The following is a 57,671-nucleotide window of genomic DNA, read 5'->3' as shown; positions in this document are numbered from 1 at the left end:
GGCACTACCATTAGATTCCATAGGCATCAACCACTGGGAAATAGTTTCTAGTTTTTGACGGATTTGATCGAGTTGATCCTGCACGGGTTGCAGGAAAGTTTCGTACTGTTGTACCTGAGTTTTTAAACGCACTAATACCAGATTAGCATCGCGCCATTGTCGCTCCTGTTCTTCAAATTCACGAGTTTTTTGCTCTAAATCCGACCATTGACCGTCAATACTATCGCTGCTTTTTTGTAAATCCTCTTGTAGTCCCTTGATTTCTGCTGCTAAACGTTGACTTTCTTGGAGATTATTTTGATAACTATCCTCCAAGAAAATTAACAATGGTTCAAAGCTACATTTTTGGGCATCTTCTGGGGATAAAATCCCCTGTCTCCGTTGCAGAATTTTCAGATGTTGAGAGCGAATAGCTTGCCTTTCCTGGAGATTACGTCTTTGTCCGACCAAAGTTGCCGCCAGCATTCCTTTTTTTTCCTGTTCCTCGGCTAATTCGGATTCTAAATTAGCTCGCTCGGATTCATCTATTGTGGCCATTCTTGCTTCTAATTCTTCCACGGTTTGGCATTGGAGAGTTAATTCTTCCTCTTCGTCGTTGACAAAAATTTCCCAGCGCTTGAGGTCTGTTTGTAAGTTCTTAACTAAGCTCTCCAATTCTTCTAAAGGCATTTTTTCAAGAGCTTCTAGATCGATTTTACCATCAAAATCTAGTTCTTCTCCTTGCAGGAGACGAAGGAGCATTTGTCGAGTAGAATCAGTGGTTTGTAGGGTGAGGTTAAGGCGCTCGAATAATTCCTGTTTTTGACTCAGAACAGTTTCTTGTATTTGTAACTGTATTTTAGCCGTTTCCAAAGCATTGCGACTCGTCTCTAATTCCCTAGCTCTTTGTTCGAGATAATCGAGCATTTCATCGTTGGTGACCTGACGATTTTCCACAGCTTTTTTCTGCTCCTCTAAACTCTGCCAACAACTATTTAAAATTGTCTGTTGTTCCTGCACAGATTCAAGAGTGGAATGGATAATTTGTGAGGGAGAATTGCCCCGATCATGATTATTAGCTAAACGCTCCGCTAGAGAGCGAATAAATTGTTGTTTTTCTGGGGAAAGATTGGGGTAGGAGTTACAATTTATTTGTCCTTCTTCCAGGTGTCGCTGTTGATCGTTTAATTGTTGTTTTAGGGTTTCCAGTTCTTGTCTTTTGCGCTCTAAATACTCGAATTCTGCCTCTATTTGTTCAATTTGCTCGATTCTTGTCTCCATTTCCATTTTCTGGCGGTTGAGAATCTCGCTTTGATAGGTGAGGGATTGTTTCCACTGCTCGATTTTCTCTTGATCTTTCTTGCTGCGCTCCATCAAACGGGAAATCTTTTGCAGTTGCCGCACCATCTCCGCTCCCGCTAATTCCGGGTTTCCTTGCAGTTGACGATTATTGCTCAAATTTACCAAGAGAAGCGCACCTTCACCCAGGGAGTTAGTTTCGTCGTAGGTTAAGATATCTTCCCCCGGTATGGCACTCCACGTCTGATCATTATGCTGACAGGCCAATAGTTTCAATTCGGTTTTGTAACCACCGATAAAACCTCTAGTCTGTTTTTTTACTTCTGCAAGGTATAGCACGAGTAGTTGTCCTCCATAATAAAAGTTTTTTTGACTTCTCCGACCCATAAATGACGGAGGATTCTCAGCGGACTTCGCGTCTTTTTAGCTGACCAGCACTTGAATTTCTGAGGACGAGTCAAAACGCCCCTAGACACTCGACTTAAATCAAAATTAAGTGTTGTGCTTACTTTCCGAATTATGTTAGCTGCCCCATTAGCATCAGCATTAATATACTGATTTTGAGCAGTCCGATACAATCCTCTTTTTGTTCTCTTTCCTGATGGTTGCCACCCTTCGGGTTTTTCAACAAATTTAGGTAGCGAGTCATTGTCTAAGAATGAAGCTTTTGAGGTATAACTTTCTTCTGTTTCAATAAACTTAATCCCACACTGTTCACACAATTGTCTAATGCGTTCTTTGAGTTTTGCTGTCGGAATTGAAACAAAAGATTGATGGTTCTTTTTGCCTAAATTACCTTCCCTCTTTTGGTCTTTGTTCCTTTGATGCTCAAGACAGTGATTAATAACAAGTCTAGCTGCTTTATTAACAGCATCTCTTATTTGTCGATTACGCTTTTCTGTGATTTTAGCGAGTTGAGTTGACCAAAATCCTTGAGGTTTTCCTTCTTTGAGAGTAGCTACCTGTTTGTTGTACCAACGATTAACAGACTTAAGATGCCTTCCATCAATTACAAAGCTAGTACCAAGACTAGAAACTCCTGTTAGCCAATTGTTTAAACCTGGCTCTAAACCTAGCACATTATCGGGATTGACCTCAATCTCGACTGGTTTACTCCCATAAACAAACTCAACATAAAAACAATGATTTCTGGGCAGTATTCTTAATTCCTTAATTTCTTGAAACCTCAAATTGGAGGTCATTGGCAAATAGAAGCTATCAAGTCCAAACCATTGCTTAACAGTTTTTCCTAAAGGGATTCTAATTTGATTATCAACCCATTTTAGGGCTTGCTGGGGATAAGTGACAAGGAACAGACCTTCTTTTTTTATGTATTTAGGTAGATGAGGCTCATCTGTTAACTCTCCCTTTCTATATTTCTGGTTTAGCTCTTTAAATGATTTAAATGACTCAGCAACACTTCTAAGTATTTGCTGTGCTGCCTGAGAGGATAAAACTTGATAGTGTTTGTTGTTTTTATACTCTTTCTCTAAATCAAATTTGCCAATAATTTTCTGGGTTTTGAAATAAAGTTGACGGGCATAATAAATTCCACAGTTAGTCAGCTTATGAGACTCAGCACAAATGAACTCAAGGATAGCCTTTAAATGTTTATCCATGCTCATTAGATTTTGCTGGCATCTATACATCGTATTTTTACCTCCTGATGTTATACTAACATAAATGCACTAAGCTGTTCATAATTTAAATTGCTTGTTGAGACGAGGCAAGAGGCAACACCCCCCCCGATGTCGGGGGAGTTGGGGGGTTGGGGGGGAGATTCGGCTAATCTAAGAATAAGCGGTTTAAATACGTCTTAGCTTCATTATATATGTATGAAGACTAAATCATTAACAATTCGTTTTGACCGCAGAAGAAATAAGCTATATTGATATGCTGCCCAGAAAGACAAAACCATAACAGCACTCATCGAAGACTGGATTGATAGTCTAAAATTAGAGGAAAAGGATACGACGGGTTAAAACCCGTCGATTCGCATTTCATCCATTGCTTAAAAAGAGAATGGCTTTCATGCTCCCGTGTTATTTCGGTAATCGGTTTTAGGGAGAGTTGGCGATCGAGGCTAGGAGCGGCCCGTCTATGGTTTCAGTGTAACCATCCGATCCCAAAAATTTTTTAATTTCTATCATTCGAGTTTTTCTTTTTGATTCATACATTTGTTCTCAATTTTCCCTCTTCCCCACTGGAAAATTTTTGGAGATTTTTCAGCGCAAATGTACTGTCCTAGTCTGAAAAAATTCGGCAGTCAATCTCATAAATCGGCTCGTGTTTTCTGACCCTTTTTACCTCTGGCTGCTGTGAATAAGCTGACTACACATCTAAATTATCGGTTAAGACGGCATGAGAGCTACAAGCAAAGATAGGGAGCTAGAACTTTTGTACTAAAAATCCCTAGGGCTGGTTTAAATTCAGTAAAGCTTACTGAAAAATATGTTACATAATTAGCTTATCAGATTTATTATTAGTGACAAGAGGAGGTAATACTAAATCCTGTTTAAAAGGTATAGGAGAGTGGGGTGTGGGGAGAAGCGAGCGCTAGAGCTGCGGAGTGGGGAGTAGGGAGAAACAATTGATAACTTGAGAGTTAATCACACTATTAAAAACGGATTTGGTGTAAGAGAGCGTTTCTCATCAAGAGGAAGTATGACAGCATTTGGCATCATCCCCAGACGACCAGCTACTGCTCCAGCCTTTCCCAGTTCCGGCCTTGCCCAAAACCCGAGACTTTGTACCTCACAAGTAAGATAAATGCTTCTCCTAGACTAAAAGAAATAGGGTCTATTGGGGGAGATTCCGAGAAATTATGGAAGGAAGCTGCAATGAGATCGAGATTCGCAGTATTTTACTGAGGAATTTCAACTAAAAGCCTAAAATCCTAAACCCCAACACCCTAAAACCTCACACCCAACCCCCAAACCCGAAAAAAAATCTCTTGGCCGGTGGTTTTTAACGGTGGAATTGGGAACGATAGAGATGAAACCCGAAAGGGTTAACTACAGAAACCTAAAACTTTTTAAAGTTACTCATTTCTGTAGCTAGATAACTAAAATAAGTAGCTTTTGCTACCGATAGATTTTAAGAACGTTATCAGGTATAATCAAGACATGAAGCTAGTTGAACGCCATATCATCACCAAATCCCCTCCTTGCTGGTCAGAAATTGACCATTATGCCTTCTTGTCAAAAAATCTGTTCAATCTAGCTAATTATCATTATCGCCAATATTTCTTTGAAAACTCCCAAAAACTGAGTTTTAATCAACTCTATCATCTGGTATCTAAAACCTCAGATTATTTAGCTTTACCCACGAAACCGAAGCACGCAGATAATCAGAAAATTGGAGCAGCTTGGGTTAGTTATTTTGCTGCTTTTAAAGCTTGGAAAAAACAGCCTGAAAAGTTTTTAGGAAAACCCAAAATTATTAAGTATAAGGACAAAACCAAAGGAAGAAACCTGCTAATATATTCTCAGGAATCAATTTATAAAAAACCTTTAAAAGAAGACCCCCCCAACCCCCCCGACGTCGGGGGGGCAAGGGGGGGGTGTCACTTGTCTATGAGCGACTTAAAAATTCCCACATCCAAGAGAGAAATAATTGCAGTGAGAATTGTCCCCAAAAGTAGCTGTTATGTCATTGAAATAGTATGTGAAAGACGGTCGGAAACCACAGATAAACAACAGATAGCTGGGGTAGATTTAGGAGTTAATAACTTAATGGCTGTAACTACAAATAAAACAGGTGTAGCACCTCTTTTGATCAATGGCAGACCGTTAAAAGCAATTAACACCTTCTACAACAAACAACGGTCAAAACAACAAGCTCAATTAAAAACTCGAAATAATCAATCCTTATCTAAAGGCTTGATACTCCTGACTCATAAGCGAAACTGTCGAGGAGAAAATTACCTACATACAGCCAGCAAAAGAGTAATAGATTGGTGTATTTTTCATCAAATAGGGACGTTAATAATTGGGCATAATGAGCGGATGAAACAATCTCTTAATCTAGGAAAAAGGAATAATCAACAATTTGTCAATATTCCCCATTATAGATTAATAGAAATGTTAACCTATAAAGCTCAATTAAAAGGGATAAAAGTCATAATAACTGAAGAATCCTCTACCTCACAATCCAGTGCTTTAGATAGGGATGAGTTAACTAAATATGGTGAAGAAAAACCATTATTTAAGGGAAAAAGGTTAGCTAGGGGACTTGATAAAATGGAAACAAATCAGTTGTTAAATGCCGATGTCAATGGGGCATTTAACATCATTAGAAAAGTAATTCCTGATGTCATTGACCAGGGAATAAAGGGTTTGCCGTTTAATCCTGTAGTGCTTGACCCACTACGAATGACTAAGCTTTCAGGCTTTTAAGTAAGTTTGAGTAAGTTTAGTTGAGCGGTGAATCAAGTCCTTGTTTAGAGGGAAACCCCTGATAAATTTCAGATTGCGTTGGAGGCAAAAATGAGAGAAATTTCGGAGCATCCGGTCAACGGGGACTATTATCGGGCATCTTTTGCCATTGTTGTTCTTGGCAGCCTAGCTAGGTAGGGAGTTATGAGCGAAATATTGCTGGTAGAAGACAGCCAAACGCAAAGGGAACTGATCTGTGATCTACTCCGCAATAGCGGCATTAAGGTCACGATCGCCACGGATGGGGTGGAAGCCCTCGAACATATTCAGAGAGCCAATCCGGATCTCGTCGTCCTCGATATCGTCATGCCCCGCATGAATGGTTATGAGGTGTGTCGTCGTCTCAAGTCGGATCCAAAAACCAAAAATGTCCCGGTGGTCATTTGTTCCTTGAAAGGGGAAGTCTTTGATCGCTATTGGGGCATGAAAATCGGAGCCGATGCCTACATTGTCAAGCCCTTTGAACCGATTGAGTTCATTTATACCATTAAACAACTGTTGCGCCGATAAAATCGCCCTCACCGGGGACAGTCTAGCTATGGCATAGGTCAAGACAGCTAAAAACGCCGCCCGAATTATTAGTTGCAAGAGAACTAAACTCATGCTTAACAACGCCGATTTTTTTGCTGGTAACGCTCAAAATATCGCCCCCGACAATCAGGAATTACAAACTCCCGTCGGTGAACTGTACTTGCGATTTTATCTACCCTCTCAGGACGAGTTTGCCCTTAGTGCCGTGGGAATTTGCGAGGTAATACAGCAACCACTAGATCGCATTACCCCCATTCCCAATGCTTCACCCTTGCTCCTCGGCACGATCAATCTCCGGGGTCAAGTGATCTGGGTGGCGGATCTCGGGCAATTTTTGGGGGATAGCAGCCGCTTAAACACCGATCGAGCCGAAATTCCCATAATTGCGATCAAAGAAGAGGAAACGATCCTCGGTTTAGCGGTGGAACGTTTGGGAGATATGGAATGGCTCGACCCAGATAAACTAGGTAGTGCCGCCAGTATTCCCGATCAGATCGCCCTCTATGTGCAGGGAGAGTGGATTCTGGGCCAAGAATCAAAAAAAACCTTAAGACTACTCGATCATCTGGCCATACTCCGTTTTGCCCGTTGGGCAGCTTAAAACCTGAAAAAAATAGCAGAATAGGATTTATAGGAATTCTTTCTTGAAACTACTAACTACTTCATTTAACTTTACTAGGGGAGGGGCAAATGCCGTCAGGGACAGAATACGCAAAACTCTATAGAAAGGCTAACACCGCCTATTGCCAGGGCAACCTTGAGGATGCCGCCGTCATTGTCAAAGAGATGATCAGCAAGTATCCCGAGGATGCCAATGTCATGCTTTTACAGGGTCACATTCATCTAGGACTACAACAATACAGATTGGCGGAGGAGCGTTACGAAAAAGTGCTGCAATTGGCTAAAAATTCTCCCAATAGTTCCGATCTAGTCGATTATGCCCAGCGTGGTCTCGATCAGATTCGGCGGCAATTGCGTTTTGAAGCCGAGGAGGGAGATTTTACGATCGCTGCTACGGAAAGCATTGCCTACAGCGAGGCAGCTTTCGATCTAGGTCAAGGTTTTAACCATTCTCGCTCCTGGAAGTCGCAAGGGGCTGACACCGATGGACAAAATAAAGGGCTGGATTGGAATAGTAGTCTTTTCAATGAGGAGGATCCCAGCGAGCCTACGGTAAGTAAAGTCCATTCCTATGACGATGATTTTGAGGAATCGGAGGAAACCGCCTTTAGTGTCCTTACCCTGCCGGGCCCCGGCTCTCACGGTTCCCAGTGGTCTAGCGATTCGGCGGAGGGGGAAGCCCCTTTCCCCTTTTTAGAAGCGGCGGAGATTGACTCGCTGGAGGAAGGGTGGGACGGTGAGTTAGGGTCAACGGGAGAAGCCACTTTTATGGTTTCCTCTGATCTGGGGGGAAATCCCCTGACCGGTAGAGATCAGGAGTTATCCTATAGGGATACCCTAGAAGAAAGCACTTTTGCCATTGACCTGGAATCGACCCACCCACAAGGGGCAAAAACTGGCCCTAATCAGGGCAGAGTCACTCAAAAAAGAGACGAGGAAGACGAAACCGGAGATTTTGGGCAACCAGAACTCAATGATGAGGATTTAGACGGTTTTTCCCCACTGGCTCTGACGGATACGGTTCAAGGACTGGGGGACTGGGAGCTATTTACCCCTTCGGGGGGGGAAGCTTTAAGTGGTGGTTTTCTCCCCGAACCCAGTGCGCGCCTTAATGCCAGTTCTGGTGTGGGAGAGCCTAGTTTTAATCCTTCTCGTCTAAAAACCCCCAATGACAAAAGAGATAGTCATCTTACCCATGCCTCCGAGCGCTTGCTCAAGCCAGTGGTGGAAGTCAATCCGGGCAAATTAGGCTTTTTTGTCAACGCTTCTTTAGGCAAAAAACAACTAATCCTAGCGGCTTTAGCGGGTATTACCCCTGTGATCATAATTTTTGCCGTTAGTACCACCTCTTGGCTTTCTACGCTCTTGGCTGCCAAACCAGCCCCGAATAGCCAGGCAAAAACCGAAAAGGTTGCCCCCAAACCGGCCCCGAAACCGCCAGCCTCAGCCAGTCTTTCCCCCTTCAGTCAACCGGTACTAACCATGATGTTATTAACCGGACTGGGAACCCTGGCCCTGACTTGGCTAGGTTTACAGTTGCTAATTAGTCAGATTAAGGGCAGTCTCAACGATCTGCAAAGCCAATTCGATCATCTCTCGGAAGGTAATTTTAACGCTAAAGCGACGATCTACTCGGAAGATGAATTCGGTCAACTGGCCAATCGTTTCAATCAGATGGCTCGGGTGGTGGTAACTACCACCACGGAAGCCCAACGCCGCGCCGCCGAAACGGAACGGGAACGGGAAGACTTACAACGGCAAGTGATTCGACTTCTCGATGATGTGGAAGGAGCGGCTCGGGGAGATCTGACCGTGGAAGCGGAGGTAAGCGCCGATGTTTTAGGGGCGGTGGCCGATGCTTTTAATTTGACTATCCAAAACCTGCGCGAAATTGTCCGACAGGTGAAAAAAGCGGCCAAACAGGTGAATCAAGGCAGTACCAATAGTGAATCTTTCGCCCGCAATCAGTCTAGCGATGCCCTGCGGATGGCGGAGGAATTGGCCGTCACCCTTAATTCGGTACAGATGATGACCGACTCAATTCAACGGGTGGCGGAAAACGCCAGAGAAGCCGAAGAAGTCGCTCGCACTTCCTCGATTACCGCCCTGAAGGGGGGCGATTCCGTGGAAAGAACCGTGGCGGGAATTCTACAAATCCGCGAGACCGTATCAGAAACGGCGCGAAAAGTCAAGCGTTTGGCGGAAGCTTCCCAGGAAATCTCGAAAATTGTCGCGGTAGTCTCTCAGATTGCCTCACGGACCAATTTATTGGCTCTTAATGCCTCGATTCAAGCGGCGCGAGCAGGAGAGGCGGGCCGCGGTTTTGCGGTTGTGGCCGATGAGGTGCGTCAGTTGGCCGATAGAGCTGCTAAATCGCTTAAGGAAATTGAACAGATCGTTTTACATATCCAATCGGAAACGGGTTCGGTAATGACGGCGATGGAGGAAGGGATTCAACAGGTTATCGATGTCACCGAGCGCTCGGAACAGGCGAAGAAGTCCCTAGAAGATATTATCCAAGTTTCTAACCGCATCGATACGCTGGTGCGATCGATTACCGCCGATACGGTTAAACAACGGGAAAATTCCCTCAATGTCGCCCAAGTTATGCAGTCGGTGGAGTTAACCGCTCAGGAAACTTCCCAAGAATCCCAACGGGTGGCGGGTTCTCTGCAAAAATTGGTGAGTATCTCCCGGGAGCTGCTTTCTTCGGTAGAACGGTTTAAGGTAGACTCAGAGGATGATCGATAATCGGTGAGCGCTAATCAGTGGGTTATTGATTAGCCGCTATCCCTCAAGATTGACCGCTAGAGTGAGTAAAGTTATGCCTAAACTTAGTCTCTGCATGATTGTCAAAAATGAAGCCGAAAATCTCCGGCGCTGTTTGGATAGCGTTAAAGGGGTGGTGGATGAGATGATCGTTATGGATACGGGTTCGACCGATGATACGATTGCTATTGCTCAAAGTTACGGTGCCATAGTTCCTAGCTACGATTGGCGGGGTAATTTTTCCGATGCCAGAAATGAGGCTTTAAAATATGTTACTGGCGATTGGATTTTAGTCCTTGATGCTGATGAGGAATTAAATGCCGCTATCGTACCGAAAATGCGTCGGGCAATGGAAAAAGAGGAAAATTTAGTGATTAATTTAATCCGCCATGAAATCGGAGCCATACAATCACCTTATTCTCTAATTTCGCGGCTATTTCGCCGACATCCTCAGGTCACTTTTACCCGTCCCTATCACTCAATTATTGATGATAATGTGGCTATTTTATTAAAAAAAGAGCCTAATTGGAAAATAGTTGAACTGCCAGAAATTGCTATCTTTCACTACGGTTACACCGTGGATAAAATAGCCAGCTTAGATAAGTTTGAACGGGCAAGAAAAGCGATGGAGGGTTTTTATCAGCAACATCCCCACGATCCCTATGTGTGTAGTAAATTGGGAGGGTTATATCTGAAGATTGGCAGGGATAAAGAGGGTTTTAAGCTGCTCAAACACGGTTTAAAATGCCATGGCTCTAATCCGCATATTTTATACGAGTTGTATTATCATCTCGCTAATTATTATTATTCAGTAGAGGAATTTAAGCAATCAGCCGATAATTTTATTAAAGCGATTAAGCAGCCAATTTTAGATAAATTAAAACTGGGTGCTTATAATAATTTAGGTGGGTTATTATACGAAGCAGAAAAATACGAAACGGCCTTATCTATCTTTGAGAAAACCGTAGAAATTGATCCTAGCTATGCCGATGGTTACTATAATTTAGGACTGGTTCTCAAACAACTGCACCGGCTACCAGAATCGATTAAAGCTTATAAAAAAGCTCTCAAGTTAAACCCGGATAATCCCACTATTTACCAAAATCTAGGGGTTGCTTATATAGCTTTCGGTAGTTATAATGAGGCGATAGAGATTTGGCAAAAAGGCCTACAATTATTGAAAAATCAGGGTAATGTATCTCGCGCTGAAATGCTGCAAGAAACCCTAGAAGCTCTGGGAGCAAGTGTATTGAGGGATGAACAGTAACTGTTCACCGTTGTCGCGAAGATTGGGAGCAGCCACTGTACTAAAATTCTCAATAGGCAGTTGAAATGCAGTACATCTGATTGCTAAAACCCTGTCTAGTCAACTCCTGTGAGGATTTTTCCGAACTAATTGTTAATAGGATTATCGAGGAGTTAGACGCTGAAGACTCAGGGGTTTTGATAGAAATCATCAAGAGATAATTGCTCGCCGTGTAATTGACCTTGACAAGAAATGCTATAATTTCCTAGCAAGAGGGGAATTTAATCCCTCTCAGGGTTGCCATCGCACAATTTTGTCGGTTACTGGTTCTCGTCAGCTTGTTTGTCAAATATACCAATTCTATTTTGAATCGGTGCTGTTATGTCAAGATTCAGGGTTTCTGGCTGCAACGGAACTGAAAAATCAAATAATCTATTCCATCAAATCTTCTTACCTTAGACAAAAATAATGAAATTCGAGGAAATCCAAGAGATTCTTAATCGGCAACTGCTCAAGCTTGAGAATCGCTGTCTCAATGACACAGAACAATTATTATTGCGAGGACTTTGGCAGAAAAAGAACTATCAAGAAATTGCCCAAGAAAACGGTTATAGTAGCAGCTATCTTGCCAATGTAGTTGCCCCAGGACTCTATGATAGAGTCTCGCAACTGATCGGAGAACCGATCAATAAGAAAAATTTTTTATCTAGACTACAATCTCATTTTACCAACTCCACATCGCTTCAGTATTGCGGTCAGGAATATCTCCAAAATGAGCGTCCAGAATACCCAGATGCTCCTGTTCCCTATAATTCTTATTATTATCTAAAACGAACAAAACTTGAAGCAAAAATTATCGAGGAAATCGGACAATCTGGGGCGTTAGTACGCATTAAAGCTCCCAAAAAATGGGGGAAAACGTCTTTATTATTAACAATTTTAGAGGCTTGTCAACAGCAATTCGGTTATCAAATTGTTAGTTTAGATTTACAAAAAGCAGACCAAGACATCATAGCAAATTTTAACAAGTTCTTACGCTGGATCTGCCGTAATTGCGCTCGGCAGTTGAATTTAGAAGCCAAATTAGATGATTATTGGGATGAAGATATAGGAATTAAAATGAGTTGGACAATTTATTTTGAAGAGTATATTTTACGAGAGATAAAACAGCCACTGGTATTGGCTTTAGACGAAGTGCATCGAGTCTTTGAACATCCGAAAGTAGCAGAAGATTTTTTACCTTTAATCAGAGCTTGTTATGAAGAATCTAAGCGATCTCCCCTGTGGCAGAAATTACGTTTAATTATTGTTCAATCCACAGAATCTTATGTTTCTCTGCGATTAGAACAGTCTCCTTTTAATGTGGGATTACCCATAGAGTTACAGGGTTTTGGTCAAGAACAAGTGGCAGAATTGGCAAAAAAATATCAATTAAATGAATTAGCAACCAACGAAATTCAACAGTTGATCGACTTAGTGGGAGGACATCCTGCCTTGATTCATTTAGCGATTTATCATCTTAGCCAAGAGCAAATCACGATGCCAGATTTAATCAAATCAGCAACTACATCAACGGGAATTTATTCCTCTCATTTACAGCTGCACTGGGTCACTTTACAAAAACAACCCGAACTTGCCGCTGTTTTTCAACAGATTTGTCAAGGGAATCAACCAATGATAGTCGATCCAATTATTGCTTATAAACTTAATAGTATGGGTTTAATTAAACTCAGAGAAAATAAAGCAATTGTCAGTTGTCAGTTGTATCAAAAGTACTTTATAAGTCAATATACTGGTTCAGTATAAATAAATTTTTGAACCATGGTATTAAGACAGCGATCGCTCAAGCCAATCATTATTAAATATCGTCTGATAAATCCGATTATGAACGTCCATTTTCCCGTGACGCTTTACCACTAATCCAGATAAAAATAACTCAGGTAAATAGGGATTGTTATCAATCTGTATTGCTTCTTGATGGAGGATTTGTCGATACAAGGTTAATAACTGGGGTCGGTTTGGACTTTGAAGAAGGCGATCTTGAATGGTTTTTAAATGTTCGGGTTGATCCTGCATCTCCCAATCTTGAATAATTTTTTCTGCTACTAAGTTGGCCAACCATTGTTCTTCTTGATTAGAGGGGATTGGTTGCTCACTATCCCGCATCAGTTGACAGAGTTTTTGAGTTAAGAAAGGTTGCCCTCCCGTCCAGCTTAAGACTTGTTTGAGCATGGTCTGAAGATTACTGACTTTTTCTGTTAACCCATATAATAAAGGTTGAGCTTCGTGTTCTTTAAAACTTGCTAATTCAATAGCGTTACCAATATTAAAAGGTGTTTTCTGGGGGTCAGTAATTAAAGCTGAAGGTGTGGTAGCACCAAAAAAGGCAAAAGTTAGCTCTTGAAATTGAGGTTGAATCGCTCTCTGGTTATAAAAAGAACGAATTAAAGCAAAAAAGTCAGAGACATCAAATTTTAACCCTAAAATGCTATCAATTTCATCAATAAATATAACAGTCGATTGTCTAGATTGCCGCTGATTAAAATCGTCATTAACTAGAAGAAACTCTTCCATAAATTGTCCTAATCGTTGTACAGGAGGCAGGTCTAATTGTTCACTCCACCAAGCTTTAAAAGTTTTCAATTCTTTGATTAATCCAAAACTGCGGAGCAGATCAACGGCTAATCCTTTATACCATTGTTCGGGGGTAATATTGTCTGTTCCTAGCCGAGTTAAGTCAATTACTGCACATCTAATTCCCTCCTTTTGTAATTGGCTCATCATCCGTACCATTAAGCTAGATTTTCCCATTTGACGTGCATTTAAAACATAGCAAAATAGACCTTGTTTGAGAGCTTTATAAAGATTGCGATCAGCTTGTCGAACCACATAATTCGGTGCATCCATCGGTAAACTGCCCCCCACTTGATAGACAAATTTGGGAGGTTGTTCAGCACTTTTAAGCAGGTCATTTTCAAAGATAAGTTCTGCTTGAGTTGCTTTCAGTACCTCTAAAGTATTTGTGAGTTCTTTTGTCCGTTCTTCTACTCTTTGTTCTAAGGTTTGATAGAGTCTTGAGTTATCAATAGAGATAGCAGCTTGAGCTGCTAGAATATTTAATAGTTCAACTCTTTCTGAGGTAAATGCGCTGGTTGTTAAATTATTTTCTAAATAAACAATTCCTTTTAATTGACCTTGATTGAGTAAAGGAGTACAAAGAATGGATTTAGTTTTTTTAGCCACAATATAATAATCATTGGTAAATTGACCTGATGAAGTGGCATCATTTAAAACGATAGTTTCTTTTGTCCGAGCGACATAATTAATAATGCTAGTGGGTAGAATGGGAATTGAAGTATCATGGTCGATAGATTCTATGGGAATTGGCTGTAAGATATTAACCGTTTCTTGAGCAATTGTTCCTTGAGCTTCAATGACCCAATTTCCTTCCTGTTCTAAAATCAGACAACCTTTCTGAGCTCCTGCATTTTCAATGACAATTTTCATTAAATTTGTTAGGAGATTTTCCAGTTTAATTTCTCCAGAAATTGCTTGCGAAGCTTTGAGAATAGTCGTTAAATCAAGAACTGCTCCATCATTACCAGTAGTTGAAATGGTGGTACTCAGTCCTTTAGATTTGTTTTGATTGCTGATGTCTAATAAATATTGAGGGTATTCTTCTTCTAATTGTTTAACTTTGACCTTTGCACCCCAACGAATGTAACAATGATAGGCATTTCTTAAATATAATTTACCAATTTCTTCTCTACCTAAAGTAAAATAAAATTCAGAGGCACGTTCATAAGCTAAAGCCTCTTCATGAATAAATTCATATTTCTTTGCTCCTGCTATAGCACTATCATAATATTTCATTGCTGTCAAAGTTTTTCTCAAAACACGAGCTATTTCTGCCTGTATTAAATTGTATTTATGCTGAAAATTCATCGGGGCATGATCCTGCCAACATTTCATCAGTTTCTGATTTTCTTGGACTTGTTTAAGATATTGTTTTTTATTTTTTTGGTCGAGGGATGGATATTGAGCTAGTAATGCCAAAGAATAATAAAAATTATGTTCTGTAAAAATAATTTCTGATTTCACAAAACCTGAATATTCAAGGGCGATCCTAGTGTTTTCTATTGCTTGAGGATAATCTTTAAACAAGTAACAAAGCCAAGCTTTATAAAAATAAATATTAAAGACAGAAATTCGATTGTTAACTTGGAGTAACTGCCTTAAAGACTTTTCCTCGTCGAGCATAGTACCCGTCAAGTTTTTGACGACTGATTCATTTACTAAAATTTCAACAAATTGGGCGCATATTTTGATTAAATTTAAGGGATGTTCTTGCTGATATTGAGCAATAAAATCAATATATTGTTTTTGCTGATTGTGAACGAATTCTAAGTTATTCCCTACAAATAATAAGTGATCGCAGTAGAAATTAGCCCCATGGCAAGCAAATTCAAGATCGCCAACTTCCAGAGCATTTTGTATAGATTTCTTAAGGGGTTCAAGCGTTTGTTTAATATGATGTTTTTTATAGGTTATATTAATGGAAATTGAGACATAAGCTTTCGACCAAAAATCCTTGGCATTTAATTTCTCTAAAACCCGTAAAGATAATTGTCCAAGTTGATAAGCTAAATCAATATCTAACATGAGCCAAGAGACAATAATTCCATAAACAGCATAAGCATAAACGACTGGGGGTGAATTGCCATACTGCTGGGATAGGGTAATCTCAGTATAGAGAATTGGTAATGCTATAGAACTTTCGGCAAAACAAGCAGGAGCATAAATAAGACTAAAAATCTTCATTGCCATCAACTTATTAGGTTCTTTCATCACTCCTAATCTGGCTAATTTTTCAATGTTTAACGCTTGTGGTGGTGATTCCACTAAAGATATGCCTAAAATTTCTAAAGCTTTTTGTCCGTTATTTAGAGCTAAATCTATTGCGCCTCTAGCCAAGTTTATTTTAATCTTTATTTCGTAAAATTTAACTTGTTCTAAAGGACTTCGGACGTGCAGTAAAGCAAAATCACAGAGATTATCAGCCGTTTCTAGATTAGTATTCAGATAGTGAGCTTCTACTAATTCAAGATAAATATTAAAGGTAAGCTCATATTGCTTTTGCCAACTATCTAATAATAAAAGCTGACAAGCAAAATGTAAATAATTGACTGAAGCTTGGTAAGCATTAGCCGATTTAGCTTTCTTTCCCGCCCTTAAATTTAATTGACACAACTGTTCTTTATCTGAGGTATCCTTTAATAAATCAATCCCAAAATTGAGTTGATTAACTATGTCAAATAATTTGTTTTCTTGAGCTTGAGGAGTTGTCTTTTTGAGAAGAAATTGACCAATTTGCAAGTGATTTGCTTTTCGTTCTGATTCGGGAATAAGTGAATAGGCTGCTTGCTGTACTCTATCGTGTAAAAATTTGTATTTAATCTCTACATTTTCTAAATTTAACTGTTGGTATTCTATCTGATCAAACAATAAAGGAAGTTTATAGTCTTCTGACTGAGGTAAAATAAATCCTTGTTGAAGAGCTATCGCTAATTCTTTCGCTGTAGCGGAGATAGATTTTTGTTGAACAAATGCCAATAAATCTAAACTAAAAGAGTTGCCAATACAAGCAGCTAATTTGATTAGTTGTTGCGTTTTTTCAGGAAGTTTACCAATATTTCTAGCAATTAATTCCACAACATTATAATCAGTAATACCGACAGATTGTATAGCCTCACTAGACCAAATCCAACGATCTATATTGACTTGATAGGTTATTAAATTTTCACTGTATAAAGTTTTAAGAAACTGAGAGATAAAGAAAGGATTGCCTTGGGTTTTATAAAAAATTAATTCGGCTAAATCTTTAAGCTCATCCCTATTAACCTTACCGTTAAAAGTTTCCTCAATTAATTGTCGAACATTGTCATAAGATAAGGGTTGAATTTCAAGATGATTGATCACTAAATGGGTAGTTTTTAGTTTCTCTAGCATCAAGGTTAAGGGATGAGTTGAACTAACCTCGTTATCTCGATAAGCACCAATAAAAAACAAATATTTGCCTCTTTTATCGGTCACTATAAGTTGCAATAATTTTAGGGATGCCGAATCTATCCATTGTAAATCATCAAGAAAAATTACCAAAGGATGATTAGGAGTACAAAAAACCTTGATGAACTCTTTAAAAACTTGATTAAAACGATTTTCAGCTTCTAGAGAGTTTAATTGAGGAACTTCTGGCTGTTTACCAATGATTAATTCAACTTCAGGAATGACATCGATAATAATTTGAGCATTTGGCGTAATAGCCCTGATAATATGGTCTTTCCAACCTTCAATTTCCCTCTGATTTTCAGTTAATAACTGGCGAATCAATTCTTGAAATGCTTGAATCAGAGCTAGATAAGGAATATTGCGTTTTAACTGCTCAAATTTTCCCCTAATAAAATATCCTCTTGCTTCAACAATTGCTTTTTGAACTTCATTAACAATGGATGTCTTACCAATTCCTGAATAACCAGAGACTAACATTATTTCGATGGCAGATTCAACTTTTTCTACTCCTACTACTTTTGGGTGTGCTACTCGTTTGAATGCTTCTAGTAATCTCACTATTTCTTGACTTCTTCCATAGAGTTTTTGAGGAATCAGCAATTGATTGGGATAATCCCGTTCTCCCAAAGCAAAAATCTTAAGCCGGCTCTGTTTTTCTAGTTGACATAAACAAGTTTCCAAATCAAATTTGAGTCCAGCAGCACTTTGATAACGCTCTTCTGCATTTTTTGCCATTAGTTTTCTAACAATGTTAGAAATCATCGGCGGAACTGAGAATTGTTCTAAAGGAGGAGGTTGTTTCGCAATATGACAATGAACTAACTCCATCAAATCCTGAGATCTAAAGGGCAACATTCCTGTGAGCATTTCATAAAAGGTCACTCCCAAAGAATAAAAATCACTGCGATAGTCAATCCGGCGATTCATTCGTCCCGTTTGTTCTGGGGACATATAAGCCAGTGTTCCTTGTAAAAAGCGAGGATTGGTAATAGTTTGCCGCTCAAATGTTAGGTTAGAAGCAATGCTAAAATCAGTCAGTTTAACCTGTTTTGTTTCTTGGTTGATGAGGATATTACTGGGTTTAATGTCTTTATGAATAATGGGAACTTGGTGAATCTTAATTAAGATGTCTGCTAAGGAGATAGCAATGGTTAAAAACTGAGAAATAGAAAGGTGTTGGGTTGTTAAAAATTCAGCTAAAGATTGACCACCAAAATCTTCGAGAATTAGGGCAAAAACATGACGATAGTTAACCAAACTATAGGATTTAACTACCCCATCATAGTTTAAATTTTGAATAATTTCATGCTCCTGTCTCCAACAAACGATCTCTTCTATGGAGGGATATTCAGCTTTGAGAACTTTGATGATTACGGGTTGTTCTTTCTGACAAGATTTACCCCGATAAACGACGCTTTTAACCCCTTCGTGAATCTTGTGATTAATCTCATAGTTAGGAAGAGCGAACATCGAATCCTTATCTCCTACACTAAATGTCCATTATCTGATGGAAAGAAGGGATATATTTCATCTTCAAAAAGTTTTTGAATATCGGGGGAACTGTCGTTTACCAACTGCTGAAAATCCGATTTGACAGGGATATTGTAACTCACTTGACGGCGACCAATTTTAGGAAGCCAAGCCGTGTGCAAACTATAACCAAAATTTAGATCCTGATGTCTTAGCTTAGTCAAAGGACCTTTGGCCATATCCACCCCATCAAAAATCCAAAATTCGCTACTAGGAGGGGTAAAAACACTACAAATGATGTAACCCTCTGTAGAATTTTCTTCGCTTGCACGGCGAGGAATGAACTGAGGAGAACCACCAATATATCCCCTAGGAAACTGATAAGAATCGGCAATCTTCAGGAAATCATCTGGGGTATGTAATCGAAACAGGGAAGATGGAACGCCTTGTTTCGCTAAATTCAGTAAATCCTCCAAAGGCACTGCTCGGTAGGGGGCATCTTTATATAAATCATAGAGAAACTTTGTCATCGTTTCCTGCCAAAGTCCAAAGGAAATCCAATAAATATCATCAAGTCGTTTGGGTTGCCTTCCTGATGATAATCGATCTCGGTAAGCGTATAAACCCGTTCCCCAAGTATAGGGAGATGAGTAGATAACATTTGATTGAATGACTTCTCCTCGGTTTCCATCAATTACATAGCGTCCCAAACGGCTAATATCCATCTCATTGGGTTCCATAGAATAAACCCGCTTGGCGATTGGATGATAGGGTGGGTAAGCCGATAAGTCATATTTACGAATCCACTCAGCCACATCCCAAGAAGCAATGTGAGCAACATGAAGCGTAATCTTTCCATCAGGATTTTCGTAATCAACCAAAAAGTGAGCGGCTGGTAAAGGAATGACGAGTTTTTTAGCGATGACAGTCACTTCCTTGTCAGAATCAATCGGGTACTGTCCTGAGATGAGATCCCTACGACGTACAATATAAATATATGAATCCGGTCGATTCGGGCTTTCGAGTAAGTTTCTGATTAATTCTTCGAGTTGTTTATTCTCTGGTATTGGATTGTTTATTAACTGCTCTAAACCGACAATAAAGGCTGTGTCCATTAAAATCACATAATCTTTGCTGATTCCAATTTGATGGATGGTTTGTTCAATTTTTACTGGTGAACCATCGGGAAGTCTTAACTTCCAACGCTCTAAGTTACCTGTCCCATCCCAGCGAAGCAGATAGACAAAATTCTCAATATCTTCCCCAAGCAAATATTTAATTACATTTAGTGCCTGTTGCAAAATACCTTGAGACAACATAATATTCAACTGGAAAATATGTCGCAAGATATTAGCATTAGAAAAACCAATGATTGCCCTCATTAATTGGTAAATGTCTTTGGGGAGTTCATCTAATTCAATGGCAAAAGGGAGCCTCTTTAGCAGATTTATAATAGCTCTGCCATAATTTACAGTAAACATTTCACCCGTATTACTATCAAAAGCAGGATGGGCGGTACTCAAAATCGTCTTGAAAGGAAATTGTGGTTTGTTCATTTCGGCCCGCCACTCTTGATTCCAGCCAACAGGTGTAACAACTTCAAGGGTTTCTGTATCTAATTCGTAGGGACGGCCTCCATCATAGGTCACTAATAAACGATCTAGGACATCTTCCTTTCCTGATGGCATAACTAGAAAAGCTGTATTTAGCTCATTACGAAAGCCAAGTGCGCAAGAAAAGCGGACAATTCCATGATTGCGAAATCTATACTTTTGGTATTGGCTTTTCAAGAAGGTTGCCTTGTCTGCATAATAATCAGGGGGCTTAGCTAATCGTGTTGTTATCTTTGCTTCACCGGGGCAATCAAAATCGAGTCGGTAAATCATACCGTCGCCATTCAACAATGAGTCGCCATCGGGAAAAGGGGTACCCCCAGAATCAACCGTTCCTACTGGTGCGACCATAAAAAAATGACCCTGCAAGTCTTCTGGTAATTGCCCTTCAATCTCTAAGTTAAGCTCCGTGTGTTCACATCTATTCGCAGTCATGATTGATTCTGGGATCAAGGGACAACCAGAAGGCAAGTTAGAACTATAATTATTGGGGTTTTCAGTCATAATATCTTAATAATCTGAGATTGATAGGGAAAATACTTGGATTAAGTTCAACCTAATCTTATTCTTTATATCATACTATAAATTTTTGTATTCTTCGTCAAGCTTTCATAACCAATAGGGAAACCAACCGCAGCCCGACTCTAAAAATCCGATTCTTAGCTGAGGATGACGTTCTAAAACCCCCCCTTCAATTAAGGCTAATAGTGCCATCATTTGTTCCATCGGGTGAGAACAAGCATGAAGCGCAAACCGACTATTAAACCGCTCTGCACCAGTGGTGGGTAAGCGGCTATGAGTGCCTTCATGAATTCCTACAGCCATGTCCAAATCCTCGCAGGCCGCCCAAAAGGGTTCATAGGCTGGATCGCTCAAAATTCTACCTTTAACGGGGTTAGGGCGCAAAAAAACCGCCTTCCAGCCCAAGTTTGCCATGCGGTGTAGCTCTTTGACCATATCTTCGGGATCATGTTGATTGACTGCAGCGACTCCTTTCAGTCTAGCGGGGTCATAGCTACAAAATTCTTCATATAACCATGTATTGTAGGCACGGACAAAAGCCCCCATCACTTCAGCAGGTAGGCTATCAATGGCAAATAACCACAGTCCGTAATTAGGATAAATAAAAGCCACATCTATGCCCATTTGTGTCATAGATTGAACATGGGACTCTGGGTTATAGCGGTTGAGATAAGCATGGGGATGAGCTTGCATCATCTGCTTATTCCCTTCTGCTTGGACTTGTGGGGAGATTTTTTGACTAATCGGTTCTCCTTTGATTTTCATGTCAGCAGAAGGAGCAAATTCCCTAAATTTAGGTTCTAGGTATTGTCCCCACATTGCGGGGGGTTCAATGACATGGGAATCAGCATCAATAATTTTGTACCCGTTGAGCATAGCGATTTTTCGGCAATTTTCTACCTAAATTATATTTGATTGGGAAAAAGCGATCCCTTTTTTGCTGCTTTTTTTTCATCCCCTAAAACTCCATGGATTGATTGGGTTAAACTTGATACAACACTTTATTAAACTTAACGAATGGAAGCGATTGAATTTAAAATGATTCTTCATCATGGCACAGTTGTCATTCCCCCTGAATATTCCTCTAAGTGGGAAGGTAAGGCGATCCGTGTGATACTTTGCGGGGTGAAGTCATTCGCTTGATTTCTGCTCGTCGTGCTACAAAACAAGAGAGAAAAACTTATGAGAAAGGAATATGATTTTTCTAAAGGAAAACGAGGGGCGCTCATTTCCTCTCAGGGAAAAACACGCATTACCATTTATCTAGATGATGAGATTCTAGCTTATTTTCGAGAACAGGCTGAAACCGCAGGAATGGGTTATCAAACCCTAATTAATGAGGCTTTAAAACAATATATCCAATCTCCTTCTGAGCGATCGCTCACTCAGTCCGATTTACGCCGTATTCTTCGGGAAGAATTATCAGCCCTCCAATAATGTTGCTTGTGATAGTTAAAAGTTAGGCGATCGCTGTCTGTTTTCAAGGATTGCGATCGCTTTTTAATTTTTTCTTGTCAAAGTTTAGTTAAACGGTAAGAGGGGTAATTTTGTAAAGATGTGCTAAATTGGAAGCTTTTTGTAGATCACCTTGACGAAGGGCTTCTCGGACATCATCTAATTTTTGAGCGTCTTCTAATGATAAATAGGGCGACCATCCTTCGGGAGTCTCAATCAGTTCTACTTCCACTTCAGCCATGTACTCTCCAATGTGGATGAGTTTAATGTGAGGCTTTTTTGTCATGGTTTTCTCCTTGTAAAATCACTTGACCAACGTGCTGGATCAGGTCTATAGGCAGTGACTAGAACAGCAGGCGATTCGGTATTCTTGGCTATACCCCAAACCACATGAACGGGTTTACCCTGACTATCTTTCTGTAAGACTAGCACACAACGCCCTTGAGGATATTCCGGGTAATCTTCGAGAATGACAGCTTCTCTAATACCCGTTATCACATCCCTTACCAGAATACCGTCATTTGCTAGTTCATCGTAGCCATGGGCTGATATTTTGACTTGCCCACGGGAAAGTAAAGCCAGAACTAATTGGAAGGTTATACTCATCATCCAATAATAGCATCTCTTTATTCAAGGAAGAAGGCGATCGCTGTCTGTTTTCAAGAATTGCGATCGCTTTTTTATGCTTTCTTTTCATTCTCTGAAAACGCTACCAATCAATTGATTGGGTTAAACTTGATATGACACTTTATAAAGCTTAACGAATGGAAGCAATTGAATTTAAGACGATTCTCCATCATGGTACAGTTGTCATTCCCCCTGAATATTCCTCTGAGTGGGAAGGTAAGTATATTTGTGTAGAAGATGCTAATGTCCGATAGGATTTTTCTCAATACGAATATCTTAATCCATGGATATTCTCAGGATGAGCCAGATAACCCAATCAACAAACCTCTTTATTAATTTTAGGTTAAGGAATAACTTCAAAAGATAGCTTGCCTTGAAATCGGTAGATATAGAAATCTGTATCTAAAGTAAAAATCAGCCTTTGATTAAGAGCTTCTGCTGCCGCTACTAAGGAAGCATCTGCTAAATCCATTGGTACATCTCGATATTGTTCCATCAAGAAACGCATTCTTTGAATGTCTGATGATTCAAAAGAATATAATGATAAATCTTGATTTTCTAAATAACTCCATAAAGCCTTTTGTCCGAGCCAACCCACATCCCTTCCCAGTAAATACATCCCTTCGACAAAGCATGGCCATGTGGTCATCAGAGGAGGTTGTAAAAAGGGTAAAACAGCAACACAGCGTTGATGGTTATTGTCGCTTCGACTTAGTAAGGCAATAAGCGCAGAAGCATCACACAAAATCAAGACAAGTCCCCTCTTTTTAGCTGTTTTTCCTGCATTAAATCGGCAAATTTTTCTCCTGTGTGGGTAGAAAGGTCTGGGGAAACCCCTTCAATGATACCCACTTTTCCCTTAAGGACTTCAGCGAGGGAGTTACTAGAGGGTATCTTTTCTTCGTCTGATACAGAATCAAGTACAGTTAGCCTAACTCTTCGCCCTTTTAGTTCAGAAGCATAGGCGGCAATTTCTTCCCAAGTTCCTTCGTAAATTGATTGTGCCATGAGAATGATACTTGTTTAAACAGTAATACTCATCATCTAATCATAGCATCTCTTTATTCAAGGAAGAAGGCGATCGCTGTCTGTTTTCAAGGATTGCGATCGCTTTTTTGCTGCCTTCTTTTCATCCCCTAAAACCGCTACAAGTCAGAGTCTAAAAGGGTTTTGATGATTTTAGTCGCCAGATTAATTCATTAGTTCTGCTTTCAGGGATGAGGGAGTCATACCATAAAGTGACCCTTTGAATCTAATATAAATCTAATATAAATCTAATATAAATCTAATATTCTGCTCAAAAAAACCTATTAGAAAAGTATTAATTTTAGAGATTGCCATTACTCAAAATAAAACTTATTCTGGTATCAAAGGTGATTGAAGAAATCACTTTTAACTCAAAAGACAAGACATTTTGCTTATAGCATTATGGCTAATCTAAAAAATTCAGAAATGGATTTTTGAGAGTGTTTTAGCGGTGTAGAGACAAAAGACGGAAGTTGATTGATCATTAATTCAACTTAGAAGTCTAAAATTGTTTCTAAAAAATCAAATTAACTCAAATCCAAAATAAGGAGAAAACCATGCCTAACTATACACTTGATCTTGCGATTGATTCTGATAGCTTAAAGATTCTCAAGGCCGCACAACTAAAAATCACGATAGCAAAACCTGTGGGTGGATCAAGTCCTAATGTAACTTGGCTAGTCTTCGATCCCTTTCAAGGAAATAAAGTTGAATGGGAAGAGCAATATAGCATTTATGCCTCCCCCAACCAAGTCATACAAAATGGTGCAGTGATTACGCGGTTAAGTGAAACAGATTTTCCTGCTAATGATGCCGCTTATTATTCTTTTGACTCTACTGCAACATTTCAAGGACCATTTACAGGTTCAGGTGCGCCTCCGAGTGGGTCATATAAAGTTGTCAACAATATGCCAAATACTCAGTATCCAGCCTTAACTTTTGGCTTACAACAAAAAGCATCTATTAATGGCAGCGGGATTAACCCATCACCGCTTAATGCGGCAGTCGTTCCCGCAGCATTAAATGCTACTTTTACACCCCTAACGACTGTTTATGTTTGGCTACAAGCCTCCTATACATCTGGAACTGTTATTACACAAGTAAATGGAAATGCAACAATCGTGACGTTTGGAGGCTCTGTCACTGAAAAATCCCTCGTATATAATCCAGCCACAGGAACCTTTATTCCATCCTCTGGGGGAAATGTGACGGCTTTAGCTAGTTTTGCGGCTTTAGCTAGTTTTGATGATCCCGATGTCAAAATATTAAAACAAGCAGGCGTTTACTAATGCCAGAAAAGGCATAAAAGCCGTGTAATAAATTATTGCCAAACCTATGAAGTTATAAATACTTCTACTCTTTCTCTTCTAGGTTTGGTTTACTGTCCCAATTTACCCAGTTTCTTGAACCATACATTCTAGCTTCTCAATAGAAGTTAAAAAGCAAGAAGCCGAATCTAAAAGCTAAGACCATAGACTATCAATCATTTTGAACTGTAAATTAGGAGTAATTATGCGTGTCGTCACTTGGAATATGCAAGGAGCAACGGGAGGCGGTGAAAGTAAATGGAATGCAGATGTTAAACGACTCTTTCTGCAAGCAGGAGTTAACGTAGCTTGCTTACAAGAGTCTGGCAATCCTCCACCATCGGCTGTACCAGCAGCAGCACCAGGTTGGTTGCCCGGTTTTGCGCCCCCAGTCGGTTTGAACGGAGCTTATCTTTTGTGGAATCTTGGCACTTCTAGCCGACCTTTTAATGTCTATATTATCTGGATTGAAACAGATGCTACAGGACATCGAAATAATGTAGCTGTTGCCTCTGTATTGCCCCCTTTGAATTTAATCTATATTCCCAATCCACTGGGGGGTAGACCAGCCATTGGGATGCGCCTTTTGTATGGTCCAGCAGGAAACGCAGACATTTTTAGTCTTCACGCCTTTTCAGGTAATGGCAATGATGGACCTGGACTACTTGCTAATATAAATCTTACAGGTGGCTCTTGGTTTGCGGCTGGAGATTATAATTGTGACCCAACCCAATGGGGTCTGCCTGGAAGTGGCTCTCCTAAAATTGTTCCTCCTGGAACAGCTTATTGTCCTCATAATCCAGTTCCTACTCATCCTGGTAGCGGAACAAACTTAGACTATGCTTTTAAAAATCCGGGACCAGGAGTTATTGGTACGGTACTTGACAATTTTATTGTGTCAGATCACTATCCTGTTATCTACGATTTCTAAAAAGCGAAAAGTTAATGGTCGATTTTTCTTTAACTAATGGTCGATTTTTCTTTAACGCTCTCAATTAATTCTGATGATCTAAAAATTATTAAAGCGGCAACGTTAAGAATTACGTTAGCAAAACTCGTTAATTTTGAGATTAATGTTGGAGAATCTATGGCAATATCAAGTTTTACTGCCTCCTTGATTTGGCTAGTTTTTGAGCCATTTCCATATAATAATATTACCTGGAATGAAGAGTATTCAATTTATTGCTCATCTCAGTTTGAATTAACCAAAGGAACTGTTATCTCAAAAATTAGTCAGACTGATTATCCTGCTATTGATGCTAGTTATTATTCATTCACATCCAATGGGTTATTTGACGGACCCTTTACTGATTCTAACTCTCCTCCTTCTGGAGCTTATAAAGTTAATAACAATATGCCAAATACTCAGTATCCAGCCTTAACTTTTGGGTTACAGCAAAAAGCATCTATTAATGGTCAAAATATTCCACAGTCTCCACTAAATGCCTCAGTTGTTCCCTCTACTTATCCTATAACTTTTGCTCCATCTAATATTGTCTATGTTTGGTTACAAACTCCTCTAAGCTCTGGAACTGTTATTTCAAAGCTACCTGAAAAATTTACAGAAGTTACATTTCAAGATAATCCTATTAAGCAACTTCAATATGATTCATCAACAGGGAGTTTTATTTAAGTGCGATCGCCCCTTCTTCTAGATTAGGTTGAAACAACAAAACCCAACACTATTTAAGGTGTGTTACTGCGGTGACATACCTTTTATCTATCAGTGCGATCGCTTATATATCTCTCTATTGGTCAAACTTTGGCAAGACGCGATCGCACTGGAAAAATTGTTATTCCGCCATCAGGATATGCTACAATGCGGGATATTTCAGTTGGCAAAGTGGCAATGATTTGGAACTAGCATTTGAATGGGATAAACAGAAAGCAAAAATAAATCAAAGAAAACATAACATTTCTTTTGAAGAAGCATCCACCGTATTTGATGATCCCTTAGCTGTAAATTTCGATGATCCTGACCATTCTACAGGAGAGAATCGCTATCTTATAATAGGTTTATCAGATCAAGGTAAATTTCTATTTGTTTCTTATACGGATCGTGATCATAAAATTCGTTTAATTAGTGCAAGATTAGTTACACCCAAAGAAAGGAGATATTATGAACGAGAAAATCCAAGATGAATTAGAAGATGACTTGCGAGAAGAATATGATTTAAGTCAACTTAAAAATCCTGTTCGCGGAAAATATTACCAACAGTATCGGGAAGGTCATAGCGTTACTATTCATCATGAAGATGGAACAAAAACGGTTGAACATTTTCCAGCGCAAAATGATGTAATTATTCTTGATCCTGATGTTAAAAAATATTTTCCTAATTCGGAATCCGTTAATGCGACCTTAAGAAGTTTAATTAAATTAATTCCTCAATAATAGTGCGATGCCTACGGCACTGCATAGCAGCACGCCCCTTCTTCTCGATTAGTTTGAAACAACGAAACCCAAGACTATTTAAGGTGTGTTACTGCGGTGATGCAGCTTTTACCTATCAGTTATAATGGAAAGGTTTGAAGCCTAGACTTTCATCAAATGATGCTCATCTCTCTGAAAAATCTGGGTATCGTATCGTACATAGTGTAATGTCGTTGTCACTACATTATGTTAAAATAATTAAGTTTGGAATTACACACCCATCTTATGAGTAGTAAAACAAAAAGTAAGACTCCGCGTAATACCCTAAATTTGCGAATTAAGCCAGAAGAACGCAATTTGATCGATATGGCAGCCAAAGTGCAAGGTAAGAATAGAACTGATTTTATTTTGGAAGCCGCGCGGAATGCTGCGGAGGAAACTTTGCTCGAACGTACTATTTTTTGGGCTAGTCCAGAGGCTTATGCAGAATTTATCGCACTTCTAGATGCACCACCTCAACCTAATGAACGTTTACGCAAAACCATGCAGACGCTCGCACCTTGGGAGAAGGAATGAATTTGACACCACCTGAACCTCTGGCTAGTTATCACTCAATCACTGATTTTTCCTGCGGAATTACTTCTCTTGATGATTGGTTGAAGCGTCGAGCTTATGCTAATCAAGCCAGTGGTGCAACTAGAACTTTTGTTACCTGCGTTGACAATAGGGTAGTTGGGTATTACGCCCTTGCTTCCGGGGCGATTAGTATACAATCAGCTAATGGTAAATTTCGGCGGAATATGCCTAACCCAATTCCAGTGGTAATTTTGGCACGATTGGCAGTAGATACTTCTTACCAAGGTCAAGGTTTAGGATGCGGTTTATTTCGTGATGGTGCACTACGGGTTGTTAAAGCGGCTGATACCATTGGTATTCGGGGAATTATTGTTCATGCTATTTCAGAAGAAGCTAAGAATTTTTATTTGGCTTTAGGTTTTGATGTGTCTCCTCTTGAACCGATGACGTTGATGATTACTCTTAATGATTTACGCGCTTGTATTGCTTAGTGCGCTACAGGGGCAACACGGGGTCAACCACAGGGGGTTTGCCCCTACAGGTACGTTTAAGTCCAGAATAACTTTGCTTATGGCCTCATGAACGAGATATTTGCCCTGATACACTTTACTTAGATTCAGTTAAACTAAAATGATCATCATCTTGCTTGTTAACTAACGAACAATTGACAAACTGATGATCCTGTTATACTAAATTAGGTATCAACCTTAATCATTAACCCCAACATGGGAGATAAACCCATTTACTGGATTGGGACGTCAAGGGAAGATATTAGAGATTTTCCTGAAGACGCAAAGCGTAAAGCAGGTTTTCAACTGAGAGCTATTCAACAAGGAGAGAAACCCAATGATTTTAAACCCATTCCCATTATTGGTCAAGGAACAGAAGAAATTAGAATTTGGACAGGAGAAACCTACAGAATCTTTTATGTGGCAAGGTTTAAAGAAGCGATTTATGTCCTTCATGCTTTCGGTAAAAAAAACACAGAAAACCTCGAAAAAAGAAATTGAATTGGGACAAAAACGTTATCAACAAATGATTCAATTTAGACAACAATTACAGGAGGGATAACCATGACACAATCTAACCCTATTGAGATCACTTTTGGTAGCGATAACATCTTTGAAGATTTAGGATTTAACAGTGAAGAAGCAACTAACTTAAAAATTAGAGCCGATTTGATGTTAACCTTGCGGTCTTTTATCCAAGAAAAAAGATGGACACAGCAAGAAGCCGCCACTTTTTTCGAGGAAACACAACCGAAAATTAGTGATTTAATGAATGGAGAAATTAGCCGTTTTACTGTTGATAAATTACTCAGTCTTTTAGATAAAACGGGAATGAAAGTTAAACTCGAAATCTTCACCAAGTAACTTAAAATCATCAACAATTGACCATGAACAAGGGTTACATCCACATGGGAAAAGGATTCAATTCATCTTCCGTCAAAGCTTCTTTTAACCATCCCATGCTAACAGGAACATCATACAATCTTCCTGTCCCTAAACGCTTCCACATATGACGCATTCCGGGGACAATGACTTTAGCTACTCTTAAACCAATATCAGGACGAGTTTGGTCTAATACTACTAACATTTCCATCCCTTTTGACTCAATCTCTATAATTTGATTGATTAATTCATTTGTTCTACTTAAGAGATTACGCCATTATACCATAAAGTGACCCTTTGAATCTAATATAAATCTAATATAAATCTCATAAAAAGTTAATATTCTGCTCAAAAAAACATATTAGAAAAGTATTAATTTTATAGATTGCCATTACCAAAAATAAAACTTATTCTGGTATCAAAGGTGATTGAACCAATCACTTTTAACCCAAAAGACAAGACATTTTGCTTAAGGCATTATGGCTAACTCAAAAAATTCAGAAAAGGATTTTTGATATCGTCTTGAGGATACAAAATCAACAAAAGTCTCAAAGGACATTATCTATTATGGCAAGTTACAAAGTTAATATCCCTGCTGGCCCCCTCTGGAGTAACGCTGAAGCACAACAAGTAGGTCCGAGAATTGCAGCTGCTCATCAAGGAAACTTTACTGGTCAGTGGACAACCGTAGTTGAAAGTGCAATGAGTGTAGTAGAAGTAGAACTACAGGTGGAAAATACTGGAACTCATGAATTTAAAACTAATGTTTTAGCTGGACCTCTCTGGAGCAACGATGAAGCACAAAAATTAGGTCCGCAAATTGCAGCATCTTATGGTGCAGAATTTACTGGACAGTGGCAAACCATTGTTGAAGGTGTCATGAGTGTTATTGAAATCAAGTACACTTTCTAAGTGCGATCGCCTCTCTTATCGGCTAGATTGAGGTACGGAACCCAACACTATTTAAGGTGTGTTACTTCGGTGACGCACCTTTTACTGATCAGTGATAAGCTCCCCTATTTAAAAGCGTTACATCCACATGGGAAAAGGATTTAATTCATCTTCCGTTAAAGCTTCTTTTAACCATCCCATGCTAACAGGAACATCATACAATCTTCCTGTCCCTAAACGCTTCCACATATGACGCATTCCGGGGACAATGACTTTAGCTACTCTTAAACCAATATCAGGACGAGTTTGGTCTAATACTAACATTTCCATCCCCTTTGACTCAACAATTCGCTGACACAATTTAACATCTGCTAATAAATCATCACTGGCTAATTGTAAATAATCATTACTTTTTTTGGGTATTATTTTACTATCGGGAACTAAATAAGATTGATTGCTTAACCTTGCCGTTTGCCACCATTTAACCGCCAAAGGATCAGCAGAGGGAGTATAAATCGTTGTCCCATCTTCCTTAAAAGATAACACATTCGGTAAGATTTGATTAACCTCCGTTAACGCTCGACTAATAGCAATTTTCGGGTCAAAATGCGCCCCATACCCTAACAAAATGTCCTCCACTTCCCGCTCCTTTCTCGGACTAATAGCCGCAAAACAAGGGATATTCAAATCACTGGTAATATCTAACACCCATAGCTCCCGATTTAACCCCTCATAATATTGCTTTAATTGCTCAAAATATGGCTCATTAAAGCTCTCTAAATTAACGGAAGGTTTAACTAATTGATTATACCACCATAAGGCCACACAATCTCGTTCCACTAACTCCATAAACCCTTGTAAAATCGCTTCTTCTATCGTATTTCCTGCGGCGCAGCCATTAGAATCAGCCCAACAATCTAAGGGTTCAGATTGAGAATAACCATAATAACAATATCCCGTCGGTAAATACTTAAAATCTTGAGCAGTTAAAGACCATACAGGAGTCCAATCAATGATTCTAGTTTCATCAAAAGGTTCAGGGACTTTTTGAAACCATCCTTGATTCTTCGCATTCCATTCTTTTCGATGTTGATATTGTTTTTCACTAAAATTCATACATTTGTTAGGATGAATAGCTTTATCTCCTAACTCTTGATAACTCGCTTTTTCTCTGATTTCATTCCCTTGAAAAACTCCCGAATAGCGCTCAATAGCTTCACAAAATCCACTTGCTTTTGCTTGACTATCTGTACGGCCTTTTCCCGCACTTCTACCTCCAATATTTTGCCGTAAACTGTCTAAATCATCAAAGACACTGCGAAAATGATGTTTAGCTACATAAGTATGAACTAAAGCATTCCCTTGTATCTTATTTAATTCTCGCACAATTCCCGTAATGGGACTGATAAGATGTTGATAGGTTCTTAAGGTTTCTTCAGGAGAACAAAAACGATGTCCCCCATCACTGGTAAAAGCCTTTTTACGATGTCCCAAAACCACGGGTAAAGGTGTTTTATTTAGAGAATATCCACAACTAGGACAGTTCGGACGTTTAACTAAAATATGCTCTTGAAATTGTAAATTTAAAGTATCATAAGTCATTAGCATTCCTTCTAAACGTTGATTTTTACCTTGAATAATCCACTTAAAAACCTCCATAGCCGTCAGATTTAAAACCGTCTGTATTGTCGCTGAAGAAAACCCTAAAGGAGAAATTAAAGAAATCTTATTTTCTCTCTGTCTAATAATAAATTCCTCCACGGGACGATTATCTCGTAACCGTTGAGCCAAACAATGCCAACAACCAGTTTTATCGGGATCAAATAAGGGACCAATCCAGGCTAGATTTCCCAGGGGATTAACTAATAACCACGGTTTTTGTGAGGCTAAAGCTTGTTGATTAATACTCTCTAAATCAGGATGAAGATAATTATCGGTTAAAATAATGGTTAAGTCTCCTTCATCTGCGACTTGAACTTGCAAGGAATTTAAAATATTGATCAAATCTTGCTGGGGAATTGCGCCTAGGCTTTTAACTGTAACCTTCAGAGATTGTAATCGTTCAAAAGCTTGGGATTGAGAAACCTGAAGATGATGGCATAAAATTGCTAAATTAGACGGTAATAATTCTTTTTTTTCTAACAAAAACCCTCGTTTATATAACTGAAAAATCGCTTTTTGAATTGCCAAGCTATAATTAACAATAACTGCGAAGGAATTAGCATTATTGGGATTGATTTCCTGATTTTGTAAAAATTCTAACTGAAGAATATCAATAATTTCATCAAGATTACGTTGACCATCAATTAATCTTACCAAACGATAATAAAGCGGCTCTTGGAAACAGATTGATTCTCGCTCAGATAGAAAAAATACCGTATTTGGTTCTAAGGTTTCAATTGAGTAGGCAGGATTCCAATCAAGCTGGTTGAACACAATTTTTACTCTCTTTTTAAGGTATAGTTAAGGTTGATTATATACCTATAATATAAGGTTGATAGCAGTTATCTTAATAGTGAGGTGCGAAGTTTTCGTTTTGGGGAACAGGGAGGGAGCAGCCCATTTATGCCAAAATATAAAAGCGATCGCTAAAAGTGATTAAATTTATTCAATATGATACCAAATCCGCTTTTAATAGCATGATTAACTCCCAATCCAACTTTAAAAACCCAGTTATGGATTGTTTCCCCCTGCTCCCTGCTCCCTGCTCTGGCGCTCCCCAATCTCCTCCACCTTTTAAACAGGATTTGCTATCAGACCCCTAATTTCTTCCCTGCCTAAAATTTCTCAATTTCTCGGAATAAATTTGACTACCAAAATCAGGGTAAATAGCCCAAATATCAACTTAATAAAGTTTTAATAGACATTTAAGCCCTAATAGATTAATCTTACTTTTTTTAAAGCCGATATGCTGCCTCGCTAATCCTTTTAAGACTTGAAAACTTGGTATTCTGTCAGGGGTTGGCCGTGAGAGGGGTCAATTTTCAAGGATAATTTGTAACAGAGTGTTGAAAATTCCTTTAATCTTAGTTATGAGCGATCGCCCACCAGAACTAACCCTAGCCGACCAGGCCCCTGCCAACCACGAATGTCGCTCCTGCGGCTACGTTTACGACCCCAGCAAGGGAGATAGTAAAACCAACACTCCCGCTGGAACCCCCTTCGAGGAATTGCCAGAAACGTGGCGCTGTCCCGTGTGTGGTGTGCGTCGTTCCCAATTTATCAACATCGGAGCCAAAGATGCTCCTTCGGGATTCCAAGAAAATCTTAGCTATGGTTTTGGAGTTAACCGTCTGACTCCCGCACAAAAAAATATTTTGATTTTCGGGGCTTTAGCGCTAGGATTTGTTTTCTTTATTAGTTTATATGGTTTAAACTAACTCAAGCACTCATTATCTTTAATCCAACGGCTCTTATGAGCCTGTAACCCATCGGGTACAAACCCTAATCCGTCCCGATTCCTTGACCAATACCTCTGAACCATTGATGAGAAAACTGAAACAATTCGTAATAGTTCTAGCTGTAGCCTTTTTCTGCTTTAGCTGTAGTAGTGTGCCATCCCTGAGCAGTAGTCCTTGGCAAATCCTCACCCTCGACACTGACTCCACTTTTGCCGATATCGCCTTTACCGACGACCTGCAGCACGGTTGGTTAGTGGGAACCAAATCTACCCTCTTTGAAACCACCGATGGGGGGGACAGCTGGCAGCAAAAAGTCCTCAACCTTGGCGAAGAAAAAGTTAGCTTTAGCGCCGTCAGTTTCCACGACCAAGAGGGTTGGATTGTCGGTAAACCCTCAATTCTTCTCCATAGCGAAGACGGGGGCAGCAGCTGGTCCCGTATCCCCTTAAGTGAAAAATTACCCGGTTCCCCCTACGGAATTATCGCCCTGAACGACAAAACCGCCGAAATGGTCACGGATTTAGGCGCTATCTACCGCACCAAAGACGGGGGCAAAACTTGGCAAGCTTTAGTGGAAGGTGCTGTGGGTGTGGCCCGGACAATTGTTCGTTCCCATGATGGTAAATACGTGGCCGTTTCCGCACGCGGTAACTTTTATTCCACTTGGGAACCGGGGTCAACAGAATGGCAACCCCACAATCGTCTTTCCTCCCGCCGTTTACAAAAAGTCGGTTATGGTGAAAAAGGAGAACTGTGGGCCCTGGCCCGGGGTGGTCAACTACAATTTACTAGCCCCAATGATCTCGATACATGGGAAGATAAGGTATTCCCAGAGTTTTCCACCAGTTGGGGACTTTTGGACCTCAACTACCGCAGCCCCGAAGAAATTTGGGTCGCTGGTGGTAGCGGCAATCTCTTGGTCAGTCATGACAGCGGCCAATCTTGGCAAAAAGATCGCGCGGTGGAAAGTGTCCCCTCCAATCTCTATCGAATTGTTTTTATCAATTCCGACAAGGGTTTTGTCTTGGGACAAAATGGGGTTTTACTGAAATATAATCCCCCTAGCGAATCGGCCTAAAACTTGTCTCAGGGTCAAGAAAGTCTCTATTATAGAGATTGAATTTTTCAAGTCCTATCATTCCGAGGAGAACCGTCCATGTCAGGTAGTACCGGCGAACGTCCTTTTGGCGATATCGTTACCAGTATTCGTTACTGGATTATCCATAGCATCACCATCCCCATGCTGTTTATCGCAGGTTGGTTATTCGTGAGTACCGGTTTAGCTTACGATGTTTTTGGCACTCCCCGTCCCGATGAGTATTACACTCAAGAGCGTCAAGAATTACCGATCATTAATGATCGCTTTGAGGCCAAAAATCAAATCGAGCAGTTTAATCAGTAGTTTACTTTAATTAAGGATAAAAACAATGGCTAGTGGTAATCCCAATCAACCCATTTCTTACCCCATTTTCACCGTTCGCTGGTTGGCAGTTCATACCTTAGCGGTTCCCACTGTCTTCTTTATCGGTGCAATTGCGGCAATGCAGTTTATTCAACGCTAGGAGAACAATTATGGAAAGAACACCTAATCCGAATCGGCAAGCTGTCGAGTTAAATCGTACTTCTCTTTACCTAGGTTTACTCCTAGTTGCTGTCTTGGGAATTTTATTTTCCAGCTATTTCTTTAACTAATTAGTCCCGATTCATTGTCATCGCAATTAGGAGGTGTTATTCATGTTCGCAGAAGGTCGTATTCCTTTGTGGTTAGTCGCCACCATCGCCGGTCTAGGCGTTATCGCCGTGGTTGGTCTTTTCTTCTACGGAGCTTACGCTGGTTTAGGTTCCTCTATGTAATTCCATTACGGGTAATTTTCCCCAGCAAGGCCTAGTTATTTCTATAACTAGGCCTTGCTGAAAAAGTAGGGGCGAAGCATTCGCATAGGAAATCTACGGTTTCAGCGATAGGTTATGCCCGAATGCTTCGCCCCTACAGGACGCGGGCCGATGAAGATGTAAGGTTTTGAAACATGATTCTCTCAAAATCTTGCACCTGTGGGAGCGAAAAAAGACCCTAAGACCCTTACCTAGTCTATATTTCACATTTATTCAGCAAACCCTAACTAGCGGTTTTTTCAGTATTCGGTTAAAAGTAAAGCTCGATCGAACTTTATACTAATACTAAATCCGTTGAGTAACGCACAGAAAACGGGTTTCTCGGAGAAACCCGTTTTCTACTCATGCACTCATGCAAAAAGGGGAATAAATAGGGTTTGCGGCAAAAAGTTTGTTGGTGGGGTTAGGAGTCGGTCGTCGGTCGTCGGTCGTCAGTAGCCGGTCGTTTCAGGCTTTCTTGCCCTCTCTTTTCGTACCAGTTTATGTACTACAAGAAGGATAATGCCAGGTTTTTGAAGGTCTTAATCCTATATTCGCAGCACTAACATCGGATTTTAACAGGTCAAAAGCCTTATTTTAAAAGGGTTTTACCATTATTCAGCCAGCCCTAATTAAAAAAAGGAGTCAAAGACTTGACTCCTTTAGTTATATGGATGATTTAGCTAAAACTAAACTTCTTGTTTACGAGTGCTAAGATCACCCAATTTTTGGAATAAACCGAATTCCACTTGTTCTTCCAGATCGGGATCTACCCCGGCGAATACGTCGCGGTAGATAGTACGAGAACCGTGCCAGATGTGACCGAAGAAGAATAGTAAAGCAAAGACAGCATGACCGAAAGTAAACCAACCTCTCGGAGAAGTGCGGAATACCCCGTCAGACTTCAGGGTTTCGGTGTCAAACTCGAAAGCTTCACCGAGTTGCGCTTTACGGGCAAATTTCTTCACATCAGCAGGATCGCTGAAGACCTGACCATCGAGAGCGCCACCGTAGAAAGAAACGGTGACACCACTTTGTTCGATACTCAGTTTCGATTCCGCACGACGGAAAGGAATATCCGCGCGAACGATACCTTCCGAGTCGGTCAGGACAACGGGGAAGGTTTCAAAGAAGTTAGGCATCCGACGCACGCTGAGGACGCGACCTTCGCCATCTTTGAACACGGGGTGTCCTAACCAAGATTTAGCGATACCGTCACCGCTATCCATGGCACCAGTACGGAATAAACCACCTTTAGCGGGGCTATTACCGACATAATCATAGAAAGCCAGTTTTTCAGGGATTGCTTGGTAAGCTTCGGCGATGGTGGCTCCGTTGGCGATGCTGGCCTCGACGCGACGCTCAATTTCTTCTTGGAAATAGCCCTTATCCCATTGGTAACGGGTCGGGCCAAAGAGTTCGATCGGGGTGGTAGCATTACCGTACCACATGGTTCCGGCCACGACGAAAGCGGCAAAGAAAACGGCGGCGATACTGCTAGAAAGCACCGTTTCGATATTACCCATTCTCAGGGCTTTATAGAGTCTTTCGGGGGGACGAACGGTTAAATGGAATAAACCGGCGATAATCCCGACGATACCCGCAGCAATGTGGTGAGCTACCACACCCCCGGGGTTAAAGGGGTTAAAACCAGCCGGTCCCCATTCGGGAGCTACGGGCTGCACATGACCGGTTAAACCGTAGGCATCGGAAACCCACATCCCGGGACCCCAAAGGCCTGTTTGATGGAAAGCACCGAAACCGAAGCAAAGTAAACCGGATAAGAACAGGTGAATACCGAACATTTTCGGCAAATCGAGCGCAGATTCGCCCGTGCGGGGATCGATGAATAATTCTAAATCCCAGAAAACCCAGTGCCAAACCGCCGCTAGGAATAGCAGACCGGATAAGACGATATGAGCGGCGGCAACGCCTTCAAAAGACCAGAAACCGGGGTCAACACCAGTTTCGCCGGTGACGCTCCAGCCACCCCATGAACCAGTGACACCTAAACGGGCCATGAAGGGCAGCACGAACATTCCTTGCCGCCACATCGGGTTTAATACGGGGTCACTGGGGTCGAAAATAGCCAGCTCATAGAGGGCCATGGAGCCAGCCCAACCCGCTACCAGTGCGGTGTGCATCAGGTGAACGGAAATTAAACGGCCCGGGTCGTTGAGAACGACTGTGTGTACTCGATACCAAGGTAGTCCCATTGACTACGCTCCTCCTATTGACAATTTAGTGTCCACTTAGACGCTTTTTATATTCAGGGTGAAAATATAAGCCCAACAATCTCGACTGTTAAGTGCAAGAGTTAGCCGACCTACATTATCCCTTGAAAAGTGTATCTATTCTAAAGAAGTGTAACTATTGTTAGAACAGATTTCAAGTCTTTGCGATCGGTCTTCGGCCAGAATAGTCCAAATAAGGAAGTGGGGTGTGGGGTGTGGGCTGTGGGGTGTGGGCTGTGGGGAGATGGGGAATTATGACTGATAACTGATAACTGATAACTGATAACTGATTACTTCCTCAGCAGTTCTTCGGCATTTTGCAGGATTTCGAGGACTTGTTCGGCACTAATCAAGCGTTTTAGCACCACTTGCCCGATGGTGGGGACAGTATCGGCAATTTCTGCACTCTTGGGGGCAACTTCTACCATAATCACGGCTTCTTCCACCCTATAAAGCCATAAAACCTGTTCTCCCTCTAAAATACCGATATTTAATCGCTCTATCTGCGGTGGTCGTCGCCAACTACTCGCGTGATCCCACAAACCGCCAAATTCCCACACCCGTCCTATTGTCCAACCTGCCGTTAAGAAAAAATATTTCACTTTGTTACTCAATCTAGAATCAATCTCTAGCTTTCTGGCTTAATTAGTTTTCAGCCGTCAAATTTTATCAAAAAACTGCTAACGTCCCGTTAATTTCACCACCCCAATGCCCCCAAAGTATAAACCCAAGACCGCCCCTGCTAACAGGGATTGGGTGAGAGGATCTGTGGAAGGGGTTAAAATCGCGCCTAAAATCACTGCCCCTAAAACCACGAAACGCCACCCCGATAACATCGTTTGCGAGGAAATAATGCCTAAAAAGCTCAAAATCAATTGAATAACGGGAATTTGAAAGGCGATGCCGGTACTAAAAAGTAAAAGTAAGACAAATTCAAAATAGCGCTCGATCGACCAAGCTTGTTCGACCACTTCCGCCCCATAACTGACAAAAAAGTTTAAAGCGGCGGGAATCAGGGCAATATAGGCAAAAAATAAACCAGCAAAAAATAAAACACTCGATCCTAACACTACCGGGACAATTAAACGCCGTTCGCGACGGGTTAACCCCGGCAGCACAAAGAGGATAATTTGCAAGAGAATGACCGGACTAGCCACCAGTATGCCGCTATATCCAGCTACTTTTAGGGAGACGAAAAAAAATTCTCCCGGGGCCAACTGCAAAAATTTTACCCCTTGGGCGGGAACTTCCAGCACTTGTACTAGGGGTTTAACGAAGATAAAACATCCCACCGCACCCACAGCCACGGCAATTAAACTATAAAAAATCCGGCGCCGCAACTCCTCCAAGTGGTCAAATAAGGACATTTCCACTTCTCCGGGTAACTCATCGAGGAATTCAGGACTGTCTGGGGGTGGGGTTTTTACTTCTGTCGATGACATGGCTTTGGCTCGATCGTTCTCTACTCAAGCCTTTATCCTAGCATTGATAACCCTTAGCTATTAGCCGTCAGCTATCAGAATCATTCCAACATCGTCGGGTTTGCTCGGTGACAGGTTGCCAATCCAGAACTCAACCCACCAGAGCGGCATCGCACTTTAACCCACAACTTCAATAAATGTGCATGGTGCGTTCCCCAAAATCGATCAGTGGAGCAGTAGGACTTGCATTAGGGAACGCACCCTACAGCAATAGCGATCGCACTTAACAAGCAATATAATCGTGAGTGGTTAATCAGTTTGAAGATGGTCGCCATTCTTTCTGATATGCTCTATTTCGCTCCACAAGAATTTTAATAGACTCATCGGGAAGGTTTAGCTCTCTTAATAAGCAAATTTGTAGGATCACAGTCAACGTATGAAAAAGTTGAAATAACTCCCGACCTCTTGCCGCCTGTTGTCGTTTTTCTTTATCATGATGCGTCAATGCATTCCGAGTTTCAGAAGCTCTCCTAGAAAATAATTCCCTATCTTTTACGCTTCCTATAAAATTATTTGGCAGCAAGGAGGACACTTTATTAAGAATTTCTTTGAGTCTTGTCTCTAAAGTAAAGCTTGTTTGATTTTTTAGGTTTCCCTTTAAAGCATTTCTAAACTCATCACTAATTCCATTTTCTTGATTATCACTTTCACTTGGAAATTTGTCCAATACCTTTATAAATTCCTGGTAAAGTCCTTGTTTGTAAATCTTTTTATCTTGATATGAACCTTCATACTTGCTTGTATGATAAGCCTCCAAAGCTTGGATTATATTTAGAAATTTATAACCCAAGTAAAGGCTAGAGCTATACATTGTTGCCATTAACAAGTCAAAAACAGGTTCATATTCCTCCCTTTTATTAATCCATGCTTCAAAGAATGATCCCAAATTGTTTTCTACATCACTAAATAGAAATAGCATTTTATCGGGGGACAAGTTTATCTCAGAACTCTTCGTAGGATTCCATAAACCAAATATTATGATGACTTGAGTTTCCCGCGCCTCTTTTTCCAGTGTGAAATCTCCATTTGCTTGCTGTACAGGCTTTTCATGAATGACATCTGCTTTCCCAGTAACCTTAATTACTGAAGTTGCTTTTGTCATTGCAAAGCTTAACAAATCACTGAATCTTATCAATAAATTGACACAATCATCTATTGGTTGATTGCAGGGATTTTGTATGGTCAGATAAGTTTTTTGCTCAATATTTGCATTGTACGCGTTAGGGTAAAATGGATAAACACATACTGAAGAAAAGGTAATATATAAATCGAGACTGCCAATTTTCGTCAAATGAATGTTCGATGGCGGCTGATAACTCATCCATATTTTGTTCTCTTCTTGAGATACAAAAACCTCTATTCCAGATTTGCCAACCCATTTCTCTAGATGGGAATATTGAACAGAAATAGATTTCAATTTTATGTCCTGTTCATATTCAAAGTGAATTTTTCTAAAAACATACTCGACATTGAATGAAAGACTCGCTGTGAGTTTTGTAAATTCAAAGCTTTTAACTTGTCCAGAACACCTGTATAAGGTAATTTTTTCATTGTTATCAAGCAAACCGAGAATAATGATTTCCTCAGGCTTTATAAAGTCAAGTCGTACACCTGATGTTAGATTTGATTCCCCTTCAATGGAAGAAATCTTTACCTGACCTATCTCTTTAAGTTGTGAACTATAAAACGAACCAATTAATTCTAATGTTGCGCCACTCTCAGGCGAAAAGCTTAGTTTTCCTGGAACTACTACTTCTGGTTTGTTAGGAAGCCACCACTTCCCTAAGCTCACAAATTCTTCAAGCATCTGCGTTCAGTATGTATTTGGCTCGGCGCTGATTATACTATGAAATTTTCTCCAGAGCAATGTTTGCTCACAAGTAACCTTAAATTACACTTTACTAAAAACTTTCCGCCAGTCTAACCCTACATCCCAACAGCTTCGGCTCCGGTTACGCCCCTACCAAGGACTAAGCGGCATAACTACATATTATAGGTCAACTTTCTGTATAACACTCTCCAGAGTAACGATATGTAGAAACTTTCTGTATATCACCCCATTTAAGCGTGATCGCAAGAAGTTTTCCCCATATCACGTCCAAAAGCGTGTTAGCCAGATTAGCATATTGCCAAAAACCTTGTTTAACTAAATTTCTGACAATTCAGGCTCATTCTAGCGATGATTCCTATGTCTGACCGCACCCCTTGACAAAAATTTATAATTATTCGACCAATAGCGATCGCTATCGGGGGATAGTTGTTTTTTGTTACAGCATTGGGGAGAAGGAAGCGGGTTGTTCAAGTGGGATTGGGAGTTAATCATGGTACAAGGCAACAGGCTCCAAAAAAGAAGGTAGAAACTAAGCACATCAAAGCTTTTAACTTAACCAATTAGGTTTTAGATTCGGCCCTTGTGATCAGATGTGAGTTTTCAGTTCACCGATTACTGATGACTGTTTACTGAGCACGGAAAAAAGCTCTCGCTCCCTAATCACTTTAAAAAAATTTGCTATGATATAGGGACTTGTTTAGTATTTGGTAAAAATAACCATAAATGCCACCGTGTTCACAACTGTTCAACCCGCAAATCGATCGAGCTTACCTGATGACCTATTTACAGCAATTAAAGAGCTTAAACAGGAATTAAACGCCGTTATTCTGGCTCACTACTATCAAAATTCTGACATACAGGATATAGCTGATTATATTGGTGATTCTCTCGGTTTATCCCAACAGGCTGCCCGAACGCCAGCAGATGTGATCGTATTTGCGGGGGTTCACTTCATGGCAGAAACAGCTAAAATCTTAAACCCAGATAAGTTGGTATTGCTGCCAGATTTAGATGCAGGATGTTCTTTAGCTGATAGTTGTCATCCTGAAGATTTTGCTCGTTTTAAAGCCCAATATCCCGATAATATCGTGATTTCCTATATCAATTGCAGTGCAGAAATTAAGGCCATGAGTGATATTATCTGCACCAGTTCCAACGCAGTCAAAATAGTTAATCAAATCCCTGCCCATCAACCGATTATCTTCGCTCCCGATCGCAATTTAGGTCGTTACGTCAGTCAGCAAACTGGTAGAGATTTAGTTCTCTGGCAGGGTAGTTGTATTGTCCATGAAACTTTTTCCGAACGCAAGATAATAGAATTAAAAGTCGCCCATCCAGAAGCAAAAATTATCGCCCATCCTGAGTGTGAAGCATCGGTTTTACGCCATGCCGATTATATTGGTTCCACGACGGCACTATTAAATTATTCCCTGAAAAGTTCCGAAAAAACCTTTATTGTCGCCACAGAACCGGGGATTATTCACCAGATGCAAAAATCCGCCCCAGAGAAAGTATTTATCCCCGCACCAGCTTTAAATAACTGTGCTTGTAATGAGTGTCCCTACATGAGACTGAACACTCTCGAAAAATTGTATCTCTGTATGCGAGATAAAACTCCAGAAATTACTATTTCTGAAGATTTAAGAGTTAAGGCACTGTTGCCGATTCAAAGAATGTTAGAAATGTCTTAATCAGTTATCAGTTATCAGTTATCAGTTATCAGATGGCGCAATAATATTATTGTAGGGGCGAATTGCATTCGCCCTCTTTTAATAACTTCTGCTGCTCACCATAAGTGAGAGAAAGTCACCAATATGAGATGCACCCTGTGAGTTTTCAGTTCATTAGACATCTGCAAAAATTATAACTCAATCACAGCTTGCTTTTATGTCATGTACTAATAAATAGTTGGGTGGTGATTCGGTAGTAGTGATGGCGGCTTAATCCTTTGCTTTGCTGTGCATTGTAGTCATGGATAAAATACCAAAGGGTTCCCCAACGTGATTCTCCATTTTTTTAGAGAAAGATAGACTCTCTCTCACCAGCCGAGAAATCCTTTGTCGAAAGGTATTATTTAATCTTTCAATAGGATTAGTTTGACCAGTTTCTTTTCCGAGCGGTCGATGACGTTTACTAGGAATTACTGTCTTATAGGACTCCCAAAAGTCTGTGTAAACAACAGCATATTGTCGGTAAACACTGGGTAAACTGGCCCCAAAGTTTTTTTGGCTGATTGACGACTCCTATCTCCGCGCATAGCCACCAATAATTTCCCTTGTCTTTCTATCAATTAACCGCCAAATATAAACCTTTATCGTCTTAGAAAAAACCCAAGACCACATCTCATCACATTCTCTAACCAATTTACCTTGGTGAGGATGTCAAAACAAGCTAAACCGCCATAACCACCATCACACGAGAGCCTAAATGACAATCCCATTAGCACCTCGCATCTCTGATACTTTACCCCCCATTACCTGGGAGAAATTGCCAGCGGATTTTGTCCTCCCTGATGAACCAGTGGAAAGCACCCTACAACCCCTGCTCGCGGCGGCTTGGCGAGAATCTTTAGAATTAGCCAGTTTAATTGTGGCAGCGAGTCTTATTGCTGCTAATTTTGGCATTGGCGCCACCGTTGGCGGTAAGACAGTCGTAAAAGCTCCCGATTGGGTTTATGTACCCGCAGTAGCACCTATCCGAGAAGGAGAAATTCGCCGCAGCTACAAGCCTCATGCAGAAGGGGAAGTGCCAGCAATTGTCATGGAATTCATCTCAGAAACGGAGGGAGGGGAGTATTCTATCAATCCTCACTATCCCTATGGCAAGTGGTATTTCTACGAGCGAATCTTACAAGTACCTGTCTATATTATTTTTCAACCACAAACAGGAGAATTAGAAGTTTATCGCTTAGTAGCAGGGAAGTATGAGTTACAGAAAGCTGATGAGAATCATCGTTACTGGCTGGCAGAAATTGGTTTATTTTTAGGAGTATGGCAGGGGAAAAAAGCAGCAGTAACGGCTCATTGGTTGCGCTGGTGGGAGCAATCAGGTAATTTACTATTGTGGGGGAGTGAACGGATTGAACAGGAGCGGGAAAGAGCCGAACAAGCTGAACGGCGGGCCGAGGGAGAAAAAGCTAGGGCAGACAGATTGGCGGCGCAACTTAAGGCAATGGGAATTGACTTGGAGGCTGAATGAAGAATCTATACAGCTTTACAATTTAGCTGATTGTGTGCTATGGTAGCAACTGTTATGCGTCGAGAGGAAATATGTTGGGAAATTGCTGGCGATTGCGTCGATAATAAATGAATTGTAAGCAGTTATTAAAAAAGGAGAAAAGCCAGCCATGACCAGAGGCTCGGCCAGAAACTCCAGATGGACAGATGAGATGCTAGATGGATTGGCAGACTCAGTTTCGGGAGTCAAAGACTCAGTTTTGGAATTGCGAGAATCAGTTTCGGAATTGCGGCAATCGGTTTCAGAGGTTAAAGATTCAGTAGAAGGGTTACAATTGACAGCACAAGCACTGTTACAAATAGCTGCTCAACAACAGCGAGAAAATGAAGCTCGGCAAGCAGAAATTGCCGAAATCAGGCAAAGACAGGAAGAGTCAGACCAGCGTTTTGAGGTTTTGCTGTCAGAAGTTCGCTATTTGATTCGGCAAATTAAGCCAGAAAATCAATCATAAGCTTGAGGAAAATGGCGGCGATTGCGTCTATAATTACCCACAATTTAAGCAGCTATTGAACCTGAGAAGGGAGAAAAACAAGCCATGACAAAACGGGATGGGGAACGGACGAGATGGACAGATGAGATGCTAGATGAATTGGCAGACTCAGTTTCGGAATTGCGAGAATCGGTTTCGGAAATCAAAGACTCAGTTTCGGAAGTCAAAGACTCGGTTTCGGAATTGCGAGACTCAGTAGAAGGGTTACAATTGACAGCACAAGCACTGTTACAAATAGCTGCTCAACAACAGCGAGAAAATGAAGCTCGGCAAGCAGAAATTGCCGAAACCAGGCAAAGACAGGAAGAGTCAGACAAGCGTTTTGAGGTTTTGCTGTCAGAAGTTCGCTATTTGATTCGGCAAATTAAACCAGAAAATCAATCATAAGCTTGATAAAACCAGCGGCGATTGCGTCTCGACAATTTAACCTAACCTTTTGTGAAACTAATTTACAAAATAATTGATAGACTATCATGGAGCAAAAATTATTGTTGGCTAAATTGTTAAAAGGTCTCTCGAGTAGGATGTTTCGGCTATCAAAAAGGATCGAATATTATGGTGGCAAAGTGGAGAGCAGTGGTGGAAAAGCTGAGTCCTGGATTGCGAAAGATTCTGGGCAATGTCGGTTGGCTATTTGCCGAGCGTCTGCTGACCATGATACTAGCTTTTTTTGTCGGAATTTGGGTAATTAGATATTTAGGGTCAGAAAATTTCGGAAAATTGAGTTATACTACCAGTTTTGTCGCTCTTTTTAGTGCGATCGCTCAATTGGGGTTGAATGCCATCGTCATCCGCAATATCGTCCAAGAGGAAAAAGCGGCTCCAGAGATTTTGGGTACTGCTTTTGTGCTAAAGTTAATCGCTAGTTTATTGACAATTATTATAATTGGTATGGCCATCTGGACGTTTGAGACCGATCCTGACGTTCGCTGGATGACCTTAATAATTTCCTTTAGCTTAATGTTCAGTGCTTTTGACGCGATCGAGTTTTGGTTTCAATCACAGGTACTTTCAGGAGTCTTGGCTATTCTGAGAAGCGTCCAGTTAATTATGAGTTCCCTGATCAAACTTTCATTTATTGCCTTCAAGTTGCCGTTAATGGCTTTTGTCTGGTTAATTCTGGCAGAGCAGGTTGTGAGGGTGCTGGGAATGCTCTGGGTTTACCCTAAGTACCACCAATCTATATGGCAATGGAGAGTCAATTGGTCGAAAGGGTTAGAAATGCTGCGAGATTCGTGGCCGCTGATCCTATCGGGTGTCATGATAACGATTTACATGAAGATCGATCAAGTTATGCTCGGTAATATGGCAAATGCTCAAGCAGTGGGAAACTATGCGGCGGCGGTCAGGTTCTCAGAAATTTGGTATTTTATTCCTATGGCAGTTTGTTCTTCTGTCTTTCCGGCAATCCTGCGGGCGAAGCAGAGGAGTGGAGAGGAATATTATGCTAGACTACAACAACTGTACGATCTCATGGCTTGGATGGCACTGTCGATAGCGATTCCTATGACCTTTGCTTCAGTACCTTTGTTGACAACTTTGCTCGGCAAGGAGTTTGCTGAAGCTGGTACAATTCTAGCATGGCATATTTGGGCTGGTCCTTTCGTCTTTTTGGGCGTAGCTCGCAGCAACTGGTTAATGGCTGAAAACTTCACTCGGTTTAGTTTTTTGACAACTTCATTAGGAGCGATTGTCAATGTCTGGTTGAATTTCTTGCTTATTCCCCCCTACAGCGGTGTGGGAGCGGCGATAGCAACTATGTTATCGCAGGCGGTAGCTTGTTACATTAGTTGTTTACTTTATCCTCCTATGTTCAAACATAGCCTGATGTTAACTAAAGCTTTGTTTATACCATTTCGTTTTGAGCAAAATCTAAATTATTTTAATAAAATAAAGCAAATCCTAATATAGTCTTGAACTTGAAACAACTAATGCCATGAAACAAACAATCAGAAACTGTTTAGTATGGATTTTAGCAAGACCTTTTTTTAATAGCTTCAATATCAGGCTATATTCATTGACGCTAAATTTTCTAGGAATTTTGAATTAGAAGAATGATAAAAAAAATAAGTGGCGAGTATTCTTTTCTTACCAAACTGACAAAAAATTTTCAACCAGGTTCAGTCGTGCTTGATGTCGGGGCTAATGTAGGTGACTATTCTAACTTGCTCAAAAAACTTAACTCAGAAATTATAATTTATGCGTTTGAGCCGCATCCAAAAACTTTTAAAATACTTCAAGAGAATGCCATGAAAAATAAATATAATGCTTTGAATTTAGGTTGTGGTAAAAGTCAATCAAAACTAGAACTATATGATTACGAAAATCAAGATGGCTCGTCTCATGCTTCTCTGTATAGAGGTGCTATTAATGAGCTTCGCCAGTGTAACTCAGTTTCACATTTAGTGGACGTTATCGATCTAGATAGCTTTTTGTCTGAGCAGAATATACAAAAAGTAAACTTGCTTAAAATTGACGTTGAGGGGAATGAATACAGTGTCCTTGAGGGGCTGAAGGAAGCTCTTAAAAAAGGTATGATTGAGATTATCCACTTTGAGTTTAATGAAATGAACATTTTTAGTAGGACTTTCTTTAAAGATTTTTACGACCTATTAGAAGATTATAAAATTTTTAGGATGTTGCCAAGTCATCTATTGCCATTAGATACATATAGTCCCATCTTTTGTGAAATATTTGCCTATCAAAATATAGTTGCTGTACATAAAAACTATAGATTAAATCTATAGACTGGGCTGAGACTAACAATTATTTTTCGTTCAAACAATATCCAAAACAAATATGAGATTATTATATGACTAATCTTCCAACGTTTAACCTTGTCAAGAAGCTATCCTACCATAATAGATCCTTGAAATATGTATTCCTATTTCTCGGCTTAATTGTATGGATTATAATACCTATAATTGGCATTTTTCCACTCCTTCTTTTCATCCATTTTAATTTTAATAGGAAGAAAAATAAAATAAATGGGCTAAATTTAGTCATTTTAATATTAATTACTGTAACAACTGCAATTTTTACGTCATCCCAGAACATTATTTCTGATACTGCAGTTTATGTAACAAACTATGAAGACTTAGGGCGATATAGCCCATTTGAATTAGCTCATGGCAAAGGTGTTGAATTTATACTCCCTTTATTGAGCTATCCTATTTATATAATTTCTAATGGTTCTAAATACTCTTTTTTATTCTGTTGGTCTTTATTTATTAATTTGGCGACTATCTATATAGCTATTAAATTATCAAAAGAAAATTTTGCTTTGATTTTATTTTATACAATAGCAAATCCAGTGTTCTTTATACAAATATTTTTAATGAGGCAATTTATTGCCAGCACCTTTGTACTACTCGCTATAGTTAATCTAGAGAGTGAGATAGCTACCTGGGGATTTTATGCGATAAGTATTTTTACTCACTTTACTAGCATTATGTATTTGCCCATTATTATATGGGGAATAAAAGGGACTAATTGGATACGCAAATTATTTTCTATCTTTACGAATAATCTAGTTTTTAAAATTCTAGTTTTGTTTTTACTTATATCAGCTTTCGCGATCGGTATTCGATACGGTACTTTATTGAAGTTTTTTGATATCCTTAAAGGAACTGAAGCTTTATATGCAAAATCTCGTTACTGGGCTGCTGAAAACAAAGATACTGGCTTAGGAATTAGTCGTACAAAAATAGTTGAATTTTTAACTATTTTTTTGATCAATAGCTTCATGTTAAAAAAAAATCAGCAATCTCCTAGAAATAAAAATAGAGATATGATTATGTCTATAATCTTTACATATTTATTTTTCTTATGTCTGATAACAAGTAATATTGGTGGACATTTTAGTTTAAGAATTGGTTTATTGTTGCTTGGTTTTTCTGGAATTTTCTACTACCAACTTCTCGATAAAAAATGGAAAATTCCAGATCTAAAAAATATTTTTATTGCCATTAGCCTTATTGCTGTATTTGTCAGGTTTTTCTATTTTCTTTATAATCAAGGAAAGGTAGAATTATATTATCTTAACGGTCAACCATTTGAAAATTCTATATTGGAGTACATAAAATTAGCTTACGAAAGCTTTACCAACGACGTACAAATAGAAAGATTTCGTTAAACATACACAAATAACTTCTTTGCTGTATCATTAGTTGATTGCTGTCCTAAAAAAGTGTTTACTCAATCATCCTAAAGTTTTAGCTTCCAGATTTTAATCCTACCATTATTTGCGATCAAACAAAGTGAAGATAAATGAAGTTGGACACAGCCGCGATCGCCTTTGATATAATAGGAGCAAAGATGCTGCCTGCAAGAAAAGTCATGACACAAGAATATATTAAGGCGATTATCCGCCAATAAATGCCTCAAATTCTGCAAGATAGGGAAATGCGGGACGATTACGACAGTAGTGTTGATGCTTTGGGAGCGATATGGGGACTGCACTCGGAGGAATCTTTCCGCAATGCCCTCAAAGCAATTTTAGAAGAGTCTTTCGGGGTGCGGGTGCTTAATATTACTGAATATGATGACCAAGGAGAAGTTTTGGCAGTCCAGACCAGATAGAATTGGATTTGTTAATCAAAAATGGACTGTTGATAATTGGCGAAATCCAATCCTCTATAAGTAAAAGTACAATTTTATCAGCAGCGCCACCAACAAGAATCCAACTGCAAGATAGTTATTTCACTGATGGTAGATTTCAAGGCGCAGCAAGTAGCTAAAAATTTAGGAATAGAAGTTTATAGTTCTGTAAGAGATGGAGAATTCAGTTAATAACAGGAAGGGTAAGGAAGATAAATAGTACAAGGAAATTATCAGGCGAGCACTAATTGACAAAAAGGACAATATTTGTTAATATTAAGGTTGACCAATGTATATCATTAATAAAACTGCTAGAAATGTCCACTATTTTATATGATTCTGATTTTGACTTGTGGATTGAACAGACAATCCAACAATTAAAAGATCGTCAATTTGAACGACTAGACGTTGAACACTTAATTGAGGAATTACAAGACTTGGGCAAGTCAGAAAAAAGAGCCTTAGAAAGTAACTTAATGGTTTTGTTGGCTCATTTACTCAAGCTCAAGATACAAGGCGATGCGCCTGATACGATGACAGGCAGTTGGTATGATTCAATCAACGAACACCGGCAGCGAGTTCAAAAAAGCTTGCGAGATACTCCATCTCTCAATCTCTATCTGTCAACAGCAGTTTCCTCAGTCTATCCAGACGCTCGCCAGCTGGCAATTAGAGATGGAAAAAAAGCTAAATTTGGCGTTCGCATACCATTAGAAAATGAGTATCCAATCACCTGTCCTTTTTCAATTGAGCAGCTCTTGGATGATGATTTCTACTTAAATGCGTCTTAGCCTAGAATTGTGATATAACATATAGTAATCCCCTAAACCCTTGACAACAGGTAGCTGAACAAGGGGCTTAAGCCCCCTGTCCGTTCACGACTCATTTAGAATTGCTATAGCCAGTTAAAGAGGGCAAAAAATCTAGAAAATCTAAATAACTAAACCCAAAATATAGGACAGAAATATGGAAACTCTGACGCTTAGTCAACCGATGCAATTAACTGCATTACCCACGCAAGATGAACTCCCCTGCGATGATGGAGTACCCATGGAAACTCAAAGGCATAAATGGCAGATGGATCTGTTAATAGACACTATATCCCCTTGGCTAGACCAACGAGAAGATGGTTATGCCAGTGGCAATATGTTTGTCTATTTCAGTACAGCACAACTGAAAAATCAAGACTTCAAAGGACCTGATTTTTTTGCCGTCTTAGACGTACCAAAAGGGGAGCGAAAAAGTTGGGTTACTTGGGAGGAGGGAAAAGCCCCCGATGTAGTGATTGAACTACTCTCAGAAAGTACTGCCCAAATAGACAAAACCGAGAAAAAACAGATTTATCAAGATAAGTTACGAGTGCCTGAATATTTCTGGTACGATCCTTTTAACCCTGAAGATTTTGCCGAATTTGTCTTAGTTGATGGCCTATATCAACCACGGCAACCCAACGAGAAAGGATGGCTAATCAGTGGTCGTTTGGGATTAGCTTTAGTTCGTTGGCAGGGAGAATATAGAGGGGTAACAACCGTCTGGATTCGCTGGGCGACTTTAGATGGAATATTGTTACCAACCCCGCGAGAGTTGGCTGAGGAAGCACAACAGAAAGCTGAGGAAGCACAACAGAAAGCTGAGGAAGCACAACAGAAAGCTGAGGAAGCACAACAGAAAGCTGAGGAAGCACAACAGAAAGCTGAGGAAGCCGAAGAAAAAGCCGAACGATTGGCGGCTAAACTTAGGGAATTGGGGATTAATCCCGAAAGTCTCTAACTTCCTCTGGGCGGATTTTGGTAAGACTCCCCTGGTGGTGTACTTCATTTTTGAATCGGCATTTTCACCAATGGAGAACGAGGAATTGACGACTGTTCCGATTTATTGTGCATCAAGGCTTGCGGCGTTCAGGGGTCTAAAATTGACATGAATGCCCTATTATCTTGCTAAACTAAACACCAAACTAGCAACATTCCCCCCATGTACCAGAGAACGCCGTCCCTTCCACCCAAAGAAATGTTACCAACCATGTACGACCTCCCCAGCGAAAACCTGGAGGAACCTGGCTTGCCTGACGAATTTCATCTCTTCCAACCCGAATTATTGCGCCAGACCTTTCGACCTTCTAACTATCCTGCCGAACAAATATTTATCGCCAGCGATCTAAATCTCTACTACGACCCTTACCATCCCCAATGGTACAAGCGGCCGGACTGGTTTGCCGCTTTGGGAGTCTCGCGGCTGTACCAAGGAGAGGAATTGCGCCTGAGTTATGTGATTTGGCAGGAAGAAATTGTTCCCTTCATCGCCATCGAATTACTCTCTCCTGGAACGGAAGCAGAAGATTTAGGGCGTACCGTGCGGGGAATCAACCAACCTCCCACCAAGTGGGAAGTTTACGAACGAATTTTAGGCATTCTCTACTACGTGGTGTTTGATCGCTACAGCAACCAATTGCAGGCATTTACCTTAAAATCAGGAAAATATCAGCCTTTAAGACTAGAAAACCAGCAGTTGTGGCTAGAGGAAGTAGAATTGGGATTGGGACTTTGGGCAGGAAATTGTCAAGGCATTGAGCGGTTGTGGCTGCGCTGGTACGGACGAGACGGCAATTGGATACTGACTCCTACCGAACAGGAAACCCAACGCGCCGAGCAGCAAACCCAACGCGCTCAACAAGAAGCTCAACGCGCCGAGCAGCAAACCCAACGCGCTCAACAAGAAGCTCAACGCGCCGAGCAGCAAACCCAACGCGCCGAGCAGGAAGCTCAACGCGCCGAGCAGGAAGCTCAACGCGCCGAGCAGGAAGCTCAACGCGCCGAGCAGGAAGCTCAACGCGCCGAAAGAGAACGGCAGCGAGTTCTAGAACTAGAAGCTTTGTTGGCTCGTTACCAGGAACAATTCGGGCAGTTAAATTGAGAAAATAATGAATGGATTTTCTAAGCCATGAAAGTATCTTACCTGGCGGGATGTATTGATATGGTACTAAAAACTATTGCTGAACCTGATTTGATTGTTAAGGGATGGACTGATGAGCTAATAGCACTAAAACATTATCCGAAAACTGTTATCTCAAGAAAAGACGCGGTCGTCATCTATGAAGAACTAAAGAACGATGGATTTGTCATAACTGCTTTTTTGACATCCTCCTGCGAAAAAATTATCAAGCGGGGCATCCTATGGCAGAAGTCAATCTGTTAAAATCAATTCCTTATTCGCTAACCGCACCTTCTTCAAGAATCTGGATAGATTATGATGAAGAAGCAGATGTTTTATATATTAGCTTTCGTAAGCCTCAAAGAGCCAATGATAGTTTGCTAGAAGACAATATTATCTATCATTATAGAGATCAAGACTTAGTTGGGTTAACTGTCTTGAAAGCTTCGGATTTTAACAGTGGAGATAGTGAAAATAAAATTAATGGCTCTGAAAATCCTGAAATGGGTTGACAATTTGGTCAGGGTGGGTTAGGATACCACGAGTTAACAGTAAATCCGTTGCATGACTGACTTCCAACTAACCACTCCTGTCGCCTTCCTGATTTTCAATCGCCCGGACACGACGGCGAGGGTATTTGAAGCTATCCGTCAGGCTAAACCACCTAAGTTATTAGTAGTTGCCGATGGTCCGCGTCCAGATAGAGCCGATGATATTGAGAAGTGTAAAGCGGCTCGTGCTATTATCGAGGGTGTGGATTGGGATTGTGAGGTGCTGACGAATTATTCTGATGTGAATTTAGGTTGTAAGAATCGGGTGTCGAGTGGTTTAGATTGGGTTTTCCATACAGTTGAAGAAGCAATTATTCTTGAAGATGACTGCTTGCCACATCCTAGTTTTTTTCGCTTTTGCCAAGAATTGCTCGATTATTATCGAAATGATGAGAGAATTGCATCTATAATAGGTTGTAATTTTCAGTTCGGTCATCAGCGCACTAAGTACAGCTATTACTTCTCTCGCTATCATTTTATATGGGGTTGGGCAACCTGGAGGAGAGCGTGGCAGCATTATGATCGTGATATGAGTTTGCTTAATGAAATTAAAGATGATGATTTTCTGAGATATATTTTCCAGGATACTCAGCAGTCAAGATATTGGAAAGAAATATTACAAAGAACCTATGATGGAGAGATCGACACTTGGGATTATCAATGGATACTATCTTGCTTGCTACAAAATGTTTTGACAATTACACCCAATATAAATCTCGTTAGTAATATTGGATTTGGTGTAGAGGCAACACACACCAAAATCTCTAGATCTGTTTTGAATAACATCCCGGTCAAAGCTATAAGCTTTCCCTTACGCCATCCTGCCTATATAGTTCCCCATGCCGATGCGGATAACTTTACTTATCGTGTTTACTGTCGCCTTCCCTTACTTTACTGGTTAGCAAGAACAATAAAAAAGCGTCTGCCTTTCCTTTATCGGGTAGCAAGAACAGTAAAAAAGCGTCTGCCCTTAGAACCCGTTTGAAAAGTCTGCCAGTTCACGCAGAAATCGGCATTGTATTTGTTTCATGGGACTGGGTTGGATTGCCTCTTGAATAAAATTAATTGTCACTAAAAAATTTATGCCTAAAAAAATAATCAAGAAACTCGCCAGAAGTTTAGGAGTTGATCTAAAAAGATACAATGTCCAAACATCCGAAGCGGCGAAAATGCAGCGCTTGTTAGCCTATCACAATATTGACTTAGTATTCGATGTTGGTGCTAATATTGGGCAGTATGCTAAATTACTGCGAGAGTTAGGCTATTCAGGTAGGATTGTTTCCTTTGAACCACTGTCCAGTGCTTACTCTCAGTTAAAAGCTGTTAGTAAAAAAGACCCGCTGTGGGAAATTGCTCCCCAAACTGCCATCGGCAACCAAGAAGGTGAGATTGTCATCAATATTGCAGGTAATAGTTATAGTAGTTCAGCTTTGCCAATGCTGGATGCTCACTTAGAATCTGCACCGGAATCAGCTTACTGTGGTTCAGAAACAGTAAAATTGAGCAGGCTAGATATCATTGCCAAGGACTATATCAAAAGCGAAACTAAATCCATTTTTCTCAAAATAGACGTGCAAGGATTGGAAAAGCAAGTGCTAGAAGGAGCAACTGCAATTTTGCCTTTGGTTAAAGGCATTAAGCTGGAATTATCTTTAGTCCCTCTCTACGAAGGTCAAGTCCTGTTTAAGGAAATGATTGATATTATAGAAAAATTAGGTTACGAACTGTACGGTATTGAACCAGGTTTTACCGCCGAAAAAACTGGGAGGGTGTTGCAGATGGATGGCATTTTCTTCAAACCAGATTAAATTTTTAATCTGGTAAAACATGAGTAAAGTTATTTGTTGATGTCCTTTCTCAAATAGTGCTACACTGTGTACACAATGCGTACACAACGAGAGAGACTATGGATAATGGGACTTAGGCGTTTTCGGTCAGCAAAAAAGGCTCAAACCATTACGGGACAAAGGGTTAACCTCGATTTATGATTTTCCTTGATCTATCTGGGTTTCAGCGATTTTGGGCTTCTCGAAGTAAATCCCAAGCGGGGATTGGAGTTGAGGCTTTTCTCGATTTGTTTTTTGTCTAAGTCCCAATAAGCATGACATTGAGAAAATTGGGGTGCGAGAATTTCGGAGCGAACTCCCTAAATACCTATACGGTGAGACTCCCGTTGAGGTACTACGTCACGGTCAAACTGTTGGGTTCTATTTCCCCGTTAAACAGGGGAGTAAAAGCGCCGATATCGCTGCCTTACAAGCGGTGGCCGCTCAATTTGAGTACCTGTTAAGTCAAAAGGGAATTTCCGAGGACGATATTGTTCGTGAGTTTCGTCAGATGTGTGAAGCGGATAGAGCCAATCAGAGAAAGGATTTGGACAAGTGAGACTCAAATTCATCGTTCTCGACGCTAATATCATCATAATAAATAGACATCTCCAAAAATCTATACCCCAGTCCTAGCAATGGTATTCCTACTCGGTAATGGGATTTCTTATCCTTTTAGCTAAACAGCAACATTACTCCTATGAAATTAGCCTCTATTACCATTTTTCTTTATTCGCGTCACAACGAATGCAGGCTTGGCAAGCATTCGAGCGTGGATGTCTGTCATGGATTTAGAAATTAGCCTCTATCCCAACAAAGCAGTACATCGAGCAACGAGAAGAAGAATATTGGATTGAAGGAACTCGTATCTCCCTTGATTCAGTTGTCTATTCTTTCTTGAACGGAGAATCGCCCGAAAGCATTGCCCAAAATTTTCCACTCCTTTCCCTCGAACAGGTTTATGGCGCGATCGCTTTCTATCTGGCCAATCGAGAGCTTGTGGATGCCTATCTGAAAAAGGGTGAAGCCGAGTTTCAGCAACTACAACAGTCTTGTAGAGAAAAGAGTCCTTTGCTGTACCAAAAATTGAAGGCGGCTCAAGCCTACAATATGTGCTTAAAAAACTAATTTCCTAGAAGAAGGCTATAATTACCATAACATTTTGCCCCGTCTCAATTCTAGCCCCTAGATATTTTCCCCAATGCTAGAGGAAAAAGCTCCTTAAGTCTCATCACCAGCGTGACTCCGATGACTTCAACTATTGCCCCTTCTCGACTTTCACTGCCCACCCAAGATGAATTGCCCTGCGATGACGGCGTTCCCATGGAAACCCAACGACATAAACTCCAGATGGATATACTCATAGATGCCTTGTTACCCTGGTTAGCTGCTAGGGAAGATGGCTATGTAGGCGGCAATATGTTCGTTTATTTCAGTGCCGCACAGTTAAAAAGCGAGGACTTTCGCGGTCCCGATTTCTTTGCTGTCCGGGGGGTTCCTAAAGGGGAAAGAAAAAGTTGGGTGGTTTGGCAAGAGGGGAAAGCTCCCGACGTGGTTATCGAACTCCTTTCTGAAAGTACCGCTCAACAGGATAAAACTGAAAAGAAAGCTATATATCAAGACCGCTTGCGAGTGCCAGAATATTTCTGGTACGATCCCTTCAATCCTGAAGACTGGGCAGGTTTTATCCTCAGAGACGGCAACTACGAGCCATTATCTCTAGAGACGGGAGAAAGATTTTTCAGTCAAAGGCTAGGGTTGGCTTTGGTCCGCTGGCAAGGAGAGTATAAGGGAGTTGAGGCAGTTTGGCTGCGTTGGGCGACTTTTGCGGGCGATTTACTGCCCACGGAGTCAGAGCTAACTGAACAGGAGAAAATGCGGGCTGAACAGGAGAGAATGCGGGCTGAGGATTTAGAAGCATTGCTCCAACGCTATCGAGAGCGTTTTGGGGATTTGCCAGAATAAATCTAGATGTTGACCGGCTAGTAATCAATAGACATCTCCAAAAATTATAACCCAATCACAGCCTGCCTTTAGCTTATGTACTAACTAAATAGTTCGCTAGCTGAAATGTATATCTATCGTCGCTAATTCAATTTCACTGAAAAAATATGAAGCAATTAAAATTATGGCTCTTCGGTTTGTGTGATGCAATGGACGGGGGTTATAAGGGATGGAACCCTTATATAGAAAGGCATTTAGCGATTTTTGTCAATTCTTTTCGATCTAGAGCGAACTAATCAATTAAGTCTCTTGCCAGATAAGGATTTAGTCGATTTATGCCTCCCTATCGAACCATACCAAGTAACGAAGAGCCAAAATTATTTTTATTTGGGTGTGTTCCCTGACTAGAATAACTTTTAGTCTTGAGATAATATTAGGTCGAGGTCTAATCATCCCGTTGAATTAATTCGGGGCTGGAGTAATTGTCTATAATGACTTTCCAGGAGGCTAAATGGAAGATATTCCAACATTTTTCTCCATTATATCGGGAGAGCCGTTGGCTTTCTAGTAAGTACCTAAGCAAAATTAATTACACATCCAAGCCGTCACCCGTCAGCCAAAAGCTTTTTGCTGTTACCAGTAAACAGTGAACTAAAAATTCAAATCTGATCCCTGATAGCTGTCTCGGAGTCCCCCGTCCCCCGTCTCGGAGTCTCGGAGTCTCCTGTCTCGACTAGGAAATTAATTTTGCACGACTACTTAGGGCTTGCTGAATAAATGTGAAATGTAGGCAAGGTAAGGGTTTTGGGGCTTTTCTTGCTCCCACAGGTGCAAGATTTTGAGAGAATCGTCGTTCAAAACCTTGCGTCTTCATCAGCCCGCGTCCTGTAGGGGCGAAGCATTCGGGCAATAACCTATCGGTGAAACCGTAGGTTATTGCCCGAATGCTTCGCCCGTACTTTTTCCTGGACTTCCCCCGTATAAATATACTAGCTATGGCTAAAAGTCTTACACAGCCTGAGTTAAAGCAATATAATACTAATGGACTACTGGACACAAACTCCGGAAGTCCTTACGC

General features: G+C 40.4%; 56 protein-coding genes and 2 pseudogenes (1 of these 58 running past the window's edge). 42 read left to right on the top strand and 16 right to left on the bottom strand.

The window, feature by feature from the left end:
- Together hmpF and H6G48_RS17585 are read right to left on the bottom strand one after the other, a co-directional pair.
- Positions 1-1,617 carry the 5' portion of a pilus motility taxis protein HmpF gene (gene hmpF / locus H6G48_RS17590; RefSeq protein WP_190722677.1) on the bottom strand. 24 nt of this gene lie to the left of the window's left edge, so 1,617 of the gene's 1,641 nt are visible here — the first part of the coding sequence; it begins with the start codon at positions 1,615-1,617; its stop codon lies beyond the left edge, outside the window.
- A complete protein-coding gene (locus H6G48_RS17585; protein WP_190722676.1) occupies positions 1,596-2,927 on the bottom strand; it encodes an RNA-guided endonuclease InsQ/TnpB family protein in 1,332 nt (443 codons plus the stop codon). Before H6G48_RS17585 ends, hmpF begins: the two co-directional genes overlap by 22 nt.
- Positions 2,928-4,403: 1,476 nt before the next feature.
- On the opposite strand from H6G48_RS17585, the gene H6G48_RS17580 reads away from it, so the two are divergent.
- From H6G48_RS17580 to H6G48_RS17555, 6 genes are all read left to right on the top strand, one after another.
- Entirely contained in the window at positions 4,404-5,675 is a 1,272-nt protein-coding gene (locus tag H6G48_RS17580) for an RNA-guided endonuclease InsQ/TnpB family protein (RefSeq protein WP_190722675.1), read from the top strand.
- Between the two features lie 183 nt (positions 5,676-5,858).
- Positions 5,859-6,224 (top strand): response regulator transcription factor, encoded by a 366-nt coding sequence (locus H6G48_RS17575; RefSeq protein ID WP_002798118.1) that lies wholly within the window; start codon positions 5,859-5,861, stop codon positions 6,222-6,224.
- Between the two features lie 91 nt (positions 6,225-6,315).
- Complete coding sequence (locus tag H6G48_RS17570) at positions 6,316-6,846, top strand: chemotaxis protein CheW (RefSeq protein WP_190722674.1); 531 nt, start codon at positions 6,316-6,318, stop codon at positions 6,844-6,846.
- Between the two features lie 89 nt (positions 6,847-6,935).
- Entirely contained in the window at positions 6,936-9,617 is a 2,682-nt protein-coding gene (locus tag H6G48_RS17565; protein ID WP_190722673.1) for a methyl-accepting chemotaxis protein, read from the top strand.
- Between the two features lie 73 nt (positions 9,618-9,690).
- A complete protein-coding gene (locus tag H6G48_RS17560) occupies positions 9,691-10,902 on the top strand; it encodes a glycosyltransferase (RefSeq protein ID WP_190722672.1) in 1,212 nt (403 codons plus the stop codon).
- Between the two features lie 447 nt (positions 10,903-11,349).
- Positions 11,350-12,687 (top strand): AAA-like domain-containing protein, encoded by a 1,338-nt coding sequence (locus H6G48_RS17555; protein WP_190722671.1) that lies wholly within the window; start codon positions 11,350-11,352, stop codon positions 12,685-12,687.
- A gap of 21 nt (positions 12,688-12,708) precedes the next feature.
- Here the strand turns inward: H6G48_RS17555 and H6G48_RS17550 are convergent, their stop codons facing one another.
- The 3 genes and pseudogenes from H6G48_RS17550 to H6G48_RS17540 all read right to left on the bottom strand — a co-directional run.
- Positions 12,709-18,420, bottom strand: a complete 5,712-nt coding sequence (locus tag H6G48_RS17550; RefSeq protein WP_190722670.1) for an AAA family ATPase — start codon at positions 18,418-18,420, stop codon at positions 12,709-12,711.
- A gap of 14 nt (positions 18,421-18,434) precedes the next feature.
- The gene (locus H6G48_RS17545) at positions 18,435-20,537 is read right to left on the bottom strand and encodes a carotenoid oxygenase family protein (RefSeq protein ID WP_190722669.1); all 2,103 of its coding nucleotides are present in this window, start codon (positions 20,535-20,537) and stop codon (positions 18,435-18,437) included.
- Between the two features lie 108 nt (positions 20,538-20,645).
- Positions 20,646-21,431 (bottom strand): annotated as a pseudogene (locus H6G48_RS17540) (amidohydrolase family protein); the annotation flags it as partial.
- Between the two features lie 306 nt (positions 21,432-21,737).
- Between H6G48_RS17540 and H6G48_RS17535 the strand changes: the two are divergent.
- Positions 21,738-21,992 (top strand): BrnA antitoxin family protein, encoded by a 255-nt coding sequence (locus H6G48_RS17535; protein ID WP_002738362.1) that lies wholly within the window; start codon positions 21,738-21,740, stop codon positions 21,990-21,992.
- Between the two features lie 88 nt (positions 21,993-22,080).
- Here H6G48_RS17535 and H6G48_RS17530 read toward each other — a convergent pair whose 3' ends face one another.
- The 4 genes from H6G48_RS17530 to H6G48_RS17510 all read right to left on the bottom strand — a co-directional run bounded on the left by H6G48_RS17530 (position 22,081) and on the right by H6G48_RS17510 (position 23,645).
- Positions 22,081-22,296, bottom strand: a complete 216-nt coding sequence (locus H6G48_RS17530; RefSeq protein WP_002757627.1) for a hypothetical protein — start codon at positions 22,294-22,296, stop codon at positions 22,081-22,083.
- Positions 22,293-22,619: a DUF4258 domain-containing protein gene (locus tag H6G48_RS17525; RefSeq protein WP_199328840.1), complete on the bottom strand. Its 327-nt coding sequence runs from the start codon at positions 22,617-22,619 to the stop codon at positions 22,293-22,295. Before H6G48_RS17525 ends, H6G48_RS17530 begins: the two co-directional genes overlap by 4 nt.
- 361 nt (positions 22,620-22,980) lie before the next feature.
- Positions 22,981-23,382: a type II toxin-antitoxin system VapC family toxin gene (locus H6G48_RS17515; RefSeq protein WP_223211792.1), complete on the bottom strand. Its 402-nt coding sequence runs from the start codon at positions 23,380-23,382 to the stop codon at positions 22,981-22,983.
- Positions 23,383-23,384: 2 nt separating this feature from the next.
- Positions 23,385-23,645 carry a hypothetical protein gene (locus tag H6G48_RS17510; RefSeq protein WP_002766683.1) on the bottom strand — a complete coding sequence of 87 codons (261 nt, stop codon included), beginning with the start codon at positions 23,643-23,645 and terminating at the stop codon, positions 23,385-23,387.
- 575 nt (positions 23,646-24,220) lie between these two features.
- On the opposite strand from H6G48_RS17510, the gene H6G48_RS17505 reads away from it, so the two are divergent.
- The 9 genes from H6G48_RS17505 (at position 24,221) to H6G48_RS17465 (ending at position 29,290) form a co-directional block, all read left to right on the top strand.
- Positions 24,221-24,952 (top strand): hypothetical protein, encoded by a 732-nt coding sequence (locus H6G48_RS17505; RefSeq protein ID WP_149986002.1) that lies wholly within the window; start codon positions 24,221-24,223, stop codon positions 24,950-24,952.
- Positions 24,953-25,175: 223 nt separating this feature from the next.
- Positions 25,176-25,901: an endonuclease/exonuclease/phosphatase family protein gene (locus H6G48_RS17500; protein ID WP_149986003.1), complete on the top strand. Its 726-nt coding sequence runs from the start codon at positions 25,176-25,178 to the stop codon at positions 25,899-25,901.
- A 36-nt stretch (positions 25,902-25,937) separates the two neighbouring features.
- Positions 25,938-26,603, top strand: a complete 666-nt coding sequence (locus tag H6G48_RS17495) for a hypothetical protein (RefSeq protein ID WP_004267886.1) — start codon at positions 25,938-25,940, stop codon at positions 26,601-26,603.
- Positions 26,604-26,824: 221 nt separating this feature from the next.
- The gene (locus H6G48_RS17490) at positions 26,825-27,112 is read left to right on the top strand and encodes a BrnT family toxin (RefSeq protein WP_072924714.1); all 288 of its coding nucleotides are present in this window, start codon (positions 26,825-26,827) and stop codon (positions 27,110-27,112) included.
- Entirely contained in the window at positions 27,090-27,362 is a 273-nt protein-coding gene (locus H6G48_RS17485) for a hypothetical protein (RefSeq protein ID WP_002799473.1), read from the top strand. Before H6G48_RS17490 ends, H6G48_RS17485 begins: the two co-directional genes overlap by 23 nt.
- A 264-nt stretch (positions 27,363-27,626) precedes the next feature.
- A complete protein-coding gene (locus H6G48_RS17480) occupies positions 27,627-27,917 on the top strand; it encodes a type II toxin-antitoxin system TacA family antitoxin (RefSeq protein WP_002778803.1) in 291 nt (96 codons plus the stop codon).
- Positions 27,914-28,408, top strand: coding sequence for a GNAT family N-acetyltransferase (locus tag H6G48_RS17475; protein ID WP_002738857.1), 495 nt, complete (start codon positions 27,914-27,916; stop codon positions 28,406-28,408). The genes H6G48_RS17480 and H6G48_RS17475 overlap by 4 nt, the downstream gene beginning before the upstream one ends.
- 234 nt (positions 28,409-28,642) lie before the next feature.
- A complete protein-coding gene (locus H6G48_RS17470) occupies positions 28,643-28,927 on the top strand; it encodes a type II toxin-antitoxin system RelE/ParE family toxin (RefSeq protein WP_242034683.1) in 285 nt (94 codons plus the stop codon).
- Between the two features lie 63 nt (positions 28,928-28,990).
- A complete protein-coding gene (locus tag H6G48_RS17465) occupies positions 28,991-29,290 on the top strand; it encodes a helix-turn-helix domain-containing protein (protein ID WP_012266232.1) in 300 nt (99 codons plus the stop codon).
- A gap of 34 nt (positions 29,291-29,324) precedes the next feature.
- Here the strand turns inward: H6G48_RS17465 and H6G48_RS17460 are convergent, their stop codons facing one another.
- Complete coding sequence (locus tag H6G48_RS17460) at positions 29,325-29,552, bottom strand: YcaO-like family protein (RefSeq protein WP_373276104.1); 228 nt, start codon at positions 29,550-29,552, stop codon at positions 29,325-29,327.
- 221 nt (positions 29,553-29,773) lie between these two features.
- Between H6G48_RS17460 and H6G48_RS17455 the strand changes: the two genes are divergently transcribed.
- On the top strand, positions 29,774-30,220 hold the full coding sequence (locus H6G48_RS17455) for a mannan-binding lectin (RefSeq protein WP_242034682.1): 447 nt from the start codon (positions 29,774-29,776) through the stop codon (positions 30,218-30,220).
- 117 nt (positions 30,221-30,337) lie between these two features.
- Here H6G48_RS17455 and H6G48_RS17450 read toward each other — a convergent pair whose 3' ends face one another.
- Positions 30,338-32,635: a TOMM precursor leader peptide-binding protein gene (locus tag H6G48_RS17450; protein ID WP_190722667.1), complete on the bottom strand. Its 2,298-nt coding sequence runs from the start codon at positions 32,633-32,635 to the stop codon at positions 30,338-30,340.
- 596 nt (positions 32,636-33,231) lie between these two features.
- On the opposite strand from H6G48_RS17450, the gene H6G48_RS17445 reads away from it, so the two are divergent.
- From H6G48_RS17445 to H6G48_RS17420, 6 genes are all read left to right on the top strand, one after another.
- Positions 33,232-33,579 carry a rubredoxin gene (locus tag H6G48_RS17445; protein WP_002736293.1) on the top strand — a complete coding sequence of 116 codons (348 nt, stop codon included), beginning with the start codon at positions 33,232-33,234 and terminating at the stop codon, positions 33,577-33,579.
- A gap of 106 nt (positions 33,580-33,685) precedes the next feature.
- Complete coding sequence (locus H6G48_RS17440) at positions 33,686-34,678, top strand: photosynthesis system II assembly factor Ycf48 (RefSeq protein WP_061431901.1); 993 nt, start codon at positions 33,686-33,688, stop codon at positions 34,676-34,678.
- A gap of 78 nt (positions 34,679-34,756) precedes the next feature.
- Positions 34,757-35,002 carry a cytochrome b559 subunit alpha gene (gene psbE / locus H6G48_RS17435; RefSeq protein ID WP_002749269.1) on the top strand — a complete coding sequence of 82 codons (246 nt, stop codon included), beginning with the start codon at positions 34,757-34,759 and terminating at the stop codon, positions 35,000-35,002.
- A 25-nt stretch (positions 35,003-35,027) separates the two neighbouring features.
- The gene (gene psbF / locus H6G48_RS17430; RefSeq protein ID WP_002736175.1) at positions 35,028-35,162 is read left to right on the top strand and encodes a cytochrome b559 subunit beta; all 135 of its coding nucleotides are present in this window, start codon (positions 35,028-35,030) and stop codon (positions 35,160-35,162) included.
- 10 nt (positions 35,163-35,172) lie between these two features.
- Entirely contained in the window at positions 35,173-35,292 is a 120-nt protein-coding gene (gene psbL, locus H6G48_RS17425) for a photosystem II reaction center protein PsbL (RefSeq protein WP_002735805.1), read from the top strand.
- A gap of 42 nt (positions 35,293-35,334) precedes the next feature.
- Positions 35,335-35,454 (top strand): photosystem II reaction center protein J, encoded by a 120-nt coding sequence (locus H6G48_RS17420; RefSeq protein ID WP_043995402.1) that lies wholly within the window; start codon positions 35,335-35,337, stop codon positions 35,452-35,454.
- Positions 35,455-36,161: 707 nt separating this feature from the next.
- On the opposite strand, the gene psbB is transcribed toward H6G48_RS17420, so the two are convergent.
- From psbB to H6G48_RS17400, 4 genes are all read right to left on the bottom strand, one after another.
- On the bottom strand, positions 36,162-37,688 hold the full coding sequence (gene psbB, locus H6G48_RS17415; protein ID WP_149986009.1) for a photosystem II chlorophyll-binding protein CP47: 1,527 nt from the start codon (positions 37,686-37,688) through the stop codon (positions 36,162-36,164).
- Between the two features lie 308 nt (positions 37,689-37,996).
- The gene (locus tag H6G48_RS17410) at positions 37,997-38,308 is read right to left on the bottom strand and encodes a hypothetical protein (protein WP_190722666.1); all 312 of its coding nucleotides are present in this window, start codon (positions 38,306-38,308) and stop codon (positions 37,997-37,999) included.
- 78 nt (positions 38,309-38,386) lie between these two features.
- Positions 38,387-39,148 carry a twin-arginine translocase subunit TatC gene (tatC, locus tag H6G48_RS17405; RefSeq protein ID WP_002783793.1) on the bottom strand — a complete coding sequence of 254 codons (762 nt, stop codon included), beginning with the start codon at positions 39,146-39,148 and terminating at the stop codon, positions 38,387-38,389.
- 292 nt (positions 39,149-39,440) lie between these two features.
- On the bottom strand, positions 39,441-40,994 hold the full coding sequence (locus H6G48_RS17400) for an ApeA N-terminal domain 1-containing protein (RefSeq protein ID WP_190722665.1): 1,554 nt from the start codon (positions 40,992-40,994) through the stop codon (positions 39,441-39,443).
- Positions 40,995-41,749: 755 nt separating this feature from the next.
- Between H6G48_RS17400 and nadA the strand changes: the two genes are divergently transcribed.
- Positions 41,750-42,709: a quinolinate synthase NadA gene (gene nadA, locus H6G48_RS17395; RefSeq protein ID WP_190722664.1), complete on the top strand. Its 960-nt coding sequence runs from the start codon at positions 41,750-41,752 to the stop codon at positions 42,707-42,709.
- Positions 42,710-42,908: 199 nt separating this feature from the next.
- On the opposite strand, the pseudogene H6G48_RS26455 reads toward nadA, so the two are convergent.
- Positions 42,909-43,390 (bottom strand): annotated as a pseudogene (locus H6G48_RS26455) (IS1 family transposase); the annotation flags it as partial.
- A gap of 55 nt (positions 43,391-43,445) precedes the next feature.
- Here H6G48_RS26455 and H6G48_RS17385 point away from each other — a divergent pair.
- The 18 genes from H6G48_RS17385 (at position 43,446) to H6G48_RS17305 (ending at position 56,614) form a co-directional block, all read left to right on the top strand.
- Positions 43,446-44,216 (top strand): Uma2 family endonuclease, encoded by a 771-nt coding sequence (locus tag H6G48_RS17385; RefSeq protein WP_190722663.1) that lies wholly within the window; start codon positions 43,446-43,448, stop codon positions 44,214-44,216.
- A 148-nt stretch (positions 44,217-44,364) separates the two neighbouring features.
- The gene (locus H6G48_RS17380; protein WP_190722662.1) at positions 44,365-44,706 is read left to right on the top strand and encodes a DUF241 domain-containing protein; all 342 of its coding nucleotides are present in this window, start codon (positions 44,365-44,367) and stop codon (positions 44,704-44,706) included.
- A gap of 84 nt (positions 44,707-44,790) precedes the next feature.
- Positions 44,791-45,132, top strand: coding sequence for a hypothetical protein (locus H6G48_RS17375; protein WP_125730413.1), 342 nt, complete (start codon positions 44,791-44,793; stop codon positions 45,130-45,132).
- A 168-nt stretch (positions 45,133-45,300) separates the two neighbouring features.
- On the top strand, positions 45,301-46,656 hold the full coding sequence (locus H6G48_RS17370; protein WP_190722661.1) for a flippase: 1,356 nt from the start codon (positions 45,301-45,303) through the stop codon (positions 46,654-46,656).
- Between the two features lie 143 nt (positions 46,657-46,799).
- A complete protein-coding gene (locus H6G48_RS17365) occupies positions 46,800-47,492 on the top strand; it encodes an FkbM family methyltransferase (RefSeq protein ID WP_190722660.1) in 693 nt (230 codons plus the stop codon).
- Between the two features lie 65 nt (positions 47,493-47,557).
- On the top strand, positions 47,558-48,880 hold the full coding sequence (locus H6G48_RS17360; RefSeq protein WP_190722659.1) for an EpsG family protein: 1,323 nt from the start codon (positions 47,558-47,560) through the stop codon (positions 48,878-48,880).
- A 242-nt stretch (positions 48,881-49,122) separates the two neighbouring features.
- Positions 49,123-49,326, top strand: coding sequence for a DUF3782 domain-containing protein (locus H6G48_RS26450; protein ID WP_242034681.1), 204 nt, complete (start codon positions 49,123-49,125; stop codon positions 49,324-49,326).
- Positions 49,327-49,328: 2 nt separating this feature from the next.
- The gene (locus H6G48_RS26445; protein ID WP_341275515.1) at positions 49,329-49,484 is read left to right on the top strand and encodes a hypothetical protein; all 156 of its coding nucleotides are present in this window, start codon (positions 49,329-49,331) and stop codon (positions 49,482-49,484) included.
- A gap of 177 nt (positions 49,485-49,661) precedes the next feature.
- Positions 49,662-50,135 (top strand): DUF29 domain-containing protein, encoded by a 474-nt coding sequence (locus tag H6G48_RS17350; protein ID WP_199328837.1) that lies wholly within the window; start codon positions 49,662-49,664, stop codon positions 50,133-50,135.
- A 175-nt stretch (positions 50,136-50,310) separates the two neighbouring features.
- On the top strand, positions 50,311-51,114 hold the full coding sequence (locus H6G48_RS17345; protein ID WP_190722658.1) for a Uma2 family endonuclease: 804 nt from the start codon (positions 50,311-50,313) through the stop codon (positions 51,112-51,114).
- 201 nt (positions 51,115-51,315) lie between these two features.
- Positions 51,316-52,254 carry a Uma2 family endonuclease gene (locus tag H6G48_RS17340; RefSeq protein ID WP_190722657.1) on the top strand — a complete coding sequence of 313 codons (939 nt, stop codon included), beginning with the start codon at positions 51,316-51,318 and terminating at the stop codon, positions 52,252-52,254.
- A 27-nt stretch (positions 52,255-52,281) separates the two neighbouring features.
- A complete protein-coding gene (locus H6G48_RS17335; RefSeq protein WP_190722656.1) occupies positions 52,282-52,536 on the top strand; it encodes a hypothetical protein in 255 nt (84 codons plus the stop codon).
- Positions 52,515-52,784 (top strand): DUF2283 domain-containing protein, encoded by a 270-nt coding sequence (locus H6G48_RS17330; protein ID WP_190722655.1) that lies wholly within the window; start codon positions 52,515-52,517, stop codon positions 52,782-52,784. Before H6G48_RS17335 ends, H6G48_RS17330 begins: the two co-directional genes overlap by 22 nt.
- A gap of 52 nt (positions 52,785-52,836) precedes the next feature.
- Complete coding sequence (locus H6G48_RS17325; RefSeq protein ID WP_190722654.1) at positions 52,837-53,808, top strand: glycosyltransferase family 2 protein; 972 nt, start codon at positions 52,837-52,839, stop codon at positions 53,806-53,808.
- Between the two features lie 97 nt (positions 53,809-53,905).
- Positions 53,906-54,631 carry an FkbM family methyltransferase gene (locus H6G48_RS17320; RefSeq protein ID WP_190722653.1) on the top strand — a complete coding sequence of 242 codons (726 nt, stop codon included), beginning with the start codon at positions 53,906-53,908 and terminating at the stop codon, positions 54,629-54,631.
- 313 nt (positions 54,632-54,944) lie between these two features.
- Complete coding sequence (locus H6G48_RS17315; RefSeq protein WP_242034680.1) at positions 54,945-55,208, top strand: hypothetical protein; 264 nt, start codon at positions 54,945-54,947, stop codon at positions 55,206-55,208.
- 248 nt (positions 55,209-55,456) lie between these two features.
- Entirely contained in the window at positions 55,457-55,777 is a 321-nt protein-coding gene (locus H6G48_RS17310; RefSeq protein ID WP_190722690.1) for a DUF433 domain-containing protein, read from the top strand.
- Positions 55,778-55,897: 120 nt separating this feature from the next.
- Positions 55,898-56,614, top strand: a complete 717-nt coding sequence (locus tag H6G48_RS17305) for a Uma2 family endonuclease (protein WP_190722652.1) — start codon at positions 55,898-55,900, stop codon at positions 56,612-56,614.
- Positions 56,615-57,671 lie beyond the last annotated feature (1,057 nt).

The organism is Microcystis flos-aquae FACHB-1344, from assembly GCF_014698375.1.
GTDB classification, from domain to species: Bacteria; Cyanobacteriota; Cyanobacteriia; order Cyanobacteriales; family Microcystaceae; genus Microcystis; species Microcystis aeruginosa.
The sequence above is the reverse complement of the archived record's forward strand: the minus strand, read 5'-3'. Positions and strand labels throughout refer to the sequence as shown.

Excerpts from the sequence above, each read along its gene's own strand:
- H6G48_RS17500 (WP_149986003.1), top strand. The coding sequence starts at position 25,176 with ATGCGTGTCGTCACTTGGAATATGCAAGGAGCAACGGGAGGCGGTGAA.
- H6G48_RS17330 (WP_190722655.1), top strand. The coding sequence starts at position 52,515 with ATGGCAGAAGTCAATCTGTTAAAATCAATTCCTTATTCGCTAACCGCA.
- H6G48_RS17565 (WP_190722673.1), top strand. The coding sequence starts at position 6,936 with ATGCCGTCAGGGACAGAATACGCAAAACTCTATAGAAAGGCTAACACC.
- H6G48_RS17505 (WP_149986002.1), top strand. The coding sequence starts at position 24,221 with ATGCCTAACTATACACTTGATCTTGCGATTGATTCTGATAGCTTAAAG.
- H6G48_RS17445 (WP_002736293.1), top strand. The coding sequence starts at position 33,232 with ATGAGCGATCGCCCACCAGAACTAACCCTAGCCGACCAGGCCCCTGCC.
- H6G48_RS17350 (WP_199328837.1), top strand. The coding sequence starts at position 49,662 with ATGTCCACTATTTTATATGATTCTGATTTTGACTTGTGGATTGAACAG.
- tatC (WP_002783793.1), bottom strand. The coding sequence starts at position 39,148 with ATGTCATCGACAGAAGTAAAAACCCCACCCCCAGACAGTCCTGAATTC.
- H6G48_RS17470 (WP_242034683.1), top strand. The coding sequence starts at position 28,643 with ATGGGAGATAAACCCATTTACTGGATTGGGACGTCAAGGGAAGATATT.
- H6G48_RS17335 (WP_190722656.1), top strand. The coding sequence starts at position 52,282 with ATGAAAGTATCTTACCTGGCGGGATGTATTGATATGGTACTAAAAACT.
- H6G48_RS17530 (WP_002757627.1), bottom strand. The coding sequence starts at position 22,296 with ATGACAAAAAAGCCTCACATTAAACTCATCCACATTGGAGAGTACATG.
- H6G48_RS17480 (WP_002778803.1), top strand. The coding sequence starts at position 27,627 with ATGAGTAGTAAAACAAAAAGTAAGACTCCGCGTAATACCCTAAATTTG.
- H6G48_RS17385 (WP_190722663.1), top strand. The coding sequence starts at position 43,446 with ATGACAATCCCATTAGCACCTCGCATCTCTGATACTTTACCCCCCATT.
- H6G48_RS17570 (WP_190722674.1), top strand. The coding sequence starts at position 6,316 with ATGCTTAACAACGCCGATTTTTTTGCTGGTAACGCTCAAAATATCGCC.
- H6G48_RS17400 (WP_190722665.1), bottom strand. The coding sequence starts at position 40,994 with ATGCTTGAAGAATTTGTGAGCTTAGGGAAGTGGTGGCTTCCTAACAAA.
- H6G48_RS17550 (WP_190722670.1), bottom strand. The coding sequence starts at position 18,420 with ATGTTCGCTCTTCCTAACTATGAGATTAATCACAAGATTCACGAAGGG.
- H6G48_RS17380 (WP_190722662.1), top strand. The coding sequence starts at position 44,365 with ATGACCAGAGGCTCGGCCAGAAACTCCAGATGGACAGATGAGATGCTA.
- psbE (WP_002749269.1), top strand. The coding sequence starts at position 34,757 with ATGTCAGGTAGTACCGGCGAACGTCCTTTTGGCGATATCGTTACCAGT.
- H6G48_RS17320 (WP_190722653.1), top strand. The coding sequence starts at position 53,906 with ATGCCTAAAAAAATAATCAAGAAACTCGCCAGAAGTTTAGGAGTTGAT.
- H6G48_RS17560 (WP_190722672.1), top strand. The coding sequence starts at position 9,691 with ATGCCTAAACTTAGTCTCTGCATGATTGTCAAAAATGAAGCCGAAAAT.
- H6G48_RS17535 (WP_002738362.1), top strand. The coding sequence starts at position 21,738 with ATGAGAAAGGAATATGATTTTTCTAAAGGAAAACGAGGGGCGCTCATT.
- H6G48_RS17305 (WP_190722652.1), top strand. The coding sequence starts at position 55,898 with ATGACTTCAACTATTGCCCCTTCTCGACTTTCACTGCCCACCCAAGAT.
- H6G48_RS17510 (WP_002766683.1), bottom strand. The coding sequence starts at position 23,645 with ATGGCACAATCAATTTACGAAGGAACTTGGGAAGAAATTGCCGCCTAT.
- H6G48_RS17370 (WP_190722661.1), top strand. The coding sequence starts at position 45,301 with ATGGTGGCAAAGTGGAGAGCAGTGGTGGAAAAGCTGAGTCCTGGATTG.
- H6G48_RS17340 (WP_190722657.1), top strand. The coding sequence starts at position 51,316 with ATGTACCAGAGAACGCCGTCCCTTCCACCCAAAGAAATGTTACCAACC.
- H6G48_RS17420 (WP_043995402.1), top strand. The coding sequence starts at position 35,335 with ATGTTCGCAGAAGGTCGTATTCCTTTGTGGTTAGTCGCCACCATCGCC.
- H6G48_RS17365 (WP_190722660.1), top strand. The coding sequence starts at position 46,800 with ATGATAAAAAAAATAAGTGGCGAGTATTCTTTTCTTACCAAACTGACA.
- psbB (WP_149986009.1), bottom strand. The coding sequence starts at position 37,688 with ATGGGACTACCTTGGTATCGAGTACACACAGTCGTTCTCAACGACCCG.
- H6G48_RS17555 (WP_190722671.1), top strand. The coding sequence starts at position 11,350 with ATGAAATTCGAGGAAATCCAAGAGATTCTTAATCGGCAACTGCTCAAG.
- H6G48_RS17440 (WP_061431901.1), top strand. The coding sequence starts at position 33,686 with ATGAGAAAACTGAAACAATTCGTAATAGTTCTAGCTGTAGCCTTTTTC.
- H6G48_RS17580 (WP_190722675.1), top strand. The coding sequence starts at position 4,404 with ATGAAGCTAGTTGAACGCCATATCATCACCAAATCCCCTCCTTGCTGG.
- psbL (WP_002735805.1), top strand. The coding sequence starts at position 35,173 with ATGGAAAGAACACCTAATCCGAATCGGCAAGCTGTCGAGTTAAATCGT.
- H6G48_RS17345 (WP_190722658.1), top strand. The coding sequence starts at position 50,311 with ATGGAAACTCTGACGCTTAGTCAACCGATGCAATTAACTGCATTACCC.
- H6G48_RS17475 (WP_002738857.1), top strand. The coding sequence starts at position 27,914 with ATGAATTTGACACCACCTGAACCTCTGGCTAGTTATCACTCAATCACT.
- H6G48_RS17485 (WP_002799473.1), top strand. The coding sequence starts at position 27,090 with ATGAACGAGAAAATCCAAGATGAATTAGAAGATGACTTGCGAGAAGAA.
- H6G48_RS17375 (WP_125730413.1), top strand. The coding sequence starts at position 44,791 with ATGACAAAACGGGATGGGGAACGGACGAGATGGACAGATGAGATGCTA.
- H6G48_RS17360 (WP_190722659.1), top strand. The coding sequence starts at position 47,558 with ATGACTAATCTTCCAACGTTTAACCTTGTCAAGAAGCTATCCTACCAT.
- H6G48_RS17525 (WP_199328840.1), bottom strand. The coding sequence starts at position 22,619 with ATGATGAGTATAACCTTCCAATTAGTTCTGGCTTTACTTTCCCGTGGG.
- psbF (WP_002736175.1), top strand. The coding sequence starts at position 35,028 with ATGGCTAGTGGTAATCCCAATCAACCCATTTCTTACCCCATTTTCACC.
- H6G48_RS17575 (WP_002798118.1), top strand. The coding sequence starts at position 5,859 with ATGAGCGAAATATTGCTGGTAGAAGACAGCCAAACGCAAAGGGAACTG.
- H6G48_RS17465 (WP_012266232.1), top strand. The coding sequence starts at position 28,991 with ATGACACAATCTAACCCTATTGAGATCACTTTTGGTAGCGATAACATC.
- H6G48_RS17495 (WP_004267886.1), top strand. The coding sequence starts at position 25,938 with ATGGTCGATTTTTCTTTAACGCTCTCAATTAATTCTGATGATCTAAAA.
- H6G48_RS17325 (WP_190722654.1), top strand. The coding sequence starts at position 52,837 with ATGACTGACTTCCAACTAACCACTCCTGTCGCCTTCCTGATTTTCAAT.
- H6G48_RS17545 (WP_190722669.1), bottom strand. The coding sequence starts at position 20,537 with ATGACTGAAAACCCCAATAATTATAGTTCTAACTTGCCTTCTGGTTGT.
- H6G48_RS17585 (WP_190722676.1), bottom strand. The coding sequence starts at position 2,927 with ATGTATAGATGCCAGCAAAATCTAATGAGCATGGATAAACATTTAAAG.
- H6G48_RS26450 (WP_242034681.1), top strand. The coding sequence starts at position 49,123 with ATGCCTCAAATTCTGCAAGATAGGGAAATGCGGGACGATTACGACAGT.